This window comes from Serratia odorifera, from assembly GCF_041448735.1.
GTDB classification, from domain to species: Bacteria; Pseudomonadota; Gammaproteobacteria; order Enterobacterales; family Enterobacteriaceae; genus Serratia_F; species Serratia_F odorifera.
Window position 1 is genome coordinate 114,741 of the sequence record NZ_JBGMUT010000004.1, and the last position, 57,671, is coordinate 172,411.

Here is a 57,671-nt window from a genome sequence, read left to right on the forward strand (position 1 = left end):
ATTCCGGCACGGTGCTGGACTGGAACAGCCTGTCGTTGAACGGGCCGATCGTCGACAAACACTCCACCGGCGGCGTGGGCGACGTCACGTCGCTGATGCTCGGTCCGATGGTGGCGGCCTGCGGCGGCTACGTGCCGATGATTTCCGGTCGCGGCCTCGGTCATACCGGCGGCACCCTGGATAAACTGGAAGCCATTCCCGGTTTCAATATTTTCCCGGATGACAACGCGTTTCGCAAAATCATTAAGGACGTCGGTGTGGCGATTATCGGCCAGACCAGCTCGCTGGCTCCAGCGGATAAACGGTTCTATGCCACCCGCGACATCACCGCCACCGTGGATTCGATTCCACTGATTACCGCCTCAATCCTCGCCAAGAAACTGGCGGAAGGTCTGGACGCGTTGGTGATGGACGTCAAGGTCGGCTCTGGCGCCTTTATGCCGACCTACGCGCTGTCAGAGGATTTGGCGCAGGCGATCGTTGGCGTGGCCAACGGCGCCGGTTGCAAAACCACCGCGCTGCTGACCGACATGAATCAGGTACTGGCTTCCAGCGCTGGCAATGCGGTTGAGGTCCGTGAGGCGGTACGCTTCCTGACCGGTGAATACCGTAATCCGCGCCTGCTGGACGTGACGATGGCACTGTGCGTGGAAATGCTGCTGTCTGGCGGTTTGGCGCGCGACGACGCCGATGCGCGTGCCAAGTTGCACGCGGTGCTGGACAACGGCAAAGCGGCAGACATCTTCGGCCGCATGGTCGCGGCGCAGCAGGGGCCGAGCGATTTCGTCGAGCGTTACGACCACTACCTGCCGGTTGCCATGATGAGCAAGCCGGTGTATGCCGACCAGCCGGGTATCGTTACCGCCATGGACACGCGTGCGTTGGGCATGGCGGTAGTGACGTTGGGCGGCGGGCGTCGCCGGGCAAGCGACAGCATCGATTACAGCGTTGGCCTGACCGATATGGCGCGTCTGGGCGACAGCGTCGATACCCAGCGCCCGCTGGCGGTGATCCATGCCAACGACGAAGAGAGCTGGCAGCAGGCGGCTGACGCGGTGCGCAGCGCGATGACGCTGGGTACTACGGCTGCAGAAACCACGCCGGTGGTATACCAGCGCATTACGGCCTGACGTCGGCTTTCTATATTGAATTGATGGCAACCGCTCATCTTAGTGGTTGCTGGATATACCCAACGGATTTCGCACCGCGGCTAGAGGGCAAGGGCGGGCAGCAACGGAACTTGTTCGGTAACTGACCGGGGTGACAAATCGGCCACCGCGACCACGTAAGGGCAAGACCCAGCGATGGGGCGAGTAACGCGCAGCCAACAACGTCGTAGCGCGAAAGACAATGGGTATCACGCAGGAGAACAGCATGAAACGTACGTTTATTATGGTTTTGGATTCATTCGGTATCGGCGCGAGCGAAGATGCTGAACGTTTTGGCGACAAAGGCTCTGATACGCTCGGCCACATTGCCGCCGCCTGTGCGCGCGGTGAAGCCAATACCGGCCGTAATGGCCCGTTGACCCTGCCAAACCTGAGCCGTCTCGGCCTGGGCAAAGCGGCGCAGGAATCCACCGGCAGCTTCCCGCAGGGGCTGGATGAAAACGCCGATATCATCGGTGCTTACGGCTATGCCAGCGAACTGTCTTCCGGTAAGGACACGCCGTCAGGCCACTGGGAAATTGCCGGCGTGCCGGTACTGTTCGACTGGGGTTATTTCAGTGATGAACACAACAGTTTCCCGCAGGAACTGCTGGATAAACTGGTCGAACGCGCCAATCTGCCAGGTTACCTTGGCAACTGCCATTCGTCCGGCACGGTGATCCTCGATCAGCTTGGTGAAGAGCACATGAAGAGCGGCAAGCCCATCTTCTATACTTCGGCGGATTCGGTGTTCCAGATTGCCTGCCATGAAGAGACCTTTGGCCTGGAGCGGTTGTACCAGCTGTGCGAGATCGCCCGCGAAGAACTGACCGAAGGCGGCTACAATATTGGCCGGGTGATCGCGCGGCCGTTCATCGGCGATAAGCCGGGCAACTTCCAGCGTACCGGCAACCGTCACGATCTGGCGGTCGAGCCGCCGGCGCCTACCGTGCTGAAAAAGCTGGTGGATGAGAAAGGCGGGGAAGTGGTGTCGATCGGTAAAATTGCCGATATCTACGCCAACGTCGGCATCACCAAAAAGGTGAAGGCCACCGGCATCGATGCGCTGTTTGACGCCACGGTAAGCGAAATGGAAAAAGCCGGCGACAACACCATTGTGTTTACCAACTTTGTCGATTTCGACTCTTCTTACGGTCACCGCCGTGACGTGGCGGGCTATGCCGCCGCGCTGGAGCTGTTCGATCGCCGCCTGCCGGAGCTGCTGAAGCTGGTGAAAGATGACGATATGATTATCTTCACCGCCGATCACGGTTGTGACCCGACCTGGAGCGGTACCGACCACACCCGTGAGCACATTCCGGTGCTGGTGTACGGCCCGAAAATCCAGCCAGGTTCGCTGGGCCACCGCGCAACCTTCGCCGATATCGGCCAGACCGTTGCCAACTATTTTGGCCTGTCGCCGATGGAATACGGCAAACCGATGTTCTAAATACCTGTTGGCGTCGGGTGACTGCCCGGCGCATTTTTATTCATGACGATGATTTGAAGGAAAATAATTATGGCAACGCCGCATATTAACGCTGAGATGGGTGACTTCGCTGACGTAGTACTGATGCCGGGCGATCCACTGCGTGCGAAATATATCGCCGAAACCTTCCTGGAAGGCGCGGTGGAAGTCAATAACGTGCGTGGCATGCTGGGCTTCACCGGCACTTACAAGGGCCGCAAAATCTCGGTAATGGGCCATGGCATGGGGATCCCGTCCTGCTCCATCTATGCGCGTGAACTGATCGCGGAATTCGGCGTGAAGAAAATCATCCGCGTGGGATCGTGCGGCGCGGTGCGTGACGATGTCAAACTGCGTGACGTGGTGATCGGTATGGGGGCCTGTACCGACTCCAAGGTCAACCGCATGCGCTTCAAGGATCACGACTACGCGGCAATTGCCGATTTCGATATGGTACGCAACGCGGTAGACGCGGCGGCGGCGCAGGGCATCCCGGCACGCGTGGGCAACATCTTCTCGGCCGATCTGTTCTACACCCCGGATGCCGATATGTTCCAGGTCATGAAGAAGTACGGCATTCTGGGCGTGGAAATGGAAGCTGCCGGCATCTACGGCGTGGCGGCGGAGCTGTATGAAGAGTTTGGTTGCAAGGCGCTGACCATCTGTACCGTTTCTGACCATATCCTGCGTCACGAAGCGACCACCGCGGCGGAACGCCAGACTACCTTTAACGATATGATCGTCATCGCGCTGGAAGCCGTGCTGCTGGGCGACAAAGCGTAAGTTGGCGTAGCGGCGGTCGACACCGCCGCCATGAAAAATGCCGGTCAGTTAATCCTGACCGGCATTTTTGCATTCTATCGCTGCTGAACCGCCGCGTTATCCGCCGTCGGTTTTATTCGGCTTGTCGTCCGGCGCGTCTTCTACGCTGCTGCCTTCTTCCAGCGGGTTGTTGGCGGTGAGCAGATAAGGCGACTGCTGCCAACGACTGCGTCGCCCTTGCAACAGGGTGCGCGCCAGAATAATGCCGATGGCCAGTGCCAGCAGGATCATCAGCCGCAGCAGGTTGGTGGTGTTGTCGACCTGTTTGGATTCGGTGGCCAGCACGTGAGTATCCAGCGTGACGCGCAGAAAGCCGAGCGGGCCATCCTTGCTCTGGATCATGGCGACCAATTGATGGTTGAAATAGCTGCCGGCGCGCTTGCCGTCGAGCGACAGCCGATCGCGCACGCTGATGTTTTCGCCGGCATGGGCCACCAGCGAACCGTCTAACTGATAGACGCCGGCGTCAAGGATACGGCTGTGATCGGTCAGCTGTTGCAGTATCGCATCGATACGTTGGTTGTCGACGTCGCTGTCGTCGTCGAGCAGCGGTGCCAGGCTGAAGGCGACCTGCTTGGTCAGGGTTTGCGCCAGCTCTTCCACCTGTTCTGAACGCGCCAATTGATGACTGAGGCTAAAATAGGACGCACCCTGCATCAACAATACCAGCAGCGCCAGGCAAATCAGTATGATAGCCGTGCGATGCAGGCGGAATTTAAGTTTAGCTTTAGCCATGCGGCTTCCTTGGGATCAGGGACACTTTATGTTGCCAGAACCAACTACGATAGGATAGCTTGATGCGTCGTTTTTCTACTGGTGCCCCCTGCAGGAGTTAATAATGTCGAATAGTCTGACCTATTGCGATCTCCCGGCCGAGATCTCTCAATGGCCGGGTCTTCCGCTTTCGCTGAGCGGTGACGAAGTGATGCCGCTGGATTATCGGGCGGGCCACACCGGTTGGCTACTGTATGGCAGACAGCTGGACAAGGATCGCATCACCCAATTTCAGCGCAAGCTGGGCGCGGCAATGGTCATTGTCACCGCCTGGTGCGTAGAGGACTATCAGGTGGTACGTCTGGCGGGCAGCCTGACGCCGCGCGCCAAAACGCTGGCGGCGGAAAACGGCCTCGACGTCGCGCCGCTCGGCAAGATACCGCATCTGCGTTCCCCGGGCCTGCTGGTGATGGATATGGACTCCACGGCGATCGAGATTGAATGTATCGATGAAATCGCCAAACTGGCCGGCGTGGGCGAGCAGGTCTCGGCGGTAACCGAACGCGCGATGCGCGGTGAACTGGACTTCACCGCCAGTCTGCGTCAACGCGTTGGCACGCTGAAGGGTGCCGATGCCAATATTCTTAAACAGGTGCTGGAAACGTTGCCGTTGATGCCCGGCCTCACCAGTCTGGTGCGTAAATTGCAGGCGCTAGACTGGCATGTCGCCATTGCTTCTGGCGGCTTCACCTATTATGCCGAACACCTGCGCGACAAGCTGAAGCTGACGGCGGTGGTGGCCAACGAGCTGGAAATCCGTGACGGCAAGCTTACCGGCGAAGTGCTGGGGCCGATCGTGGATGCGCAACACAAGGCGGATACCTTGCTGCGGTTGGCGGAAAAACTGCAGATCCCGCTACAGCAAACCGTGGCTATCGGTGACGGTGCCAACGACGTGAAAATGATGCAGGCGGCCGGTCTGGGCATCGCCTACCACGCCAAGCCGAAAGTGTATGACAAAGCCCAGGTGGCGATTCGCCATGCCGATTTGATGGGCGTATTATGCGTGCTCAGCGGCAGTTTGAAGCGCGAAGTGCGTTAAACCGCAGCAGCGCCGCTCGACGGGCCGGCGCAGCATCAGCAATCAGCATTCTCAAAGAGGTAATACGTGGCAAAAGCAGCAAAACGGGCGTTCGTATGTAATGAGTGCGGTGCGGATTATCCACGCTGGCAGGGGCAATGCAGCGCGTGTCACGCCTGGAATACCATTACGGAAGTTCGTCTGGCTGCGGCGTCTTCTTCGACACGCACCGAGCGTTTCAGCGGCTATGCCGGTGAAACCGGCGTCAGCAAGGTACAGCGACTGTCCGACATCAGTCTGGAAGAGCTACCGCGTTTTTCGACCGGTTTTCTGGAATTTGACCGGGTACTGGGCGGCGGCGTGGTGCCGGGCAGCGCCATTCTGATCGGCGGCAGCCCCGGCGCGGGGAAAAGTACGCTGTTGCTGCAAACGCTGTGCAAACTGTCTGAACAGATGAAAACGTTGTATGTCACCGGTGAAGAGTCGTTGCAGCAGGTGGCGATGCGCGCGCATCGCCTGGCCTTGCCGACCGACAATCTGAATATGCTATCGGAAACCAGCATCGAACAGATTTGCCTGATCGCCGAACAGGAACAGCCACGACTGATGGTGATTGACTCCATCCAGGTGATGCACATGGCGGATATCCAGTCTTCGCCGGGCAGCGTGGCGCAGGTGCGCGAAACCGCGGCTTACCTGACGCGCTTCGCCAAGACGCGCGGCGTGGCCATCGTGATGGTGGGGCACGTCACCAAAGACGGCTCGCTGGCCGGGCCGAAGGTGCTGGAACACTGCATCGACTGTTCGATTTTGCTCGATGGCGATGCCGATTCGCGCTTCCGTACGCTGCGCAGCCACAAAAACCGTTTTGGCGCAGTGAACGAACTTGGTGTGTTTGCCATGACCGAACAGGGATTACGCGAAGTTAGCAACCCGTCGGCGATTTTCCTTAGCCGTGGCGAAGTCACCTCCGGCAGTTCGGTGATGGTGGTGTGGGAAGGTACCCGGCCGCTGCTGGTGGAGATCCAGGCGCTGGTGGATCATTCGATGATGTCCAACCCGCGTCGGGTGGCGGTCGGGCTGGAACAGAACCGACTGGCGATCCTGCTGGCGGTGCTGCACCGCCACGGCGGGTTGCAGATGGCGGATCAGGATGTGTTCGTTAACGTGGTCGGTGGCGTGAAGGTAACGGAAACCAGCGCCGATTTGGCGTTGCTGATGTCGCTGGTGTCCAGTTTACGCGATCGGCCGTTGCCGCAGGATCTGGTGGTGTTTGGCGAGGTGGGACTGGCCGGTGAGATCCGCCCGGTGCCGAGCGGCCAGGAGCGGATTTCCGAGGCGGCCAAGCACGGTTTCAAGCGCGCCATCGTGCCACATGCCAACGTGCCGAAAAAAATGCCGCCGAATATGCAGGTATTCGGCGTGAAGAAACTGGCGGACGCGCTGGCGGTGCTGGACGAGTTTTAATCTGCCATGGTTCGGCGAAATTATGCTATTTTGTTTAGCATATTAAACGGGAGGCGGTATGCCGCAATTTGATTACCTGAAAGCAGCGATCAAGCAAAAAGGCTGCACCCTGCAACAGGTGGCTGATGCCAGCAGCATGACCAAAGGCTATCTAAGCCAATTGCTCAACGACAAAATCAAAAGCCCGAGCGCGCAGAAACTGGAGGCGTTGCACCGTTATCTGGGGCTGGAATTCCCACGTCGGGTAAAAACGGTGGGGGTGGTGTTTGGTAAATTTTACCCACTGCATACCGGTCACATCTACCTGATCCAGCGCGCCTGCAGCCAGGTGGATGAGCTGCACGTCATTCTGTGCTACGACGAACCGCGCGACCGCGAGCTGTTCGAAAACAGTTCGATGTCGCAGCAACCGACGGTCAGCGACCGACTGCGCTGGCTGCTGCAAACCTTCAAGTACCAAAAGAACATCCGCATTCATGCGTTTGACGAACAGGGCATCGAGCCGTATCCGCACGGCTGGGGCGTGTGGAGCAACGGTATGAAGCAGTTTATGGATCAGCAGGGCATTGTGCCGAGTTTTATCTATTCCAGCGAAACGCAGGACGCACCGCGTTATCGCGAGTATCTTGATACCGAAACCATTCTGATCGATCCTCAGCGCTCATTTATGAACATCAGCGGCCGGCAGATTCGCCAGGATCCGTTCCGCTATTGGGAATATATTCCGACCGAGGTGAAGCCGTTTTTCGTGCGTACCGTGGCGATACTCGGCGGCGAGTCGAGCGGAAAATCGACTCTGGTCAACAAGTTGGCCAATATTTTCAATACCACCAGCGCCTGGGAGTATGGTCGCGATTACGTGTTTTCCCACCTGGGCGGCGATGAGATGGCGCTGCAATACTCCGACTACGACAAGATTGCGCTCGGCCAGGCTCAGTACGTTGATTTTGCGGTGAAATATGCCAACAAAGTGGCGTTTATCGATACCGATTTCGTCACTACCCAGGCGTTTTGCAAAAAATACGAGGGGCGCGAGCACCCGTTTGTTCAGGCGCTGATTGACGAATACCGTTTCGATTTGGTGATCCTGTTGGAAAACAACACGCCGTGGGTAGCCGACGGCTTGCGCAGTCTGGGGGCGCCGACCGACCGCAAGGCGTTCCAGCATCTGCTCGAAGAGATGCTGCACGCCAATAATATTGACTATGTGCACGTCGAATCCAGCGATTACGAAGAACGTTTCCTGCGTTGCGTCGAGCTGGTGCAACAACTGCTGGCCGCCGATGCCGAGCGCCTGCTGGCCTATTAGCCGCGCGCCGGGCGTAGCGGGTTAGCGTAAGTTGCCGTCTGGCTAACAGAAACGCCACGGCGCATGCATATTTGTCTTCTTGTTTAGCCAGGGTTCATTAAGCACTGATTAAGTTGGGCTTTTCGTCAAACTCAAGATCGTAATGCTATGACGTATCGCCCATTGATTCTCTGGCTGCTGTGCTATGCGACGGCATGGACGCTGCTGACCTACCTACTCGATCCCACCGTGCCTTATGACGCCGTCGAGGCGTTAAACTGGGGCACCAACGCCGAATGGGGTTCACCCAAAAACCCGTGGCTGGTGGGGGCGATGATGCAGCCGGTCGTTCGGCTGCCGTGGCTGTCGGTGCCGCTGTATTGGTATGCGGTGCATTTTATGGCAATCGCCATTGGCATGCTGGGAGTATGGTTGTTGGCGCTGCGTCTTGGCGGCAGTCGGCGACTGGCCTGGCTGGCGCTGCTGACGCTCAATGTCTCTGGCATTATCAATATCGATATCATCCCCTATAACGATAATTACCTGTTGGTGATGCTGTGGCCGTGGCTAATGCTGTGCTATTACCAGGCGATCACGCGCTCCGCCAACTGGTGGCCAGCGGTGGCCGTGGTGGCCGGTTTGGCGATGATGGCCAAATATTCTACCGCTGTTCTGGTTGGCGGGATGCTGCTGTCGACGCTGTGGGTAGCGCCTCTCCGCCGCTGCTATCGCCAGCCGCCATTTTACCTGGCGTTGGCTATCGGTCTGGCGTTGGTATTGCCGAATGCGCTGTGGCTATGGCAGCACGATTGGGTGGCATTCAGGTGGGTGGATTCACAGATAAAACGCCAGCTTAACCCTGGTATCCTGCTGACGCTGCTGCTGGTGTTTTACCCCGTTTCGCTCCTGTGGCTGATGCTGCGGCGGGCGGGGGCGGTTCTGTCCTGGCCCGATGAGATGGCAATACGGGCGCTGCTGTGGATTTATCTGCTGCCGCTTTGCGCCATCATTGTATGGTTTTCGTTTAACGTCGGCGGCCGTTTGACCGAATGGCTGCAACCCTGGCTGATACTGGCTCCGCCGTTGCTGGTTGGCTGCGTGCGGCAACCGCCAAGCGGTTCATTGCGCGCGGCGATGCTGGGGTTGGGTTGTGCCGCGCTGGTGGTCTATCTGGGCTATGCGGCGGTAATGCTGGCCAACGTGCGCAACGCCGGGCAGAAGATGGTGGGTATCAAGGCGTTCAGCCTCGAGGTTGAGCAACGCTGGCGACAACGCTATCACAGTGAGCTGCGTTATGTCGGCGGCGATTATCTGTCCCAATGGCTGACGGTGTATGCCGATTCCCGACCGCAGATCGTGACGCGCTGGACGCTTGCTACGCGACCGAACATCTATAACGCCGATCTCAGCGCCACGCAGATTGCACGGCATGGCGTGGCGTTGATGGGGCGATTGGGCGAGCGCTGCGCGCAGAGTCGCTTTAACGGCGCGCTGGACAGCTGGCCGCAGCTGCGCATCGACTGGCAGCAGGAGCTGCCGTTCCAGGCCGATCCGCATGCTGAACGGCAGACGCTATGCGTGGCATTTGTCAGGCCGCAGCCGCGCTAACGCCGCCGCACCAGCCATCGTCACTCAGTAGGCGATCACCAACTTGCCCTGCATGTGGCCTTCCAGCAGTTTACGGTGTGCGGCATTCAGCGTTGCCACCGTCAGCCCTTGCAGCGTTTCGCTCAGCGTGCCGTTGAGTTTGCCTTCATCCAGCAGTTGGGCTACCTGTTGCAGGATCTCGCCCTGACGGGCAATATCCGGCGTGGTGAACATGCTGCGGGTAAACATGAACTCCCAGTGCAGTGCCGCGCTTTTTAATTTCAGCGCGTTTTGATCCAGCGGCCGTTCATTTTCGACGATCGTGCAAATGTGTCCCAATGGCGCAATCAATTCGCTCAGCGCCTGCCAATGGCCGTCGGTATCGTTCAGGCACAGGATATAGTCGACGCTTTCAATGCCTTCTTTTGCCAGGTTACCTTGCAGATCGTGATAATCCACCACCAGTTCGGCACCACGTTCACGGCACCAGGCGGCGGATTCCGGGCGCGAGGCGGTGGCGATCACCTTGAGCTTGCTGCGCAGCGCGGCCAGCGGGATCGCCAGCGAACCGACGCCGCCAGCGCCGCCGACGATCAGCAAGGTTTTACCGGCTTGCGCGTGCTGGATCTGCAAATGTTCGAACAGCGCTTCCCAGGCCGTCAGCGCGGTGAGCGGTATTGCGGCGGCTTCGGCCCAGTTCAGGCTGCGCGGCTTGTGGGCGCTGATGCGTGAATCAACCAACTGGTGGCTGGCGTTGCTGCCGGGGCGGGTGATATCACCGGCGTACCACACTTCATCGCCCGGTTTGAATCCGCTGACGCTGCTGCCTACCTCCAGCACTACGCCGCTGGCGTCCCAGCCGAGAATGCGCGGCTGTTGCAGACCGTTTTTTTGCAGGCCGGCATGCACCTTGGTATCTACCGGATTAACCGATGCGGCCTTCACCGCCACCAACAGGTCGTACTGACCCGGAACCGGTTTCTCGGTACTGATTTCGATAAAGTCGGCAGGGTTGGCGGGATCGACGGCAATTGCTTTAACAGACATGATAAGTCTCCTGTTGAATGAATAACCACAGTGTAGACCCGTGGCCGATGAATGATAATATGGACAATAACTAACTCAGAGTTCGTCTCAGGTGAACAATATTGTTTAAGCAATTGCAGGATATGGCGTTATTTGCACTGGTGGCAGAGTGCGGCAGCCTTACCGCTGCGGCGAAGCGAGCCGGACTGCCGAAATCCAGCGTCAGTCAGCGCATCAGCCAACTGGAAAGTACGCTGGGGCTACGGCTGCTCAACCGTACCACACGCCAGCTGAACCTGACATTCGCCGGCGAACGCTATCTGGTGCATTGTCAGGAGATGCTGAGCGCCGCCGAGCGCGCCGATCTGGCCTTGCAGCGGCTGCGGGATAATCCCAGCGGCCGTTTGCGCGTGTCTACCCCGGCCGGGCTTGGCGCAACCTTGCTGCCGTGGCTGGCGACCGATTTTCAGCGTCAATATCCGGACGTGTCGCTGGAAGTGTCGGTATCCGACGCCATGGTCGATCTGGTGCAAGAGGGGTTTGATGTCGCGCTGCGTACCGGCAAGCCGCAGGATTCCTCGCTTATTGGCCGCCGACTGGGCCATGCGCCACGCTATCTGCTGGCGTCACCGGCGTATCTGGCGCAGTTCCCGCCGATCGTGCATCCACAGCAGCTGTCGCTGCATCGCTGCATTGCCCATCGCGCCTGGACGGCGTTGATATTGCGACGTGAGGACGAGTATTTCCGCTGGCAGTTGCCGAGCGCACATACCACCGATAATTTGCTGTATGCGCGGGAATGTGCGCTGGCCGGAGCCGGTATTACCTTGCTGCCGGCGTTTCTCAGCCGCGAAGTGGTGGCCAGCCGGGGATTGGTGGAGGTGTTGCCGCAATGGCGGGCGGAAGGCAATGAACTGTATCTGGTGTATCCGAGTCGTAAATTGAACTCACCGGCGCTGGCCTGTTTTATCGACGTCGTCATGCAGCACCCGGCGTTTGCCGATTACGGTCAGGCGCTGTCGCCTTAACGCCACGACGCAAGCCAATAAAAAAGCCCGCACTCCAAGTTGCGGGCTTTTTGCTGCAGAAGACGGCTTATTTGGCGATCTTCTTGTACTTGATGCGGTGCGGTTCCAACGCCTCGGCGCCCAGCGTGCGCTTTTTGTATTCTTCGTATTCGGTGAAGTTACCTTCAAAGAATTCCACTTTGCCCTCATCCTGGTAGTCCAGAATGTGGGTGGCAATGCGGTCAAGGAACCAGCGGTCGTGCGAGATTACCATCGCGCAGCCCGGGAACTCCAACAGGGCGTTTTCCAGCGCGCGCAAGGTTTCGATGTCCAGGTCGTTGGTCGGTTCATCCAGCAGCAATACGTTGCCGCCCACTTGCAGCAGCTTGGCCAGATGCAGACGGCCACGTTCACCGCCGGACAGTTCGCCTACGCGCTTGCCCTGATCGACACCCTTGAAGTTGAAGCGGCCGACGTAGGCGCGGCTTGGCATTTCGGTGTTGCCGATGCGCATGATGTCCTGACCGCCGGACACTTCTTCCCATACCGTCTTGCCATTGTCCATGCTGTCGCGGAACTGATCGACGGAGGCCAGCTTGACGGTATCGCCCAGCACGATACTGCCCGAATCAGGCTGTTCCTGGCCCGACATCATGCGGAACAGGGTGGATTTACCCGCGCCGTTCGGGCCGATAATGCCGACGATGGCGCCTTTCGGTACCGAGAACGACAGATCGTCAATCAGCACGCGGTCGCCATAAGACTTGCGCAGGTTGCTGACTTCAACCACCTTGTCGCCGAGGCGTGCGCCAGGCGGAATAAACAGTTCGTTAGTTTCGTTGCGTTTTTGGTATTCGGTGCTGTTCAGTTCTTCAAAGCGAGCCAAACGGGCCTTGCCTTTGGACTGACGACCTTTGGCACCTTGACGCACCCACTCCAGCTCTTTTTCGATGGATTTGCGACGCGCCGCTTCGGCAGAGGCTTCCTGCGCCAGACGCGCATCCTTCTGCTCCAGCCAGGACGAATAGTTGCCTTCCCACGGGATGCCTTCGCCGCGGTCCAGTTCGAGGATCCAGCCGGCGACGTTATCCAGGAAGTAACGGTCGTGGGTAATCGCCACCACGGTGCCTTCGAAGTCATGCAGGAAACGCTCCAGCCAGGCCACGGATTCGGCATCCAGGTGGTTGGTCGGTTCGTCGAGCAGCAGCATGTCCGGTTTTTCCAGCAGCAGGCGGCACAGCGCGACGCGGCGGCGTTCACCACCGGAGAGGTTGGCGATTTTGGCATCCCATTCCGGCAGGCGCAGCGCATCGGCGGCACGCTCTAGCTGGGTGTTGAGGTTATGGCCGTCGTGAGCCTGAATGATCTCTTCCAGTCGGCCCTGTTCCGCGGCCAGCTTGTCAAAATCGGCGCCTTCTTCGGCATACAGCGCATACACTTCATCCAGGCGTTTCAGCGCGCCTACTACTTCTGCCAGCGCTTCTTCCACCGATTCGCGAACGGTGTGTTCCAGATTCAGCTGCGGTTCCTGCGGCAGATAGCCGATCTTGATGCCAGGCTGCGGGCGCGCTTCCCCTTCGATGTCGGTATCGATGCCGGCCATAATGCGCAGCAGGGTGGATTTACCCGCACCGTTCAGGCCCAGCACGCCGATTTTGGCGCCGGGGAAGAAGCTGAGGGAGATGTTTTTCAAAATATGACGCTTCGGCGGGACAATCTTGCCGACGCGATGCATGGTATAGACGTATTGAGCCACGGTGCTCGAGCCTCGCTATATCAGTTTTATAGGATGTCTGGGGCGGGAGTGTAGCCCGTTTTGCCGTTTGATCCCAGCCATCAGGTGACGATCGCCAAGTATAACGGGAAATGCGCCTTTGCAGGCGCATTTTGCGGTGATTTATGGGGTGACGATAATGGAAACGCGGCGGTTTTCGGCGCGGCCGCTGGCGGTGCGGTTGTCAGCCACCGGATCGCGTTTGCCGCGGCCACGGGTTTCGATGTTGGCGCGCGGAATGCCGACGCTGGCCAGCAGATCGGCCACCGCATTGGCGCGGCGCAGCGATAGCCGATCGTTATAGCTGTCTTCGCCGTAGTTATCGGTGTGGCCGTCCAGGCGGAATTTGACGATATCGACGCTGAGCAGGGCGCGGCCCATTTTCTGCACCGTTTCGGTGCTGGCAGGGTTCAGCTTGCCGATATTATTGCCAAACAGCACCTTGTCCGACATGCCGAATTCCCAGCCGTTATCGGTCAACTTGAACCCTTGCGCCTGCAGCAGTGCCACCTGCTCCGCCGTCAGTCCCTGTGGTTTGCTCTGGCAGCCCGCCAGAGCCAGCACGGCAATGAACATCATGGCCAACAGTGCGAAAGGTGTTTTAGACAATTGCTGTTTCATAATTTTTCCCTGATTTTAATTATTTGGCTGCGGCGCTTTATTTGTGGATCGCGAGCCGCCAGCCTCCATTGTAACGATGCTTTGCCTGATACATCGCATCGTCGGCTTCATGCAATAAACCCTGAGGCGTTGCCGCATGCTCAGGATAAAGGGCAATACCAATGCTGAGCGAGAGCACCATCTGCTGCTCGTTCGGCAGCGTTACCGGCTGTGTCATGCAGTCGATAATATTGTCGGCTATCCGCGTGACGTCCTCGGTGCCGTGAACCGGAGCCAACAGCACCGCGAATTCATCGCCACCCAGGCGTGCCACCAGATCGCCATCGCGCAGCTGTGCGCGGATGCGTCCGGCGATAGTGGTCAGTACCGCGTCGCCTGCCGCATGTCCGTAACTGTCGTTCACCTCCTTAAAGCGGTCGCCGTCAATAAACAGCACCGCCAGTTTTGTTGTGGCGTCGCTGTCGCTCACTGCGCGGCTCAGCCGACCTTCGAAAAAGGCGCGGTTGGGCAAGCCGGTCAGGCTGTCGTGCGTGGCGCGATGGGTGAGGGAGTCGTTCTCCTGTTTGAGGTGCGCCTGCCAGGCTTCCAGCTCATCAAGCAAGCCATTGAAATCACTGCTCAATTCGTGTAGTTCAGCAATCGGCGCCGAGGGTACGCGCAGGCCAAAGGTACGATCGCGCCGCACCGCATGCGCCACATTGGCAATATCGTCCAGCGAGCTGACGATGCCGCGCAGCATGCGCCGCGACAGCACCAGGGCGCACAGGGTGCTGAGCGCCAGGCAGGCGAGCATGCCGATCAGGCCGCGTAACAAAAAGCGCAGCAGGCTGCCGCCGTGGCCGCTCAGCCACACGGTGCCGACCTGTTTGCCGCCGTGCACGATCGGCAGCACCACGGCTTCTGGCAGCGCCCAGCGGGCGACCATCTGCTCAAGGCCATGCAACGGCCCGTCTTTGGGGTGATGCCAACTGGCCAGCACTTTATTGTGGCTGTCGATGATACGCGCTTCCGACACTTCTTCATTGGAGGCGATCATCATCAGCGTATCGCGCACTGCGGTGCGGTCCTCGAACACCACTGCGGCCTCGACGGTATAGCTTATCGAACGGGCGATCAGGTGCAGGTTATGATCGGCATAGGCGCGCAGCGCAATCAGCGCCACCAGCGTCAGAAATACCCCGGCGGTGCCAACGGCAATCAGCGCCAATCCCAGGTTCATGCGCTGCAATACCCGGCCTAGCGTCGGGCGTGACTGACCCGAACGGTTTTTGCGCAACAGGTTCATGGCGATGGCTCCTGTTTGCGCGCCAGTTGTAATACGTTCGGATGCACGCGCACGCCGCTGCGCGCCAATGCGTCCAGATTGACTTTAAACCCGACTCGATCGCTGTCCAGGTTTTGCAGACAGAAAGCGCTGCCGGCGGAACACTCGACGTCGTTTTCGCTGATGCTGAGAATCGAGTGGCCGGCGATACGGTGAATAAAGTCCTGCCGTTGTGCGTGGCTGACATCGCCAAGGTAGATCACATCGCAACTGCTGCTTAGCGCCGGGCTGTCAAACGGCAGACTGAGGGTTTTTATCGGGTGCGGCGCACCGAGCAGCACCGGGTCGAACAGCCCGGCGGCATAACGCGTGGGGGCAGTGACACACAGGCGAATGGGGTTGGGCTCGCTCGGCCAACGCGCATAGCTGATGATACCGACCACTATGGTGGTAACGGCATGGGTGCGTGTCTGTAGCGGATCGACCGCGTTGGGGCGTGCATGGCTGCTGCATGCCATCAGCAGCAACAGAGCCACAAGATAGGGACGTGCGGCAATCAGGCTCATCAATGAACCTTGCGAACCTTTGGCCACTTTGTTGGCAAGTTGCAACATTGTCATCTGCCGATTCCGCCCATGCTTGCAGCCCCGCGACGGCAGCGAAATAATAAATAATCTGGCCCGGATGAAGGGGAAGAGATATTGCTGAAATCTATCAACTGCACAATTTAATGAACATTTTATAACCCACAATTTGCGCGGATTGTATTATAAGCCTTAGCTGATGTGCGCTTTATGTGCCGTTTTCTCGGAATTATCCTACCTGTTTTTGCACTAAAAAAAACGACAAACCGGTTTTACCCGGCTTTTTATTTGACGTTCGCACTGTAATTCAGCGTGTACGCGACGCGTTGTGCATTTTTCCGCTGTTTTTCATCTACAGTAATGAATGGATAGGCTTTTGTGCTGTCTATGATAAAGCGTCACTTCTGGCGCAACCTATTTGTTCTGGCGTGGTATCCCACGGCAGGGCGTGAGACACTCGTGGAGTGAACATCACGGCTCGTTGACTGCTGGCGCGGCGCGGCAACGGGGCGTCGGCTCCAGGCACCACAATCAGCGAGGATAGAATCAGTATGGTCAAGGTGGACAAATGGCGGTTTCTGGCGGTGGGTTTTTGCCTGACGGCCTTTTCGGGGATGGCTGCGGCGGATTCGCTGGATGCTCAACGCCAGCGCTACCAGCAAATCAAGCAGGCCTGGGACAATCAGCAAATGGATGTGGTGGCGCAATTGATGCCAACGCTGCGTGATTATCCGCTTTATCCGTATCTGGAGTACCGTCAGCTAACGCAGGATCTTGGCAGCGTCGGCTATTCGCAGGTCAGTACGTTTATTCAGCAGCACCCGACGTTACCGCCGGCCAAGTCGCTCTCCTCCCGTTTTGTCAACGAACTGGCGCGTCGCGAAGACTGGCGAACGCTGCTGACGTTCAGTCCACAGGCGCCAAAACCGGTCGCCGCCCGCTGTAATTATTACTATGCCAAATGGGCAACCGGCGATCGCCAGGCCGCCTGGGCCGGCACGGAAGAGATCTGGCTGTCTGGCAAGTCGTTGCCGGGCGCTTGCGACAAGCTGTTCAGCGTCTGGCAGGCCGCCGGCAGGCAAACGCCGCTGATCACGTTGGAACGCATGAAGCTGGCATTGAAAGAGGGTAACAGCGGGCTGGTGAACCATCTGGCGCGGCAATTGCCGTCGGATTACCAAACCATGGGTGATGCGCTGGTCAGCTTGCAAAACGATCCGGCCAGCGTCGAAGCGTTTGCCCGCAGCGTCGGCCCGACCGATTTCACCCGTGCGGCAACCGGCATCGCCTTTGCCCGTTTGGCGAGACAGGATGCCGAAAATGCCCGTCTGATGATCCCGACCCTGGCCCGTTTGCAAAAGATGAGCGAAAGCGAACGACTGGAGCTGGAGGAATCGGTCGCCTGGCGTCTGATGGGCAACGACGCCAGCGATGAACAGGCGCAGTGGCGCGACGCGGTGATCCTGCGCAGCCAGTCGCCGTCGCTGCTGGAGCGTCGGGTGCGTATGGCACTGGGCGCTGGCGATAAGACCGGGCTGAAAACCTGGCTGGCACGGTTGCCGGAGGCGTCGCGCAATAAAGATGAATGGCGCTACTGGCGCGCCAGCGTATTGATCGATCAAGGTCAGCGCAGCCAAGGCGAAGAGATGCTGCGTAACCTGATGAACGATCGCGGTTTCTACCCGATGGTGGCGGCGCAGAAACTGAACGTCACTTACCCAGTGATGGTGGCAGTGGCCGCTACGCCGCGCGCCCCACTGGTCAGCGGCCCGGAAGTAGCCCGAGTGCGGGAACTGATGTACTGGAATATGGATAACCTGGCGCGCAGCGAGTGGAGCTCCTTTGTGGCCAGCCGCAGCCGTCCGGAACAGGAAGCGCTGGCGCGTTACGCCTTCGATCAGAAATGGGCCAACCTGAGCGTTCAGGCGACCATCGTCGGTAAAATGTGGGATCATCTGGAGGAGCGTTTCCCGATGGCCTGGCCGGACGAATTCCGCCGCGCCACCGATGACAAAGGTATTACCCCTAGTTATGCGATGGCGATCGCACGCCAGGAAAGCGCCTGGAACCCGAAAGCGCAATCGCCGGTGGGGGCCGCCGGCCTGATGCAGGTGATGCCACGCACCGCCCAGCACACGGTGCAGAAGTTCGGCATTCCTGGCTATTCAAGCCAGAGCCAGCTGTTTGATCCGCAAACCAACATTACCATTGGTACCCAGTATCTGGAGTCGGTCTATCAGCAGTTTGGCCGCAACCGTATTCTGGCTTCGGCGGCGTATAACGCGGGACCGTCGCGGGTCAATACCTGGCTAGGCAGCAGCGATGGCCGCATCGACGCGATCGCATTTGTCGAAAGCATTCCATTTTCGGAAACCCGCGGCTACGTGAAGAACGTGCTGGCCTATGACGCGTTTTATCGCTACTTCATGCACCAGCAGGCAAAAGTGTTAACCGATGCCGAATGGCAGAGGCGTTACTGATTTCAGTTTCGTTATGGTATGCTGCTGTACTAGTTAAATAGTATGGTGGCTGCCATGACGCAATTATCACTTAACGATCCCGCTCTTTCAGAACAAGGCAATGAAGATTGGCTGCGCTTCGTCGCGCTGTTGCAGAACGCCTTTGACCAGGATCTGCACCAGCCGTTGATGCAACTGCTGCTGACGCCGGACGAGCGCACCGCGTTGGGTACGCGCGTGCGTATTATTCAGGAACTGATGCGCGGCGAGATGAGCCAGCGTGAACTGAAGAACGAGCTGGGGGCCGGGATTGCCACGATAACCCGTGGCTCCAACAGCCTGAAGGCGGCACCGCCGGCGCTCAAGCAATGGCTGGAACAGCAACTGCTGGGCGAAGCACAGTAGCGCCGCGCCCAGGCGGTTTACTGATTCGGGGAACTGGCGATGTGGTTTTGGTAAATCGGATTAATGAAAGGCACCAGCGCCAGCATTAACGCCTGTTGATAGACGCTGGTGCGGCTTAAACGCCCGTCGGTGAAGAAGCCGATAGCCCCGCCCTGGCGCTTCACTTCGGCATTACCGGAAATATCCGCCATTTCGCTCCCCAGTTCGCGCCCTGCACGGATCCCCTGTAAAATCGTTTCCGGCAGCATCAGGCTGGCTGAGCGCGACTCGCCACGGGTGTGTGGATTCTCGATGGTCATCCAGGCGAATGTCATATTATCTTCAATGCCAGCCTCGACGCCGACCCAGAAGTCGGCTTCCGGGCGTACCTGCCGCGCTTCCATCACGCGCTGGCGCGCGCCGGTGCGGGTTTCGGCATTGCCGATGGGTTGCAGTGAGACGCCGCTTGCGACGTCAAGGGGTTCGATGCGGCATTGGCCGGCACCGAAGGTATCGTCAAAGGCCAATTGAATAGCCTTGATCTTTGCCGGGTTGGTGGTAGCAGCAACAACATGGTACATAACGGGTTTAGCATCCTTAAGCTAAGAGCCTATCCTGAATACCGGGCACGGGCGCATGCGCTTGACCTCGGAAGATAAACTCAAGTTTCACGCAGTATAACGGAAAAGAAAAATGTTACAGGTATACCTCGTTCGCCACGGCGAAACGGAATGGAACGCGGCTCGCCGCATCCAGGGCCAATCTGACAGCCCGTTAACCGCCACCGGCGAACACCAGGCCCATCTGGTTGCCAAACGTGTCAGTGGTGAAGGTATCACGCACGTGATCACCAGCGACCTGGGTCGAACCCGCCGCACCGCGCAAATCATCGCACAGGCCTGCGGTTGCGAGGTGATCGACGAGCCTCGCCTGCGTGAGCTGCACATGGGCGTTCTGGAAGAACGTCTGATCGACAGCCTGACGCCGCAGGAAGAGCAGTGGCGCAAGCAGATGGTCGATGGTACTGCCGACGGCCGTATCCCTCAAGGTGAATCGATGATCGAACTGGCGGAACGCATGCGTGGTGCGCTGGAAAGCTGCCTGATGTTGCCGGAAGGCAGCAAGCCGCTGATTGTCAGCCACGGTATTGCGCTGGGCTGCCTTATCAGTACGGTACTGGGTTTACCGCCGTATGCCGAACGCCGTCTGCGCCTGCGTAACTGCTCATTGTCACGGATCGATCACCAGCAGAGCCCGTGGCTGGCGTCGGGCTGGATCGTCGAAACCGCGGGCGATGTGTCGCATCTCGACATGCCCGCGCTGGACGAATTACAGCGTTAACGGCGAATCGGGATCAGGTATTCGCAACTGATCTCGGTTGGTGGCTGCGGTGGTCGGCGACTCCCCTTGGGGTAGAAGCGTTCGACATCGTGGCCTTTGCGACGCGTCAGCTTTAGCGCCGGCAAACAGGTGCCGTACAGCGTCAGGATAAAGTCCTGCAGGCCCGAGCTCGGTCCTTCGTAGCGGAACAGCGCGTATTCGCCGCCTTGTAGCATGATAGGCTGGCCTTCCGACACGTTGTCCGGCACGTGATGCGGTTCGAGCGCGGTGGTGTACAGCACTTCCTGCTCGTCGTCTTTTTCCTGGCTTGGGCGCGAGTGGTGCAGGCCGTACAGCACCGGTGGCAGCGTATCGCTGTCGCCGAGATATTGTCGCCAGAATTGCGCGCGCAGTTCGGTGCGGAAGTTGGAGATCTGTTCCAGCGTGCAGGAATAGCTTTGCGTCAGGCCAATCAGCTGCTGTTCCGGCAAGCTAATGAACTCCGGTTGCGGCAGGGTAAACGCCCCCAGACGGATCGGCGGGCAGATACCGAATGCGCTCCAGTCCTCGGAACGACGATACAATGCCGGCGTCTGCGCAAACTGTTTTTTGAATGCGCGCGTGAAGGTCTGCTGTGAGTCAAAGCGGTACTGCAGAGCGATATCCAGAATCGGTCGGCTGGTCAAACGCAGCGCCACCGCCGCTTTGGATAGTCGTCTGGCCCGGATGTATGCGCCGATGGCATGACCGGTAATATCTTTGAACATCCGTTGCAGATGCCATTTTGAGTAGCCCGCTTTTGCCGCCACGTTATCCAGTGACAAAGGTTGGTCCAAATGGCTTTCCAGCCAGCTAAGCAGATCACGAATGATACCGGCTTGATCCATAGATCTTCCTCGTAGAGCTTTTGGGGTCGGAACCCGAACTGTTTATTCAATGCGCGGGTGCCTGTCACGAACGCTTGTCCCAAGCGGTTCTGCGTTGCACTCTTTGCCACCTGATGCCTGCATGGCCAACGTGTGAAGGGGCAATTCTTCCTTCAGGCGCAAAGAAATAACGCCGCCGCATGATAGCAATTTTTTTCGTTTGAGACTTCCAAAGATTTTTTTCACTCGCTGTGCTAAAAAGAACGCCATGGGTCAGGGAGGTCACTATTTTATGCCTAAAAGCATTAATAAGATTAATAATAAACCTCGGTATTACCGCGCACTTTTAGCTGGAGTTAAGTGAATGAAAAAAGGATGGATATTTTTGTTGGGATTAGTTTGCGCCACGGTTACCAGCGCGCAGGCGGAACAGGTAGGCTCGGTAGATACCGTATTTAAACTGTTTGGTCCGGATCATAAAATTGTGGTCGAAGCCTTCGACGATCCGGATGTTAAAAATGTAACTTGTTATATCAGTCGCGCTAAAACCGGCGGTATCAAAGGCGGCCTGGGGCTGGCGGAAGACACTGCGGATGCGGCGATTTCCTGTTCGCAGGTCGGGCCGATTGATCTGAGCGACAAAATCAGGAACGGCAAGGACAAGGGCAGCGTGGTGTTCCAGAAACGCACCTCGTTGGTGTTCAAGAAACTGCAGGTGGTACGTTTCTACGACGCCAAGCGCAACGCGCTGGTGTACCTGACCTATTCGGACAAAGTGGTAGACGGTTCACCGAAGAACGCCTTGAGCGCGGTGCCGATCATCCCATGGAACGGCGCTCGCTAATGCAAAAGGGTTCAGCGTGCTGAACCCTTTTTAATCGCCGAGGCGGAAGATTACTCTTCCAGCTCGCCGCAGAAGCGGTAACCTTCGCCGTGGATGGTGGCAATGATTTCCGGCGTGTCCGGCGTGGATTCGAAGTGCTTGCGAATACGGCGGATGGTCACATCAACGGTGCGGTCATGCGGCTTCAGTTCGCGGCCGGTCATTTTCTTCAGCAGTTCTCCGCGGGACTGGATCTTGCCCGGGTTTTCGCAGAAGTGCAGCATGGCGCGGAATTCGCTACGCGGCAGCTTGTACTGTTCGCCAGCAGGGCTGATCAGTGAACGGCTATTGATGTCCAGCTCCCAACCGTTGAACTTGTAGCTTTCCACCAGCTTGCGCTCTTCGCCGATGCTGCCCAGATTCATGGTGCGAGACAGCAGATTGCGCGCGCGGATAGTCAGCTCACGCGGGTTGAACGGCTTGGTGATGTAGTCATCGGCACCGATTTCCAGGCCGAGGATTTTATCTACCTCATTATCGCGGCCGGTCAGGAACATCAGTGCTACGCTGGCCTGTTCACGCAGTTCGCGTGCCAACAGCAAGCCGTTTTTGCCCGGCAGGTTGATATCCATGATAACCAGGTTGATATCATTTTCAGACAGAATGTTGTGCATCTCTGCACCATCATTGGCTTCATGAACAACGTAGCCTTCCGCCTCGAAAATGCTCTTCAGGGTGTTACGAGTGACTAACTCGTCTTCGACAATCAGAATGTGCGGGGTCTGCATATTTGCTACCTAAAATTGCCAACAAAATAGAAAATAGGAAGTACAGAAGTCTTTGTTTTGTTAGACGAGGGCAGAGATATTGCTCACGTTCCCTCATTACCAAATGACTAAAGTACGTAAACTCGTTCTTGATGCACTTTCCATCTCATGTCAACAAGATCGCTAGCTTGGTGGGGATGCTATTCCCTACAACCCCAAAGGTGCCAAAACGGCGCATATCCTAACCCTATTAACAGCAATATAACAGTGCGTGCCGAATTCATCACCCAACAAAACTACGGTTTGTTGACATATATCAAATTCAATTGTAGCACGTTAACAGATTTGTGAAAAACACTTACCGGGCTGCCGGTTTATGTCTTGGAACCACAAAAAGTATTAACGATTCAGCATTAACGGGATTAATGCGTTACAATTCTCGATGGAGTGCCAAACTCTGTTGTCTAACTGGTTGATGAATAAAAAATAAAAAACGTAACTTATATTTATGGTTGTTTGGCGCAAATTGATGCATCAACCGCTTGTTTTGTTATTCATTCATCATACTAGTGAGTTTTTGTTACGCATTTGTAAATATAATCAGTCATCGCTGAACAGTCAAAAGCCAGCGCGCAGTAATGGAGCATCGATGCAGTTACATATTGTTTTAGTGGCGCCGGCTCGGCCGGAAAACGTCGGCGCAGCAGCGCGGGCGATGAAAACCATGGGATTCAGTTCGCTGCGCATCGTCGACAGTGACGCGCATTTGCAGCCGGCGGCACGTTGGGTTGCGCATGGCGCCGGTGAGATCCTCGATGCGGTTCAGACCTTTCCCACCCTGGAACAGGCGCTGGCAGACGTCGACTTCACCGTTGCCACCACCGCCCGCAGCCGCGCCCGCTTCCACTATTACTGCACGCCGCAGGCGCTGCTGGAACAATTAAGTGAACGCAGCCAGTGGATGTCGCAGGCGGCGCTGGTGTTTGGTCGCGAGGATTCGGGGCTGACCAACGAAGAGCTGGAGCTGGCCGATCTGCTGACCGGCGTGCCAATGCAGGCGGATTACCCGTCGCTCAACCTCGGTCAAGCGGTAATGGTCTACTGCTACCAGCTGTCTGCGTTGATGAGCGTGGCGGCACCGCCATCGCCGACCGCCGATGGCGGTCAGTTGCAGGCGCTGCGTCAGCGTGCCGATCGGTTATTGCAAAATCTGGAGGTGGGTGACGACCAGAAGTTGCGTGATTGGCTACATCAACGGTTGGGCTCACTGCCGCAACGCGATACCGTGATGTTACATACTTTGTTGCACGACATAGAAAAAAAACTGACCAAGTGATGACGATACGCCACAGGGAATCTGTGGTGTGATTGACTGCAATATTGTCGTATGGCCGTTTTATGTTCTGATTTATGGCTTTTGTGCTGGTCTCATTGCGCAACCTGGTCATTGGACAGTAAATACGCAAAAACAAGAAATAATTTGACTTGGGATCGCGATTGCTTTAACCAATAGAGGGGACAGAGATTCTAATGAGACAGACAGACAAAATGCGAACCATCAGCCTGAACACCACAATTATTACCACCACCGATACCACAGGTAACGGGGCGGGCTGACGCGTACAGGAAACATGAAGAAAAAAGCCCGCACCTAACCAGTGCGGGCTTTTTTTTCGGCGTAAATTCGGGAGATAACAGAAATGCGAGTGCTGAAATTTGGCGGAACCTCGGTGGCGAACGCGGAACGTTTTTTACGCGTTGCCGATATCATGGAAAGTAACGCAGGTCAGGGACAGGTGGCCACAGTGTTGTCCGCGCCGGCTAAAATCACCAACCATCTGGTGGCGATGATTGAAAAAACGGTAGCGGGGCAAGACATTCTGCCCAATATGAGCGACGCGGAACGTATTTTTGCCGATCTGTTGAGCGGATTGGCACAATCGCTGCCGAACTTTGACTCCCCTCGGCTGAAAAGCGTAGTCGATCAGGAGTTCGCGCAGTTGAAACAGGTACTGCATGGCGTAGCGCTGCTCGGCCAGTGCCCGGACAGCGTTAATGCCTCGATCATCTGCCGCGGCGAAAAACTGTCGATCGCCATCATGGAAGAGGTGTTCAAGGCCAGAGGCTTCCCGGTGACGGTGATCAATCCGGTGGAAAAACTGCTGGCGCAGGGGCACTATCTGGAGTCTACCGTCGATATTGCCGAGTCCACGCTGCGCATTGCTTCGGCAGCGATCCCGGCCGACCATATCATCCTGATGGCCGGCTTTACCGCCGGCAACGACAAGGGCGAGCTGGTGGTGCTGGGGCGTAACGGCTCCGACTATTCCGCCGCGGTGCTGGCCGCCTGCCTGCGTGCCGACTGCTGCGAGATCTGGACCGACGTCGATGGGGTGTACACCTGCGATCCGCGCACCGTACCGGATGCCAGGCTGCTGAAGTCGATGTCCTATCAGGAAGCGATGGAACTGTCCTATTTCGGCGCCAAGGTACTTCACCCCCGCACCATCACGCCGATTGCTCAATTCCAGATCCCCTGCCTGATTAAAAATACTGCCAATCCGCAAGCGCCAGGCACCCTGATCGGCGGTGAAAGCGTGGTTGACGATACGCCGGTCAAAGGCATTACCAACCTGAACAACATGGCGATGATCAACGTTTCCGGCCCAGGCATGAAAGGCATGGTTGGCATGGCGGCGCGGGTGTTTGCCGTGATGTCGCGCGCCGGCATTTCGGTGGTGCTGATCACCCAGTCCTCTTCCGAATACAGCATCAGTTTCTGCGTACCGCAAAACGAGCTGCAACGCGCTCGCCGCGCGCTGGGCGATGAGTTCTATCTGGAACTGAAGGATGGCCTGCTGGAGCCGCTGGACGTGGTCGAAAACCTGGCGATCATTTCGGTGGTTGGCGATGGCATGCGCACGCTGCGCGGTATTTCGGCGCGCTTCTTTACCGCGCTGGCCCGCGCCAATATCAATATCGTGGCGATTGCGCAGGGCTCCTCCGAACGTTCGATCTCGGTGGTGGTCAGTAACGAAGACGCCACTACCGGCGTGCGCGTGTGTCACCAGATGCTGTTCAACACCGATCAGGTGATTGAGGTGTTCGTGATTGGCGTCGGCGGCGTTGGCGGCGCGCTGATCGAACAGATTTATCGTCAGCAGCCGTGGCTCAAGCAAAAACACATCGATTTGCGGGTGTGCGGCATTGCCAATTCCCGTGCCATGCTGACCGACGTCCATGGCATCGCGCTGGACAGCTGGAGCGAGGCGCTGGCCGGTGCGCAAGAGCCGTTCAATCTGGGGCGTCTGATTCGCCTGGTGAAAGAGTATCATCTGTTGAATCCGGTGATCGTCGACTGTACCTCCAGCCAGGCGGTGGCGGATCAATATGTCGACTTCCTGGCCGACGGCTTCCATGTGGTCACGCCGAATAAAAAAGCCAACACCTCGTCGATGAATTTCTACCAACAGCTGCGCGCCGCCGCTGCCGGATCGCGACGCAAATTCCTTTACGATACCAACGTCGGCGCCGGCTTGCCGGTGATCGAAAACCTGCAGAACCTGCTGAACGCCGGCGACGAACTGACCCGTTTTTCCGGCATCCTGTCCGGTTCGCTGTCATTTATCTTCGGCAAACTGGATGAAGGCATGTCGCTGTCCGCCGCCACCCTGCAGGCCAAGGCCAACGGCTATACCGAGCCGGATCCGCGCGACGACCTGTCCGGTATGGACGTGGCGCGCAAACTGTTGATTTTGGCACGCGAAGCCGGTTACAAATTGGAGTTGGCCGACATCGAGGTGGAATCGGTGCTGCCGCCAGGCTTTGATGCCAGCGGCGATGTAGACACCTTCCTGGCGCGTTTACCGGCGCTGGACGAGGCATTCACCCGTCGCGTGGCCGATGCCACAGAACAGGGCAAAGTGCTGCGCTATGTTGGCGTTATCGAAGAGGGGCGCTGTCAGGTGCGTATTGATGCTGTTGATGGCAACGATCCATTATATAAAGTCAAAAACGGCGAAAACGCGCTGGCTTTTTACAGTCGCTATTATCAGCCATTGCCGTTGGTGTTACGCGGTTATGGCGCTGGCAATGATGTGACCGCGGCGGGGGTATTTGCCGATCTGTTGCGCACACTGTCATGGAAGTTGGGAGTTTAATATGGTTAAGGTGTATGCACCGGCTTCAATCGGTAACGTCAGCGTCGGTTTTGACGTGCTCGGCGCGGCCGTTTCACCGATCGACGGCACATTGCTGGGGGATTGCGTCAGCGTTGAGGCAGCCGACGCGTTCAGCCTGGAAAATGCCGGGCGTTTCGTCAGCAAGCTGCCTGCCGATCCGCAAGACAACATCGTTTATCAGTGTTGGCAGCGTTTTTGTCAGGAAATCGGTCGCGAGGTTCCGGTGGCGATGCGGCTGGAAAAAAACATGCCGATCGGTTCCGGCCTCGGCTCCAGCGCTTGCTCGGTGGTCGCCGGGCTGATGGCGATGAACGAATTCTGCCATCGTCCGCTCAATGAAATGCAGTTACTGGCGCTGATGGGCGAATTGGAAGGGCGTATTTCCGGCAGCGTGCATTACGACAACGTCGCCCCCTGCTATCTCGGCGGCCTGCAGCTGATGCTGGAAGAAGAAGGCTTCATCAGCCAGCAAGTGCCATGCTTTAACGACTGGCTGTGGGTGATGGCGTATCCGGGCATCAAGGTATCCACCGCCGAAGCGCGCGCTATCTTGCCGGCTCAGTACCGCCGCCAGGATTGCATCAGCCACGGGCGTTATCTGGCAGGCTTTATTCATGCCTGCCACACCCAGCAGCCGAAACTGGCGGCCAAACTGATGCAGGACGTGATTGCCGAGCCGTATCGCACCCGTCTGTTGCCAGGATTCGCCGAAGCGCGCAAGGCCGCGCAGGATATCGGTGCGTTGGCTTGCGGTATTTCGGGTTCCGGCCCCACGCTGTTTGCCGTTTGTGACGACGGCGCAACCGCACAGCGCATGGCCGACTGGCTGAAGAATCACTATCTGCAAAACGACGAAGGTTTTGTTCATATTTGCCGTCTGGATACCGCAGGCGCACGACTATTGGGATAACGCATGAAACTGTACAATCTTAAGGATCACAACGAACAGGTCAGCTTCGCACAGGCGATCAAACAGGGCCTGGGCAAGCAGCAGGGGCTGTTCTTCCCGCTGGAACTGCCGGAGTTCGAACTGACCGAGATCGATCATCTGCTGGAGTTGGATTTCGTTACCCGCAGCACGCGTATTCTGTCTGCCTTTATCGGTGAGGAAGTCAGCGAAGAAGCGCTGCACAAGCGGGTCAAGGCGGCGTTCGAGTTCCCGGCACCGGTGAAGCAGGTGCAAGATGACATCGCCTGTCTGGAGCTGTTCCACGGCCCGACGCTGGCGTTCAAGGATTTCGGCGGCCGTTTTATGGCGCAGATGCTGGCGGAAGTGGCTGGCGATGAACCGGTGACCATTCTCACCGCCACCTCCGGTGATACTGGTGCCGCGGTGGCGCATGCGTTCTATGGCCTGAAAAACGTGCGCGTGGTGATCCTGTATCCACAGGGCAAGATCAGCCCGCTGCAGGAAAAACTGTTCTGCACGCTGGGCGGCAATATCCATACCGTGGCTGTCGACGGTGATTTCGACGCCTGTCAGGCTCTGGTAAAACAGGCGTTTGACGATCGGGAGTTGAAACAGGCGCTGCATCTCAATTCCGCCAACTCGATCAACATCAGCCGCCTGCTGGCGCAGATTTGCTATTACTTCGAAGCGGTGGCGCAACTGCCACAGGAAGCCCGTAACCAGCTGGTGGTTTCGGTGCCCAGCGGCAACTTTGGTGATTTGACGGCGGGTTTGCTGGCCAAGTCGCTCGGCCTGCCGGTGAAGCGTTTTATCGCCGCCACCAATGCCAACGACACGGTGCCGCGTTTCCTGGTGAACGGTCAATGGCAGCCTAATGCCACCGTTGCTACCCTGTCCAACGCCATGGACGTCAGCCAGCCAAACAACTGGCCGCGGGTGGAAGAGCTGTTCCGTCGCAAAATCTGGCAGTTGAAGGATCTGGGCTATGGCGCGGTGAGTGATGAAACCACCAAAGAAACCATGAAGGAGCTGGCGGCGCTGGGCTACATTTCCGAGCCGCATGCGGCGATTGCCTATCGACTGCTGCGCGACCAACTGAAGGAAGGGGAGTTCGGGCTGTTCCTGGGTACCGCGCATCCGGCCAAGTTCAAGGAGAGCGTTGAAGCGATCCTGGAGCAGCAACTGGCGTTGCCCAAGGCGCTGGCGCTGCGTGCCGAACTGCCGCTGCTGTCGCATTCGCTGAGCGCCGACTTTGCCGAATTGCGCAAGTTCCTGATGGCATTGCCGGCCTGACGGTCGCGCAGCCAGCGTTGAAAAGCCGTCATCTGACGGCTTTTTTTACTGTTCCGGGCGCTTGAACACCAGTTCGTTACCGCTGGATGCCGCCCGATCGAAGGCGTAGCCTTCCAGATTAAAATCGGCCAGCTGTTCGGCGTTGGTCAGACGATTTTTGATGATAAAGCGGCTCATCAGGCCACGGGCCTTCTTGGCATAGAAGCTGATGACCTTGTACTTGCCGTTCTTCTCGTCGAGGAACACCGGTTTGATCAGCGTGGCGTGCAGCTTGGCGGTTTTGACCGACTTGAAGTATTCGTCTGACGCCAGGTTCACCACCACGTTATCGCCTTGCTGCTCCAGCGCTTCGTTCAGCTTTTTGGTGATGTGCTCACCCCAGAAACTGTACAGATCCTTGCCCTTGGGGTTTTCCAGCCGGATGCCCATCTCCAGACGGTACGGCATCATCAGATCCAGCGGACGCAATACGCCGTACAGGCCGGACAGCATGCGCAAATGCCGTTGTGCAAAGTCAAAGTCCTGCTCGCTGAAGTCGTGCGCCTGCAAGCCGGTATAAACGTCGCCCTTGAACGCCAGCAGCGCCTGGCGGGCGTTGTCCGGGGTAAAGCTCGGTTGCCAGTCGCTAAAACGTGCGGCGTTCAGCCCGGCCAGCTTGTCGCTAATGCCCATCAGGCTGGAAATTTGCGCCGGCGTCAGTTCACGACAGATCTTGATAAGCTGCCGGGATTTATCCAGCAGTTCAGGTTGCGTGAAGCGTTCAGTTGCCAGCGGGCTTTGGTAGTCGAGGGTTTTAGCAGGGGAAATAATAACGAGCATGGCCACATCCTGTTTATCAAAGTGTGGATACTGTAGCAAAAAGCGCGGGGAAAAGGGGCAATTGGTCTGATAGGGCGCACTTTAGGTGCGCCCTGAATCGTTGCTGGTTACTGCGGCTTGTCATTATCCCAGACGCCGGGCTCCAGTTGGGATTTCAGCTCCGGATAATGCTGCGGATCGAAGGTCGGCAATTTGCCCAGTGCGCGCTGTTGGTTGTAATCGCGCGCCAGCTTCAATGCCACGCGGGAAAGCAGCAGGATTGCCGTCAGGTTGGTGATCGCCATCAGCGCCATCGCGGTATCGGCCATTTTCCACACCATCGGCAGCTCCGCCAACGCGCCGAACATCACCATTCCCAGGGCCACGCAGCGGAAGACCAGCAAGCGCGCGGGGTGATTGTGCTCCAGGAAGATCAGATTGTTTTCGGCATAGGCGTAGTTGGCAATAATCGACGTAAAGGCAAAAAAGAAGATGGCGATGGCGACAAACGGCGATCCCCAACTGCCGACCGCGCTGGACAACGCACGCTGCGTCAGTTCGATACCGCTGATGCCGGCGGTCGGGTTATCCAGCGCGCCGGAAGCCAGAATAATCGCCGCGGTGGCGCTACAGATGACGATGGTGTCGATAAATACCCCGAGCATTTGTACGTAACCTTGCGAAGCGGGGTGCGGCGGATAGGGCGCTGCAGATGCCGCGGCATTCGGCGCCGACCCCATGCCGGCCTCGTTGGAGAACAGGCCGCGCTGTACGCCGTGGGTCATGGCCTGAGAAATCCCGTAGCCCACCGCCCCGGCCGCGGCTTCTTGCAGACCGAAGGCGCTTTTGACCACCAGGGTGAAAATGGCCGGGATTTGCTCAATATGCTGGGCAATAATCCAAAAGGCCAGCAGCAGATAGGCGATAGCCATGATCGGCACTACCAGTTCCGCCACGCGGGCGATGGAGCGAATGCCGCCGAAGATCACGATGCCACTGAGTATCACCAGACCGATACCGACATACAGCGGGTTAAAGTCGAAGGCGACTGCGCTGGCCTGGGCAATGGAGTTGGCCTGAACCGCGTTGAATACCAGACCGAAGGCGATGATCAGGAAGATGGAAAACAGCACCCCCATCCAGCGCATTCCAAGGCCCTTTTCCATGTAATACGCCGGGCCGCCACGGTAGTTGCCGCGATCGTCGCGGGTTTTATACAGCTGGGCCAGGGTGCTTTCAATGAACGAGGTGCCCATGCCGATGAAGGCCACCACCCACATCCAGAAGATGGCACCCGGGCCGCCGGCGGTCAGGGCAATGGCAACGCCGGTCAGGTTGCCGGTGCCAACGCGAGCGGCCAGCGTAGTACACAGCGCCTGAAAGGAAGAGATTCCTGAACTGTCGCTTTTATTGCTGTTCTTTAGCACCGAGAACATGTGGCCGAAGTGGCGTAACTGAATAAAACGGGTGCGCAGGGTGAAGTAAATGCCGGTACCAAGCAGCAGATAGATCAGTACCGAACCCCATAAGATATTGTTAATGAAATTAATCAGATCCGTCACGGATCCCTCCTTGTTAGCGACGTAAGGCGCACAGCGCGGCATTCACCGGGGGTGAAAATGCATGGGTCTGGTTTTTTTACTCGCGTTCAGCCGAAAGCGGGCGCGTTTTGGCGAGCCGAGGTTTTTCTCAGGTTTTTCTGTCAATTGCACACAATTTTGGAAATTTAACATAATTTTTTCAACCCAAAGCACGTTATTGTCTTTTAAACCTGTAGGAAATGGCGAAAGATATCGGCGTAAACGGTTGCTCGCCCAAGGATAAAACACCTGCTGTCTGGCCACGATTTTCCAGCCTTGCGCCGGGCCTCGCGCATGTTATTATCAGGAAAGGGCATGGTTGAACGATGCCAAAAGTTCATGCACAAACGATGAGATAATGCCAACATGACCGATAAATTGACTTCCCTACGTCAGCTCACTACGGTGGTTGCGGACACGGGTGATATTGCTGCAATGAAGCTGTATCAACCGCAAGACGCCACAACCAACCCTTCGCTGATCCTCAATGCAGCCCAAATTCCTGAATACCGCAAACTGATCGACGAAGCCATTGCCTGGGCGCGTGAGCAGAGCAGCGATCGCGAGCAGCAAATCGCCGACGCCGCCGACAAACTGGCGGTTAACATTGGTCTGGAAATCCTGAAGCTGGTGCCAGGTCGCATCTCTACCGAAGTGGACGCGCGTCTGTCTTATGACACCGAAGCCAGCGTTGCCAAGGCCAAGCGTCTGATCACACTGTATAACGAAGCCGGCATCAGCAACGATCGCATTCTGATCAAACTGGCTTCGACCTGGCAGGGGATCCGTGCGGCGGAGCGTCTGGAAAAAGACGGCATCAACTGTAACCTGACGCTGCTGTTCTCCTTCGCTCAGGCTCGCGCCTGCGCCGAAGCAGGCGTCTACCTGATTTCTCCGTTTGTTGGCCGTATCCTCGACTGGTACAAGGCGAACGGCGACAAGAAAGAGTTCGCGCCACACGAAGATCCGGGCGTGGTTTCGGTTACCGAGATTTACCAGTATTACAAACAGCACGGCTACGACACCGTCGTGATGGGCGCCAGCTTCCGTAACGTTGGTGAAATCATCGAGCTGGCCGGTTGTGACCGTCTGACCATCGCGCCTGCGTTGCTGAAAGAGCTGGCAGAAAGCGAAGGCGCGCTGGAGCGCAAACTGTCCTACACCGGTGAAGTCAAAGCGCGTCCGGCGCCGCTGACCGAGCCTGAATTCTACTGGCAGCACAACCAGGACCCAATGGCAGTTGAAAAACTGACCGACGGTATCCGCAAGTTTGCCGTAGACCAGGGCAAACTGGAAAAAATGATCGCCGATCTGCTGTAATAACCGCAGACAACCTGGAAAAAGGTGGCTTAGGCCGCCTTTTTTTATGTGCGCGGCTCCCGCCGACGGCCAGACGCCGTATACTCTGCGCATTGATAACAGGAGGGGAAACAACCCGTCCGACTCCATCAGGCAGTAGAGGTTAAGCATGGATACATTACGCATTGGTTTGGTTTCAATTTCTGACCGCGCTTCCGGCGGCGTTTATCAGGACAAAGGCATTCCGGCGTTGACCGAATGGCTGGCTGGCGCGCTGGCGACGCCGTTCAAACTGGAAACCCGTCTGATCCCCGATGAACAGACGCTGATTGAACACACGCTGTGTGAGCTGGTGGACGAGATGGGTTGCCATCTGGTGCTGACTACCGGCGGTACCGGCCCGGCGCGACGCGATGTGACCCCGGACGCCACGCTGGCGATTGCCGACCGCGTGATGCCGGGGTTCGGTGAACAAATGCGGCAAATCAGCCTACACTATGTGCCGACGGCAATTCTTTCACGCCAGGTGGGGGTGATCCGTAAGCAGGCGTTGATCATCAACCTGCCGGGGCAGCCGAAGTCGATCAAGGAAACGCTGGAAGGCGTCAAGGATCCGCAGGGCGGTGTGGTGGTGCATGGCATTTTCGCCAGCGTGCCGTACTGTATCCAACTGCTGGAAGGCCCGTACGTGGAAACCCATGATACGGTGGTCGCCGCTTTTCGCCCTAAAAACGCGCGCCGGGAATCCAACTGATAACGGCGGCGGCAAAAGGTTAAAGAGTAGGGTGGTGTGAAAATATTTTGCCGTTATAGTAAGCATACGTTTACAGCGTGTCTGCGGATACGCGCGATTCCATCTGCTTCCTCTGACGGTACCCTATGCATGACGATAATAATCGCCGGTTGAACCGGCAAGACTATAAAACTCTGACGTTGGCGGCGCTGGGCGGGGCGTTGGAGTTTTACGATTTCATCATCTTCGTTTTCTTCGCCGCAGTCATGGGTGAACTGTTCTTCCCGGCAGACATGCCTGAATGGCTGCGCCTGGTGCAGACCTTCGGTATCTTTGCCGCCGGCTATCTGGCCCGGCCGCTGGGCGGCATCATCATGGCGCATTTTGGCGATCTGGTGGGCCGTAAAAAGATGTTCAGTTTGAGCATTTTATTGATGGCGTTGCCGACGCTGGGTATGGGCCTGTTGCCCACCTACGCCAATATTGGCATCGCTGCGCCGTTATTGCTGCTGTTGTTGCGCATGCTGCAAGGTGCCGCGATCGGCGGCGAGGTGCCGGGCGCCTGGGTCTTTGTGGCCGAACACGTACCGCGCCAGCGCATTGGCTTCGCCTGCGGGACCCTGACCGCCGGGCTTACCGTCGGCATCTTGCTGGGGTCGTTGGTGGCGACCATTATCAATACCACGCTCAGCCCGGCAAGCATTGTCGCCGGCGGTTGGCGTATTCCGTTCCTGCTGGGCGGTGTGTTTGGTTTGGTAGCCATGTATCTGCGCCGCTGGTTGCGGGAAACGCCGATCTTTATCGAAATGCAGGCGCGCAAGGCGCTGGCGGAAGAGTTGCCGCTAAAATCGGTGGTGGTAAACCATAAGAAAGAAGTGGTGGTGTCGATGCTGCTGACCTGGCTGTTGTCGGCCGGTATCGTGGTGGTGATTCTGATGACGCCCACCTACCTGCAAAAACAGTTCGGTATCGCACCGGCGCTAACCTTGCAGGCCAACAGTATTGCCACCATCATGCTGATTTTCGGTTGTATCAGCGCCGGGCTGGCGGCGGATCGTTTTGGCGCCAGTAAAACCTTTATGGTGGGGAGCGTGCTGTTGGCGGCATGCAGCTGGTGGTTCTATCAGACGGTGGGCGTTCGCCCTGAAATGCTGTTTGCCTGCTACGCGCTGGTGGGGTTTAGCGTGGGCGTGGTGGGAGCGGTACCTTATGTGATGGTGCGTGCTTTCCCTGCGGAAGTGCGATTTAGCGGCATTTCGTTTTCATATAACGTTGCGTACGCCATTTTTGGTGGTTTAACCCCAATATTTGTGACCTTGATCATGAAGTTAACCCCGTTAGCACCCGCTTACTATGTGTTGGCGCTGTCGGCGATTGGGCTGGCGTTGGGGATTTACCTGCATCGCGACCTGAACAGTGAACATCAGGCACAGCGTAGCGGATCGCTGGTATGAAAAAAGCCCTGCGTTTAACCCGCAGGGCCTGATATTGATACAGTTTATGCTTGTGTTGCCAGCCTGGCTTCTGCCGTCGGCTTGACTTCGCCGATCGGCAGCACCTTGCGGCCCAACTGTTCGTTAAGCACTTCTGCCATAGCCAGATAAATGGCGCTGGCGCCGCACAGCATCCCTTCGTAACCGGCAAAGCGCAAAATAGCCGCGTTGCCGGTGATGTTGCCGATCGCCAGCAAGGCAAACAGCAGCGTCAGACTGGCGAACACCAACTGTAATGCCCGGTTGGCGCGCAGCGTGCCGAAGTACATGAACAGCGTGAAGATGCCCCACAGGGCCAGATAGACGCCGAGGAAGGGGGCGTCGGTTGGCTCAGCCAGCCCCAGGCGTGGTAGCAGCAGCATGCCGACCAGGCTCAGCCAGAAACTGCCGTAGGCGGTGAAGGCGGTCAAGCCAAAGGTATTGCCTTTCTTGTATTCGAGCAGCCCGGCGAGAATCTGTGCCAGCCCGCCGAAGAAAATCCCCATGCTGAGAATAACGGACGTCAGTGGAAAAAAGCCCGCATTGTGCAGGTTCAGCAAGACGGTGGTCATCCCGAAGCCCATCAGACCCAAAGGGCCAGGATTCGCCAACTTGTTGGTGTGCATATGTCCTCTGTAATAACAGAAAATTAATGAAAACAGCTTATTTAAAAAAGAAATGGCCTGAGTGGCGGAAAAAAGGCTAATTTCCATCAGAGCGCGCGGCATCATAATGATCCGCCGAGCAGGAAACAATGATCTGACAGGGCATAAAAAAGAAATTTTTTTCGCCTTGCCCCTTGATGCCGCTCTGGATGACCCCATCTTATTCTCAACCGCAGTTGCTAACCGCGTTGAGGCGTGAACTTTCGGGCAGTTGAAAAGCAAAAAAACGCCCGCATATTGGTTAGCAACCTGACCGAACATGAATTTATTAGTGGAGACGTTTAGATGGGCAAAATTATTGGTATCGACCTGGGTACTACCAACTCTTGTGTAGCAATTATGGATGGCAACAAGGCACGCGTGCTGGAAAACGCCGAGGGCGACCGCACAACTCCTTCGATCATTGCATATACCCAGGATGGTGAAACTCTGGTTGGCCAGCCGGCTAAGCGTCAGGCTGTTACTAACCCGCAGAATACCCTGTTTGCGATCAAGCGCCTGATTGGCCGTCGCTTCCAGGACGAAGAAGCACAGCGTGACAAAGACATCATGCCGTACAAAATCATCGGGGCTGATAACGGCGACGCATGGCTGGAAGTGAAAGGCCAGAAAATGGCACCGCCGCAGATCTCTGCCGAAGTGCTGAAGAAAATGAAAAAGACGGCGGAAGATTACCTGGGTGAACCGGTAACTGAAGCGGTTATTACCGTTCCGGCCTACTTCAACGATGCGCAGCGTCAGGCGACCAAAGACGCCGGCCGTATCGCGGGCCTGGAAGTAAAACGTATCATCAACGAACCAACCGCAGCGGCTCTGGCCTATGGCCTGGATAAAGAAGTCGGCAACCGCACCATCGCGGTTTATGACCTGGGTGGCGGTACCTTCGATATTTCGATCATCGAAATCGACGACGTTGACGGCGAAAAAACGTTTGAAGTGCTGGCGACCAACGGTGATACCCACCTGGGCGGCGAAGACTTCGACAGCCGTCTGATCAACTATCTGGTTGATGAATTCAAGAAAGACCAGGGCATCGATCTGCGTAACGATCCGCTGGCGATGCAGCGTTTGAAGGAAGCGGCGGAAAAAGCGAAGATCGAACTGTCTTCTGCTCAGCAGACCGACGTAAACCTGCCGTACGTGACGGCAGACGCCACCGGTCCTAAACACATGAACATCAAAGTGACCCGTGCAAAACTGGAGTCACTGGTAGAAGATCTGGTTGCACGCTCGATTGAACCGCTGAAAGTTGCGCTGAAGGACGCCGGCCTGTCGGTTTCCGACATTCAGGACGTGATCCTGGTGGGCGGCCAGACCCGCATGCCAATGGTACAGAAGAAAGTTGCCGATTTCTTCGGTAAAGAGCCGCGTAAAGACGTTAACCCGGACGAAGCGGTAGCAATCGGTGCTGCGGTACAGGGCGGCGTGTTGGCCGGTGATGTGAAGGACGTGCTGCTGCTGGACGTTACCCCGCTGTCGCTGGGTATCGAAACCATGGGCGGTGTGATGACGCCACTGATCACCAAAAACACCACCATCCCGACCAAGCACAGCCAGGTATTCTCGACCGCTGAAGACAACCAGTCTGCAGTTACCATCCATGTGCTGCAGGGTGAGCGTAAACGCGCCAACGATAACAAGTCGCTGGGTCAGTTCAACCTGGACGGCATTCAGGCAGCACCGCGTGGCATGGCGCAGATCGAAGTGACTTTCGACATTGATGCCGACGGCATTCTGCACGTTTCTGCCAAAGACAAGAACACCGGTCGCGAGCAGAAAATCACCATCAAGGCTTCTTCTGGTCTGAACGAAGAAGAAATCCAGAAAATGGTGCGTGATGCCGAAGCCAACGCCGAGTCTGACCGTAAGTTCGAAGAGCTGGTACAAACGCGTAACCAGGCGGATCACCTGATCCACGGCACTCGTAAGCAACTGGAAGAAGCAGGTGAGCAATTGCCGGCTGAAGACAAAACGGCTATCGAAAGCGCACTGAAAGATCTGGAAGCCGCAGCGAAGGGCGAAGACAAAGCCGACATCGAAGCGAAAACCCAGGCGTTGGTGCAGGTTTCCGGCAAACTGCTGGAAATGGCACAGGCTCAGGCGCAGGCACAGGGTGCTGACGCCGGTGCAGACAACGCGGCGAAGAAAGACGACGACGTGGTCGATGCCGAGTTTGAAGAAGTTAAAGATAAAAAATAATCGCCCTTAAGCGGGCACGGTAACGCCGACGGTGGCGTTACCGGAAACCAGCACGGGCGTCGAGGCAACTCTACGCCCGTGCACGCATGTTAAGGGTTTGCAAAATAATGGCGAAAAGAGACTATTACGAGGTTCTTGGCGTCGCCAAAACGGCGGATGAGCGCGAAATCAAAAAGGCCTACAAGCGCCTGGCGATGAAATACCATCCGGACCGTAACCAGGAAACAGACGCCGAAGCCAAGTTTAAAGAGATCAAGGAAGCGTACGAGATCCTGACCGACGACCAAAAACGTGCCGCTTATGACCAATACGGTCACGCCGCGTTTGAGCAGGGCGGGATGGGCGGTGGCGCCGGCGGTTTTGGCGGCGGTGCCGACTTTAGCGATATTTTCGGCGACGTGTTTGGCGATATCTTTGGCGGCGGTCGCCGTCAGCGCGCCAGCCGCGGTTCCGATCTGCGTTACAACATGGAACTGACCCTCGAAGAGGCGGTGCGTGGCGTAACCAAAGAGATCCGTATTCCAACGCTGGAAGAGTGTGACGTCTGCCATGGCAGCGGCGCCAAGCCGGGCAGTTCACCGGTGACCTGTCCAACCTGTCACGGCCAGGGCCAGGTGCAAATGCGCCAGGGCTTCTTCACCGTGCAGCAGGCATGTCCACATTGCCATGGCCGCGGCCAGATCATTAAAGATCCTTGCAATAAATGCCACGGTCACGGCCGGGTGGAAAAATCCAAAACGCTGTCGGTGAAAATTCCTGCCGGCGTGGATACCGGTGACCGAATCCGTCTGGCGGGCGAGGGCGAAGCTGGCGAACATGGTGCGCCAGCTGGCGACCTGTACGTTCAGGTTCAGGTGAAGGCTCACCCGATCTTCGAACGTGAAGGCAACAACCTGTATTGCGAAGTGCCGATCAACTTTGCCATGGCAGCGTTAGGCGGTGAAATTGAAGTGCCGACGCTCGATGGACGCGTCAACCTGAAGGTGCCAGCGGAAACTCAGACCGGCAAGCTGTTCCGCATGCGCGGCAAAGGGGTTAAATCCGTACGTGGCGGCAGCCAGGGCGATCTGCTGTGCCGCGTAGTGGTGGAAACCCCGGTCAAACTCAACGATCGGCAGAAACAGCTGCTCAAAGAGCTGGAAGAGAGCCTGGGTGGCCCGTCAGGTGACAAGAACAGCCCGCGTTCGAAGAGCTTCTTCGATGGGGTGAAAAAGTTCTTTGACGATCTGACACGTTAAGCGTTGCCGTTATTCTTCTATGAAAAACCCCGGTTTTAGCCGGGGTTTTTATTTGCCGCAAGATCTGCGATAACCCTATTAAAAGTGTGACTTAAGGCCTTAATTGATCGGAAATTACGATCTTTACAGCATTAATAAACTTATTTTTTCGAATCATTATGCGGGCTATACTCAGTTTATCGTTTGGAAAGCGAAGCGGAAACGCGATGCTGATACCGGGAGTAAACCGAGTGACCAATATTATTCGTCAATTTTTACGTCAGGAAGCCGCTGGCGGCGTAATACTGATCGTGGCGGCCATTATTGCATTGATCATGGCCAACACGCCGGCCCAGGGGATTTATCAGGCCTTCCTGAATTTACCGGTGATGGTGAAGATTTCCTCGCTGGAAATTGCCAAGCCGCTGCTGCTGTGGATCAACGATGGCCTGATGGCGATCTTCTTCCTGGTGGTCGGGCTGGAAGTCAAACGCGAGCTGATGCAAGGCTCGCTGGCCGGGCGGGATAAAGCCGTTTTCCCGGCCATTGCCGCGTTGGGCGGCATGCTGGCGCCGGCGCTGATTTACCTGCTGTTCAACGGCGCCGATGAAGTGACGCGTCAGGGCTGGGCGATCCCGGCGGCGACGGACATTGCCTTTGCGCTTGGCGTGATGGCGCTGCTGGGCAACCGCGTGCCGACCAGTCTGAAAGTCTTTTTGCTGGCGCTTGCCATCATTGACGACCTGGGCGTCATTATCATTATTGCGCTGTTCTATACCCATGAGGTGTCGATGACGGCACTGGGAGTGGCAGCGGCGGCGGTAGCGCTGTTGGCGATCATGAACTGGCGCGGGGTGGGCAAAACCTCCATTTATATGATTGTCGGGCTGGTGCTATGGGTGGCGATCCTGAAGTCTGGAGTGCATGCAACCCTGGCCGGTGTTATTGTCGGCTTTATGATCCCGTTGAACGTCAAGAAGGGCCCGTCGCCTTCGGAGACCCTCGAGCATGAGCTGCATCCGTGGGTGGCGTTTCTGATCCTGCCATTGTTTGCCTTTGCCAATGCCGGCGTATCACTGCAAGGCGTCACGCTCGACGGGCTGACCTCGTTGCTGCCAGTAGGCATTGCCGCCGGGTTGTTTATCGGCAAGCCGTTGGGCATCTTTCTCTTCAGCTGGCTGGCGGTGAAGATGGGTATCGCGCGTCTGCCGGAGGGGATCGGATTTAAACAGGTATTTGCCGTTTCGGTGCTGTGCGGTATTGGTTTCACCATGTCGATCTTTATCGCTTCGCTGGCCTTCAGCGAAACCATGGTTACTCTGAGCACCTATTCACGTCTGGGTATCCTGTTGGGGTCGACGACGGCGGCGATAGTTGGCTATAGTCTGCTGCGCCTTTCGTTGCCAAAAGTAAGGTAGTTCGATTAGGTTATCCATTCATCTATTCGATGCACTACACTATCTGGTCGGAGCTGTAGGGGATTTTTCCTGTAGCTTCGGCCACGTTGTTTGGAGCAAGCGTTGTAATTCGTGGTCCGAATAACAAAAGGAGTTTGTCGCTTAACCCGGCAGACCGTTTGCCGCAGCGAAACGTAAGGAGAACACCGCGTGAGAATGTCGCATATCAACTTTAATCATCTCTATTACTTCTGGCAGGTTTGCAAAGAAGGATCGGTGGTTGGCGCTGCTGAAGCGCTGTTCCTGACACCGCAGACCATCACCGGCCAGATCAAGGCGCTGGAAGAGCGGCTGGATGGCAAGTTGTTCAAACGCCAGGGGCGGGGGCTGGTGCCTTCCGAACTGGGTCAGTTGGTATTCCGCTACGCGGACAAGATGTTTATGCTCAGCCAGGAAATGCTGGATATCGTCAACTACCGTAAAGAGTCCAATCTGCTGTTCGACGTTGGCGTGGCAGATGCCCTGTCCAAACGGCTGGTTAGCCAGGTGCTGGAAACCGCCGTGGTCGATCACGAACAGATTCACCTGCGCTGCTTTGAATCGACGCACGAGATGCTGCTGGAACAGCTAAGCCAGCACAAACTGGACATGATTATTTCAGACTGCCCGGTGGACTCCAGCCAGCAGGAAGGGCTGTTTTCGTTGAAGCTGGGCGAATGCGGCATCAGTTTCTTCTGTCGTCAGCCGGTACCGGATCTGCCGTTCCCCGCCTGTCTGGAGCAGCGTAAACTGTTGATTCCCGGTCGTCGTTCCATGCTCGGGCGCCAACTGCTCAACTGGTTCAATACTCAGGGCATTCAGGTGGAAATTCTCGGCGAGTTTGACGATGCGGCACTGATGAAGGCGTTCGGCATGTATCACAATGCCATCTTCGTGGCGCCAACGCTGTATGCGCAAGATACCTATAATGATGACGCGGTGGTGGAGATCGGCCGTATCGATAACGTGCAGGAAGAATATTACATCATCTTTGCCGAGCGAATGATCCAGCATCCGGCGGTGCAGCGGGTGTGTAACAAGGATTTTTCGGCGTTGTTCAACTTCTGACGCTGACGACAGGCGTAAAAAAACCGGCCAAGGCCGGTTTTTTTAACAAGCAGACAACGTAATGCTTATTGCATTGCGTTGATGCGCGCGGACAAGTTTGACTTATGACGCGCTGCTTTGTTTTTGTGGATCAGGCCTTTAGCTGCCTGGCGATCCACAAGTGGTTGCATTACGGTGAATGCGTTTTGTGCTGCTTCTTTATCGCCAGCTGCGATAGCTGCGTCTACCTTCTTGATGAAGGTACGCACCATTGAGCGACGGCTAGCGTTATGCTTGCGGCGTTTCTCAGACTGTACGGCGCGTTTCTTAGCTGATTTGATATTAGCCAAGGTCCAACTCCCAAATATATTCTATTGAGGACAATTCAAAGGCCGAGGAATATGCCCTTTTAGCCTTCGTTTGTCAATGGATTTGTGCAAATAAGCGCCGTTTGTACGGGCGGCACTTGCTACGTTGTGATGGCGCAGGATTTTACCAGCTTCGGCCATGGGAATACAGTGTTTCGCGAGAAAATTCGCCACTGTTTACTGCATGATGATGCCAAGCCATTGCCGCCGGGCGTAAAACCGGCATTCGCCGTCGGAGAAACTGTGGTTTAGGCGTTTCTCCGGCCGCGTATCTCCGGTATGGTGTGACTATTACATTCAAGGAAGCAATCGCGGGTTAACCTTAACCGCTGTACAAGGTATAATCCGCCGATTTCCACTGTTTTGAGCCAGCTATGGAGCTAATTCGCGGCATTCACAATATCCGGGCACGCCACCGTGGTTGCGTGCTCACCATCGGCAACTTTGACGGCGTTCATCGCGGTCACAAGGCGCTGCTGGAGCAGCTGGAGCAAGAGGGCAAACGCCTTGGGCTGCCGGTGATAGTCATGATTTTTGAGCCGCAACCGCTGGAACTGTTCGCAGCGGACAAGGCGCCGGCCCGGCTTACGCGCCTGCGTGACAAGGCCAAATATCTGGCGCAGGCCGGGGTAGATACCCTGCTGTGCGTCAAGTTCGATCCCCGTTTTGCCGCCAATACCGCGCAGGCGTTCATTGCCGAGCTGCTGGTGGAGAAACTGGGCGTCAGGTTCCTGATGGTGGGAGATGACTTCCGCTTCGGTGCCAATCGCATTGGCGATTTCCCGCTGTTGCAAAAAGCCGGCGAGGAATACGGCTTTGAGGTGGTCAGCACGCCCACCTTCCGTGAAGGCGACCGGCGCATCAGCAGCACGGCGATTCGCAATGCGCTGCGTGATGACGACCTGCCGCTGGCGGAAAAGCTGCTCGGGCATCCGTACAGCATCTCCGGGCGTGTGGTGCACGGCGACGAACTGGGGCGCACCATCGGTTTTCCCACCGCCAACCTGCCGCTCAAGCGTCTGGTTGCTCCGGTAAAAGGGGTTTACGCGGTAGAGGTGTACGGCCTGGGGCCGCAGCCGCTGCCGGGCGTGGCCAATATCGGCACCCGCCCGACCGTTGCCGGCGTGCGTCAGCAGCTGGAAGTGCATCTGCTGGATGTCACAATGGATCTTTATGGGCGCCACCTTGACGTGGTGCTCCGCGCAAAATTGCGCAACGAACAGCGTTTTGCTTCGCTCGATGCGCTGAAGCAGCAAATCGCCAATGATGTGGTGACGGCCCGGAGTTTCTTCGGGCTAAAGACACCGGTTTAATCTCACAAACCGAAACGAGATCGAGAATCTAATGAGTGACTACAAGAACACCCTGAACTTGCCGGAAACAGGGTTCCCGATGCGCGGCGATCTCGCCAAGCGCGAACCTGGCATGCTGCAACGTTGGTATGAACAGGATTTGTACGGGATTATTCGTGCTGCCAAAAAGGGCAAAAAATCCTTCATTCTGCATGACGGCCCTCCGTATGCGAACGGCAGCATTCACATTGGTCACTCGGTTAACAAAATTCTCAAAGACATTATTATCAAGTCGAAAGGGATGTCCGGCTTCGACTCGCCGTACGTGCCGGGCTGGGACTGCCATGGTCTGCCGATCGAACTGAAAGTGGAACAGCTGTACGGCAAGCCGGGCGAAAAGCTCTCGGCGGCGGAATTCCGCCAGAAATGCCGCGAGTATGCCGCCGAGCAGGTTGAAGGCCAGAAAAAAGACTTCATCCGTCTGGGCGTGCTGGGCGACTGGGATCGCCCGTACCTGACCATGGACTTCAAAACCGAAGCCAATATCATCCGCGCGCTGGGTAAAATCATCAGCAACGGCCATCTGCTGAAAGGCGCCAAGCCGGTGCACTGGTGTACTGATTGTGGCTCGTCGCTGGCTGAAGCGGAAGTGGAATATTACGACAAGACCTCGCCGTCGATCGACGTGGCGTTCCACGCGGTCGATCCGGCTGCGGTGGCTGCCAAATTCGGCGTCAGTAACGTCAACGGCCCGGTTTCGCTGGTTATCTGGACCACCACGCCGTGGACTCTGCCGGCTAACCGTGCCATCTCGTTGCACCCTGAGTTCGCCTATCAGCTGGTACAGATTGACGGCCAATGCCTGATCCTGGCGGCGGAGCTGGTGGAGAGCGTGATGAAACGCGCCGGCATCGCCGATTGGCAGGTACTGGGCAGCTGCAAGGGCGCCGATCTGGAGCTGCTGCGCTTCCAGCATCCGTTCATGGGCTTCGACGTGCCGGCGATCATGGGCGAGCACGTTACGCTGGACGCCGGTACCGGTGCGGTGCATACCGCCGGCGGCCACGGCCCGGACGACTTTGTGATCAGCCAGAAATACGGCCTGGAAATCGCCAATCCGGTAGGGCCGAACGGCTGTTACCTGACCGGCACTCATCCGCTGCTGGACGGTAAATTTGTCTTCAAGGCCAACGATCTGATCGTTGAGATGCTGCGTGACGCGGGCGCGTTGCTGCACGTTGAAAAACTGGTGCACAGCTACCCATGCTGCTGGCGTCACAAAACGCCGATCATCTTCCGCGCCACGCCACAATGGTTCATCAGCATGGATCAAAAAGGCCTGCGTCAGCAGTCGCTGGAAGAGATCAAGGGCGTGCAATGGATCCCTGACTGGGGCCAGGCGCGCATTGAAATGATGGTGGCGAACCGCCCGGACTGGTGTATCTCGCGTCAGCGTACCTGGGGCGTGCCGATGTCGCTGTTCGTGCATAAAGACACCGAACAGCTGCATCCGCGCAGCGTCGAGCTGATGGAAGAGGTTGCCAAACGCGTAGAGCAGGACGGCATCCAGGCATGGTGGGATCTGCAACCGGCCGATATCCTCGGTGCGGAAGCGGCCGACTACGTCAAGGTGCCGGATACGCTGGACGTCTGGTTCGACTCCGGTTCGACCCACGCGTCGGTGGTTGACGTGCGTCCCGAATTCCATGGCCATGGTGCGGACATGTATCTGGAAGGCTCCGACCAACATCGCGGCTGGTTTATGTCATCGTTGATGATCTCCACCGCCATGAAGGGCAAGGCGCCTTATAAAGAAGTGCTGACCCACGGCTTCACCGTCGACGGTCAGGGCCGCAAAATGTCCAAGTCGATCGGCAATACCATCAGTCCGCAGGACGTGATGAACAAGCTGGGCGGCGATATTCTGCGTCTGTGGGTCGCCTCGACCGATTATACCGGCGAGATCGCGGTGTCTGACGAAATCCTGAAACGTGCAGCGGATTCCTATCGCCGTATCCGCAACACCGCGCGCTTCCTGCTGGCCAACCTCAATGGTTTCGATCCGAGCCGCGACTGTGTGGCGCCGGACGAGATGGTGGTACTGGATCGCTGGGCAGTCGGTCGTGCACAGGCGGCACAGCTGGATATCGAGCAGGCATACGCCAATTACGATTTCCACGAAGTGGTACAGCGTCTGATGCAGTTCTGTTCGGTCGAGATGGGGTCGTTCTATCTGGATATTATCAAGGATCGCCAGTACACCGCGAAGAGCGACAGCGTCGCTCGCCGCAGTTGCCAGACCGCACTGTTCCATATTGCGGAGGCGCTGGTGCGCTGGATGGCGCCGATCATGTCCTTTACCGCAGACGAAATCTGGGGCTTCCTGCCGGGTAAACGTGCGCAATACGTCTTTACCGAAGAGTGGTATGACGGTCTGTTCGGCCTGGCCGAGGGCGAAAGCATGAACGACGCCTTTTGGGCCGAGCTGCTGAAGGTACGTGGCGAAGTGAACAAGGTGCTGGAACAGGCGCGGGCGGACAAACGCCTCGGCGGTTCATTGGAGGCAGCGGTGACGTTGTATGCCGATGACGCGCTGGCAGCCCGCTTGAACAGCCTGCAGGATGAGCTGCGCTTTGTGCTGCTGACTTCCGCTGCGCGCGTTGCGCCGCTGACGGACGCTCCGGCGGATGCCCAGCAGAGCGAATTGCTGAAAGGCCTGAAAATCGCCTTCGGTACCGCTGAAGGTGAGAAGTGCCCGCGCTGCTGGCATTTCACCACCGACATCGGCAAGGTGGCGGAGCACGCAGATCTCTGCGGCCGCTGTGTAACCAACGTTGCCGGCGACGGCGAAAAGCGTAACTTTGCCTAATGAACAAGCGCCTGATGAGAAAACCGATCTGTACGACCGGCCTGCGTTGGCTGTGGCTGGTGTTGGTAGTGCTGGTGCTGGATTTCGCCAGCAAGCAGTGGATCCTGAGCCATTTTGTGCTGGGCCAGTCCCAGCCCTTGATCCCTTCGTTTAACCTGTACTATGCACGCAACTACGGCGCGGCGTTCAGCTTCCTGGCTGACCATGGCGGTTGGCAGCGCTGGTTCTTTGCCGGCATTGCCATCGCCATTGTGGTGGTATTGCTGGTGATGATGTATCGCAGCCAGGCGACGCAGAAGCTGAACAATATCGCCTACGCTTTTATTATCGGTGGCGCGCTGGGTAATTTGTTCGATCGTCTGTGGCACGGCTTCGTGGTCGACTTTATCGATTTTTACGTCGGCAACTGGCATTACCCGACCTTTAACCTGGCAGACAGTTTCATCTGCGTAGGGGCAGCGATGATCGTACTGGAAGGTTTCTTGCCGGCCAGCAAGCGCGCAAGCGACAGCCAGAACAAGCAACAAGGTGAGTAACATGACGGCCCAAGTACAATCCGACAGCGCGGTGCTGGTGCACTTTACGCTGAAACTGGAAGACGGCTCCACTGCGGAATCCACGCGCGGTAACGGTAAGCCGGCGCTGTTTCGACTGGGCGACGGCAGTTTGTCGGCGCCGTTGGAGCAGCAACTGGTTGGCCTGCGTGCCGGCGACAAATGCGCGTTCACGCTACAACCGGAAGACGCGTTTGGCGACAATAACCCGGATCTGATTCAGTTCTTCTTGCGCCGTGACTTTGCGCAAACCGGCGTACCGGAGGTGGGCACCATTATGCTGTTCACCGCCATCGACGGCAGCGAAATGCCGGGCGTGGTGCGTGAAGTCGCAGAAGACTCGGTGACCGTTGATTTTAACCATCCGCTGGCGGGACACCCGGTGACCTTCGATATCGAGGTACTGGAAATCGATCCGCAGCAGGAGGAGACGCATGCAAATATTGCTGGCTAACCCCCGCGGCTTTTGTGCCGGGGTTGATCGTGCGATCAGCATCGTGGAACGCGCGCTGGAGCTTTACGGCGCGCCGATCTACGTGCGTCACGAAGTGGTGCACAACCGCTACGTGGTGGACAGCCTGCGCGCACGTGGGGCGGTGTTTATTGAAGAGATTGCCGAAGTGCCGGACGGCTCGATTCTGATCTTCTCGGCACACGGCGTTTCGCAGGCGGTGCGCGCCGAAGCCAAAGCGCGCGATCTGACTATGCTGTTCGACGCTACCTGTCCGCTGGTGACCAAAGTGCATATGGAGGTGGCGCGCGCCAGCCGCAAGGGCACCGAGGCGATCCTGATTGGTCACGCCGGTCATCCGGAAGTTGAAGGCACCATGGGCCAATACAGCAATCCGCAAGGAGGCATGTACCTGGTTGAGTCGCCGCAAGACGTCTGGAAACTGCAGGTGAAGAACGAAGACAACCTGTGCTTTATGACGCAGACCACGTTGTCGGTCGATGATACCTCGGACGTGATTGACGCCTTGCGTCAACGCTTCCCGAAAATCATCGGTCCGCGCAAGGACGATATCTGCTACGCGACCACCAACCGGCAGGAAGCGGTACGCAATCTGGCGGGCGACGCGGACGTGGTGCTGGTGGTTGGCTCAAAGAACTCCTCCAACTCCAACCGCCTGGCCGAGCTGGCGCAGCGGGTGGGTAAACCAGCATATCTGATTGATTCGGCGGCAGATATTCAGGAGCAATGGCTGAAAAACGCCAGCAACATCGGCGTTACCGCCGGCGCTTCTGCGCCGGACGTGCTGGTGCAGGATGTGATCGGTCGCCTGAAGGCGCTGGGCGGCAAGGAGGTGCATGAAATCACCGGCCGTGAAGAGAATATCGTGTTCGAGGTGCCGAAAGAGCTGCGGGTAGACATCAAGCAGGTCGATTGAGCCAATAACGATAAAATAACGGGGAGCTTCGGCTCCCCGTTTTGCGTTACAGCGTCGGTGCAATCAGCCGAGGTGCGATGCGCGCATCAAGGCTCTGGCTGTCTGCGCCGTGGCGCCAGGCGCTCGGCGTCAGGCCATGTACCTGCTTGAACGCCTTGGAGAAATGCAGTTGGTTGGCGTAACCCACCGACAGAGCCACCACCTTGATGGCCGCACTGCCGTGGCGCAGCAGGCCGGCGGCGATGTTCATACGATACTGCAACAGATATTCTTTTGGCCCGAGGCCAAACTCGGCCTTGAACAGTCGGCTCATATAACTGCGATTAATACTGCAATAATTGGCCAACTGGGCGATAGAGATATTCTCGTGGTAACGACTCTCGATATATTTTATCGCTTTTGCCAGGTGACGCTGCTTTTCCGGCGGTTTTTCTTTTGGTTGCGCATGCGCATTGGCAATCAGCGCGGAAAAAAACAGGTAACTCAAGCCGATAATCTTCAGCCAGGCTTCGTTTTGTTGATGCGCGACGATCTCTGTCAGATAACCTCGCTCAGCAGCGTCCGGCGTATAACGTTGCGGGCGATAAATCGGCATTTGGCGGCTGAGGCGACATTGTTGAAAGATATTGGCCGCCATCAGTCCGTCAACTTCGATCCACATGTAGTGCCAGGGGTGCTGTTGGTCGGCGCTGTAGGTGGTGACATCGTGCGGGTAAATCAGAAAGCCCTCGCCGGGATGCACGCTAAAAGCGCCATGGTCGGTATGCAGGGTGCCGGTGCCGGATATCACATAATGAAATAGGTAATGCTGGCGCACCGCTGGACCAAAACAGTGGCCTGGCGCGCAATCCTCGACGCCAAACTGGAACACGTTCAGTTCGATGTTCGAGGTGTTTGCCAGGACAAAACTCTTATGCATCAATTGCTCCCTTGCTATCGGCACGCTGTGACATTAACGGTAGCAGCTTGTTGTCATGACGTATGTTGTTGGTTAAGTACAGCAAGACTCAGCTCACACTTTTTTCCTGGCGTCATTTTTACCCATAATCAGGTCACTTTCCTCCATATACAACCCTTCGCTTGACCACTACTTTCAACACACACCAACGGTAATTCGCCTCGCAACAGTGGAGAAATGAGATGATTAAAGTGACGTTTATGGGCGCGGGTAGCACTATTTTCGCCAAGAATGTGTTGGGGGATATCATGTGCACCCCGGTGTTACAGGAAGTGGAAATCGCGCTGTACGATATCGATAGCGGCCGCTTGAATGAATCGCTGACCATGCTCAACAACATCAATCAAAACGTCAACGGCGGTAAAGCGATCATCACGCCTTACCTCGGCGTCGAGCAGCGCCGTGCGGCGCTGAAAAATGCCGATTACGTGGTAAACGCCATCCAGGTCGGCGGCTACGATCCCTGTACCATCACCGACTTTGAGGTGGCGAACCGATTTGGCCTGCGCCAGACCATCGCCGATACGCTGGGCATTGGCGGCATCTTCCGTGCCCTGCGCACCATCCCGGTGCTGTTCTCCTTTGCGCGCGATATGGAAGAGGTTTGCCCGGACGCCTGGTTGCTGAACTACACCAATCCGATGGCCTCGCTGACCGGCGCGATGCTGCGTTATACCGGCGTGAAAACCGTAGGGCTGTGTCACAGCGTCCAGGTATGCGCAGAGACGCTGTTGAAAAGTGTTGATATGCCGAGCGATGACGTGCAGTTCCATATCGCGGGCATCAACCACATGGCCTGGCTGTTGGATATCCGTCGCCACGGTCAGGATCTCTATCCGGAAATCAAGCGTCGCGCCGCCGCGCTGCACGGCAAGCACGATGATATGGTGCGGCATGAGATCATGAAAACCTTCGGTTATTACGTGACCGAGTCTTCCGAACATAACGCCGAATATATGCCTTACTGGATCAAGCGCAACTACCCGGAACTGATAGAGCGGTTCAATATTCCGCTGGATGAATATCCGCGTCGCTGCGTCGAGCAAATTGCCCAATGGGAGCAGCAAAAGCAGGCATTGACCCATGATAGCCACCTTAGCCACACGCGGACCCATGAATACGCCTCATACATCATCGAGGCGATGGAAACCGATCGGCCGTACAAGATCGGCGGCAACGTGCTCAATAGCGGGGTGATCACCAACCTGCCCAATGAGGCCTGCGTGGAGGTGCCTTGCCTGGTGGATGGGCAGGGTGTCACACCGTGTCACGTCGGTAACTTGCCGGAGCAACTGGCGGCGCTTAACCGCACCAACATCAATACGCAATTGCTGACCATCGAAGCGGCGGTTAGCCAGAAACGCGAGGCGATTTACCATGCCGCGTTGCTTGATCCACATACTTCGGCCGAATTATCCATCGATGACATTCGCAAGCTGTGCGATGCCTTGATCGAAGCTCACGGCGACTGGCTGCCGGCATACCACTAACCGTTCTCTCCTGCGCATCACTTCCTCCAATAACATCACAGGCGCGGATCCCGCGCCTGCAAAAAGGGATGGCGAGCTATGTTCTATCTAAAAAACAAGAATTTCTGGATATTCAGCGGTTTTTGCTTCTTCTACTTTTTCATTCTTGGTTCGATTCTGCCCTTCTTTCCCATCTGGTTGCATGACGTCAATCATCTTGACCAACAGCAAACCGGCCTGGTGTTTTCGATCACTGCGTTCTTTGCCCTGGTTTGCCAACCGGTATTTGGCGTGATCACCGATAAATTTGGACTGAAAAAACATCTGTTGTGGATGATTATCATATTGCTGATGTTTTTGGCGCCGTTGTTTATCTATGTGATATCACCACTGCTGCAAACGCATTTTTGGCTTGGCGCATTGCTGTGCGGCCTCTATTTAGGACTGGTTGCCAGCGGCGGTTCGCCGGCGATCGAAGCCTATGTTGAAAAAGTCAGCCGCCGCAGCCATTTCGAATATGGCCGGGTGCGGCTGTTTGGCTGTATCGGCTGGGCGATTTGCGCTTCCATCGTCGGCTACATGTTTACCATCAATAACCAATTTTCGTTTTGGCTGGCGTCGGGCTGCACGCTGATCCTGGCGCTGCTGCTGTTTCTGTTCCGGCCAGAAAAAAGCCATACCGTGACGGTGGCAGACCAGTTGGCGTTGAACAAGAACCCGGTCAGCCTGCGATCCGCTTTGCAGTTGCTGAAGATGCGCAAGTTTTGGTATCTGGTGCTGTATATCGTTGGCGTGGCCTGCGTCTATGACGTATTCGATCAGCAGTTCGCCAACTTCTTCACCTCGTTCTTCGCGGATCGTCATGCCGGCACCCAGGCGTTTGGCTATGTCACCACCCTCGGGGAGTTTCTCAACGCCTTCATCATGTTTTTCGCACCGCTGATTATCAACCGCATTGGCGGCAAGAATGCCTTGTTGATCGCTGGAGTCATCATGTCGCTACGGATCATCGGATCGTCCTTTGCGGATTCGGTGCCGGCAGTGATCGTGCTGAAAACCTTGCATATGTTTGAAGTGCCGTTTTTGCTGGTCGGTATTTTCAAGTACATCACCACGCAATTCGACGTCAAGCTGTCGGCCTCGATCTACCTGTTCGGTTTCTGTTTTTTCAAGCAGCTTTCGGCGATCGTCATGTCATACGCGGCCGGTATGATGTATGCGGCGTATGGCTTTAAGACGGCCTATCTGATCCTGGGCTGCATTGCGCTGTTGTTCACCTGTATTTCGGCTTTTACGCTCAGTGGCAAAGCGCCGGCAGCCTTTGCCGACAAAAGCCGTCTGGCCACGCCGGCCCCCTGAGGATCGGTGCGTGATGCCCTGCGACAAAATTGCATGATTATGTACAATCAGCGGTTGACGCCGTGCGAGCTGAGTTATCAGCCATTGATAGCGTTACTGATAAAAAACCGGGGATAACATAATTTTCTAATCATGATTTAAATCCTCTGGCAGTGGTAAGGTGGGGCGGTTACCCTGAATCGATAGCCTATGGAATAGGCATCAAATCAAAAAGAGAGATAAAGCATGACTGATTCACAGATTCGCATTGCGATTGCGGGTTCCGGTGGCCGGATGGGACGTCAATTGATCCAGGCCGTACAGCAGGCACAGGGTGTGGTGCTGGGGGCGGCATTGGAGCGTCCAGGCTCCAGCCTGCTGGGCACCGATGCTGGCGAACTGGCCGGTATCGGCGCGCTGGGCGTGACCGTGAGCGAGAGTTTGCAAAAGGTGGCGGATGACTTCGACATTCTGATCGATTTCACCCGCCCGGAAGGCACGCTGGCGCATCTGGCGTTTTGCGTCGAGCATCACAAGGCGATGGTGATTGGCACCACCGGTTTTGACGATGCTGGCAAAGCGGCTATTCGCGATGCCGCGCAGCAGATTGGCATCGTGTTTGCCGCCAACTTCAGCGTCGGCGTCAATGTGGTGCTGAAACTGCTCGAGAAGGCCGCCAAAGTAATGGGCGACTATACCGACATCGAAATTGTTGAAGCACATCACCGCCATAAGGTGGATGCACCCTCGGGCACCGCTCTGGCGATGGGCGAAGCCATCGCCGATGCGCTGGGCCGCGATCTGAAAGACTGTGCGGTGTATGCCCGTGAAGGGCATACCGGCGAACGCGATCCGCACAGCATCGGTTTTGCCACTATTCGCGCCGGGGATATCGTCGGTGAGCACACTGCCATGTTTGCCGACATCGGGGAACGGGTAGAAATTACCCATAAGGCTTCCAGTCGCATGACATTTGCCAATGGTGCGGTTCGTGCGGCAAGTTGGCTGTCAGATCGGCAAAATGGTCTATTTGATATGCGTGACGTGCTGGGTTTGCACCAGTTATAATTTATCGAACATCATCGTGATGTGTGTGAGTTAATCATAACGATATGATAATAGGACAATATTTTTATTGTCCTTTTTTTTAACATGAAAAATAGCGATTTCGACGCGATAGGTTGATTTTTTTTGTGTTTTTAATGGTTAACTCGGATTTTTATTGGCTTGTTAACCTTTTTGACGCCCGGTTATCGTCCGTCAGGTGGCGATGCGCCGGATTTTCTGTCATTGTGGCTCGCAACCGTTTACCCATTGCGGGTTTCCATGTGTTTTTATGGCTGAGATAGCAAGAAATGCGTGAAATATGCAAAAATAACTAGAAAAATGCCACTTGGAGTAGACAAACCGAGCACCCATCATTAAAATGCGCCCAATTTGCCAAAAATTAGCCTTGAGGCCGGTTTTTGCATTGATTTAGATCGCGATATCTGAATTAATATGCAAATATTGTGATTGATTATTCCTCGGAGGGTGTTTTGATTAAGTCAGCGCTATTGGTTCTGGAAGACGGAACCCAATTCCACGGTCGGGCCATCGGGGCAGAAGGTACGGCAGTGGGGGAAGTGGTCTTCAATACGTCGATGACCGGCTATCAAGAAATCCTCACCGATCCTTCCTACTCCCGCCAGATCGTTACTCTTACTTATCCCCATATCGGCAATGTCGGCACCAATGCTTCCGACGCAGAATCCTCCGCTGTTCACGCTCAAGGCCTTGTTATTCGCGACCTCCCGTTGATTGCCAGCAACTACCGCTGTGAAGAAGGGCTGTCGGAATACCTGAAGCGCAACAACATTGTGGCGATTGCCGATATCGATACCCGCAAGTTGACGCGTCTGCTGCGTGAAAAGGGGGCGCAAAACGGCTGCATCATTGCCGGCGACGCGCCGGACGCAGCGCTGGCGCTGGAAAAGGCCAAGGCCTTCCCAGGGCTGAAAGGAATGGATCTGGCAAAAGAAGTGACCACCCAGGAAGCTTACGCCTGGCAACAGGGCAGTTGGACGCTTGAGGGCGAGCTGCCGGAAGCCAAAGACGCGGCCGCGCTGCCGTTCCACGTGGTGGCCTATGACTACGGCGTCAAGCGCAATATCCTGCGCATGCTGGTGGATCGCGGCTGCCGCCTGACGGTAGTGCCAGCGCAGACCCCGGCGGCAGAGGTGCTGAAAATGGCGCCAGACGGCATTTTCCTCTCTAACGGTCCGGGCGATCCGGAACCATGTGATTACGCCATCGACGCCATCAAGCAATTCCTCGACACCGACATCCCGGTGTTCGGCATCTGCCTTGGCCACCAGTTGCTGGCGCTGGCCAGCGGTGCGCAAACTGTGAAGATGAAACTCGGCCACCACGGCGGCAACCATCCGGTGAAAGATCTGGATAACCATACGGTGATGATCACCGCGCAGAACCACGGCTTTGCGGTTGACGAGAACAACCTGCCAGCCAATCTGCGCGTGACGCACAAATCGCTGTTCGACCACACCGTGCAGGGTATTCATCGTACCGACAAAGCGGCGTTCAGCTTCCAGGGGCACCCGGAAGCCAGCCCGGGCCCGCACGATGCCGCCCCGCTGTTCGATCACTTCATCGAACTGATTGAGACTTACCGTTCCAACGCCAAATAATCAGGAGCCTTGATAAAATGCCAAAACGTACTGATATAAAAAGCATCCTGATCCTCGGCGCTGGCCCGATCGTTATCGGCCAGGCGTGCGAATTCGACTATTCGGGCGCTCAGGCCTGCAAGGCGCTGCGTGAAGAGGGTTACCGCGTTATTCTGGTTAACTCCAACCCGGCCACCATCATGACCGACCCGGAAATGGCCGATGCGACCTACATTGAGCCGATCCACTGGGAGGTGGTACGTAAAATCATCGAAAAAGAGCGTCCGGACGCAGTACTGCCGACCATGGGCGGCCAGACGGCGCTGAACTGCGCGCTGGAACTGGAGCGTCAGGGCGTGCTGGCGGAATTTGGCGTGACCATGATTGGCGCCACCGCCGATGCTATCGACAAGGCCGAAGACCGTCGCCGCTTTGACGTGGCAATGAAGAAAATCGGCCTGGACACCGCGCGTTCCGGTATTGCCCATACCATGGAAGAAGCGTTGGCAGTGGCCGCCGACGTCGGCTTCCCGTGCATTATTCGTCCGTCCTTCACCATGGGCGGCACCGGCGGCGGCATTGCCTACAACCGCGAAGAATTCGAGGAAATCTGCGAACGCGGCCTGGATCTGTCGCCGACCAAAGAGTTGCTGATCGATGAGTCGCTGATCGGTTGGAAAGAGTATGAAATGGAAGTGGTGCGCGACAAGAATGACAACTGCATCATCGTCTGTTCTATCGAAAACTTCGACGCCATGGGCATCCACACCGGCGACTCGATCACCGTCGCGCCGGCGCAAACCCTGACCGACAAAGAATACCAGATCATGCGTAACGCCTCGATGGCGGTACTGCGTGAAATCGGCGTGGAAACCGGCGGTTCCAACGTGCAGTTCTCGGTGAACCCGAAGACCGGACGCCTGATCGTGATCGAAATGAACCCGCGTGTGTCACGCTCCTCGGCGCTGGCGTCGAAGGCGACCGGTTTCCCGATTGCCAAAATCGCCGCCAAGCTGGCGGTGGGTTACACCCTCGACGAGCTGATGAACGACATCACCGGTGGTCGCACTCCGGCCTCCTTTGAGCCGTCGATCGACTACGTGGTCACCAAAATCCCACGTTTCAACTTTGAAAAATTCGCCGGCGCCAACGACCGCTTGACCACCCAGATGAAGTCGGTCGGCGAAGTCATGGCGATTGGCCGTACCCAGCAGGAATCATTGCAGAAGGCGCTGCGCGGGCTGGAAGTGGGTGCTACCGGTTTCGATCCGAAAGTCAGCCTGGACGATCCGGAAGCGTTGACCAAAATACGCCGCGAACTGAAAGACGCCGGCGCCGAGCGCATCTGGTACATCGCCGATGCCTTCCGCGCAGGCCTGTCTGTCGATGGCGTGTTCAACCTGACCAACATCGACCGTTGGTTCCTGGTGCAGATTGAAGAGCTGGTACGTCTGGAAGAGCAGGTGGCAGCGTCCGGCATCAACGGGCTGACGCCGGAGTTCCTGCGCACCCTGAAGCGTAAGGGCTTCGCCGATGCGCGCCTGGCCAAACTGGCCGGCGTAGCGGAGAGCGCCGTGCGCAAACTGCGTCACGGTTACGGTCTGCACCCGGTTTACAAGCGCGTGGATACCTGTGCGGCGGAGTTTTCTACCGACACAGCTTACATGTATTCCACCTATGAAGAAGAGTGCGAATCCAACCCGACCCATGACCGACCGAAGGTGATGGTGCTGGGCGGTGGCCCGAACCGCATCGGTCAGGGCATCGAATTCGATTACTGCTGCGTGCACGCCTCGCTGGCGCTGCGCGAAGACGGTTACGAAACCATTATGGTCAACTGTAACCCGGAAACCGTTTCCACCGATTACGACACGTCCGACCGCCTGTACTTCGAGCCGGTCACGCTGGAAGACGTGCTGGAAATCGTGCGCATCGAGCAGCCGAAGGGCGTTATCGTGCAATACGGCGGCCAGACTCCGCTGAAGCTGGCGCGTGAGCTGGAAGCGGCCGGCGTACCGATTATCGGTACCAGTCCGGACGCGATTGACCGCGCCGAAGACCGCGAGCGTTTCCAGCAGGCGGTAAACCGTCTCGGTCTGAAACAGCCGGCCAACGCCACCGTTACCGCTATCGACCAGGCGGTAGAAAAGGCGGCCGGCATCGGCTATCCGCTGGTGGTGCGCCCTTCCTATGTTCTGGGCGGCCGCGCGATGGAAATCGTCTACGACGAGGTCGATCTGCGTCGCTACTTCCAGAATGCGGTCAGCGTCTCCAACGACGCGCCGGTATTGCTGGACCGTTTCCTGGACGACGCGGTGGAAGTGGACGTCGACGCCATCTGCGACGGCGAACGCGTGCTGATTGGCGGTATTATGGAGCACATCGAGCAGGCGGGCGTTCACTCCGGCGACTCGGCCTGTTCACTGCCGGCCTATACGCTGAGCAAGGAAATCCAGGACGTGATGCGCCAACAGGTGGAAAAACTGGCGTTTGAACTGCAGGTGCGTGGTTTGATGAACGTGCAGTTTGCGGTCAAGGATAATGAAGTCTACCTGATTGAAGTCAACCCGCGAGCGGCGCGTACCGTGCCATTCGTCTCGAAAGCCACCGGCGTGCCGTTGGCGAAAGTGGCGGCGCGCGTGATGGCTGGCAAAACCCTGGCCGAACAGGGCGTGACGGAAGAAGTGATCCCGCCGTACTACTCGGTGAAGGAAGTGGTGCTGCCGTTCAACAAATTCCCAGGCGTTGACCCGATTCTCGGGCCGGAAATGCGCTCCACCGGCGAAGTCATGGGCGTTGGCCGCACCTTTGCAGAAGCGTTTTCCAAAGCGATGCTTGGCAGCAACTCCGGCATGAAAAAACAGGGCCGTGCGCTGCTGTCAGTGCGCGAAGGCGACAAGGCGCGAGTGGTCGATCTGGCCGCCAGCCTGCTGAAGCAGGGCTTTGAGCTGGATGCGACCCACGGCACCGCGGTGGTGTTGGGTGAGGCGGGGATTAACCCGCGCCTGGTCAACAAGGTGCATGAGGGCCGTCCGCACATTCAGGATCGCATCAAGAATGGCGAGTACACCTATATCGTCAACACCACCGCAGGCCGCCAGGCGATTGAGGATTCCAAACTGATCCGCCGCAGCGCCCTGCAATATAAAGTGCATTACGACACCACGCTGAACGGCGGTTTTGCCACCGCCATGGCGCTGAAGGCCGATCCAACCGAGCAGGTGACCTCGGTGCAGGAAATGCACGCCCGTATCAAGTAAATACCGCACTAGCGTTCGCCGGGGGATTGCCTGGCGAACGCTGGCGGAGAGTGCCGCTCGGTCATCTCCGCCTTTTTTTCCGCCTTTTCGTCATCTGCCGTTACCTTCTCCCGCCTTGACCCACGCTCAATTAAGAAATTTCTTGGAACTTTTTGAAACAGCGGTTTACCCCATTAAAGCTAATGCGTATAGTTCTCATTTGTTTTTGC

The 57,671-nt window shown here is 56.9% G+C and carries 48 protein-coding genes and 1 other annotated feature (1 of these 49 only partly in view); of the genes, 34 read left to right on the forward strand and 14 right to left on the reverse strand.

The window, feature by feature from the left end; translation table 11 throughout:
- The 3 genes from deoA to deoD form a co-directional block, all read left to right on the forward strand.
- Positions 1 to 1,130 carry the 3' portion of a thymidine phosphorylase gene (gene deoA, locus ACCC84_RS13080; RefSeq protein WP_004955536.1) on the forward strand. It extends 193 nt beyond the left edge of the window, so the window shows 1,130 of its 1,323 coding nt (coding positions 194–1,323); its start codon lies beyond the left edge, outside the window; the stop codon is at positions 1,128 to 1,130.
- 244 nt (positions 1,131 to 1,374) lie between these two features.
- On the forward strand, positions 1,375 to 2,598 hold the full coding sequence (gene deoB / locus ACCC84_RS13085; RefSeq protein WP_039991196.1) for a phosphopentomutase: 1,224 nt from the start codon (positions 1,375 to 1,377) through the stop codon (positions 2,596 to 2,598).
- A 69-nt stretch (positions 2,599 to 2,667) separates the two neighbouring features.
- Positions 2,668 to 3,399, forward strand: coding sequence for a purine-nucleoside phosphorylase (deoD, locus tag ACCC84_RS13090; RefSeq protein ID WP_004955532.1), 732 nt, complete (start codon positions 2,668 to 2,670; stop codon positions 3,397 to 3,399).
- A gap of 96 nt (positions 3,400 to 3,495) precedes the next feature.
- Here the strand turns inward: deoD and ACCC84_RS13095 are convergent, their stop codons facing one another.
- Positions 3,496 to 4,173: a YtjB family periplasmic protein gene (locus tag ACCC84_RS13095; protein ID WP_004955530.1), complete on the reverse strand. Its 678-nt coding sequence runs from the start codon at positions 4,171 to 4,173 to the stop codon at positions 3,496 to 3,498.
- 103 nt (positions 4,174 to 4,276) lie between these two features.
- Here ACCC84_RS13095 and serB point away from each other — a divergent pair, with 103 nt between their 5' ends.
- From serB to ACCC84_RS13115, 4 genes are all read left to right on the forward strand, one after another.
- Entirely contained in the window at positions 4,277 to 5,254 is a 978-nt protein-coding gene (gene serB, locus ACCC84_RS13100) for a phosphoserine phosphatase (RefSeq protein ID WP_198773255.1), read from the forward strand.
- 66 nt (positions 5,255 to 5,320) lie between these two features.
- Entirely contained in the window at positions 5,321 to 6,700 is a 1,380-nt protein-coding gene (radA, locus tag ACCC84_RS13105) for a DNA repair protein RadA (RefSeq protein ID WP_198773256.1), read from the forward strand.
- 58 nt (positions 6,701 to 6,758) lie between these two features.
- Positions 6,759 to 8,009 carry a multifunctional transcriptional regulator/nicotinamide-nucleotide adenylyltransferase/ribosylnicotinamide kinase NadR gene (gene nadR / locus ACCC84_RS13110; protein WP_004955524.1) on the forward strand — a complete coding sequence of 417 codons (1,251 nt, stop codon included), beginning with the start codon at positions 6,759 to 6,761 and terminating at the stop codon, positions 8,007 to 8,009.
- 147 nt (positions 8,010 to 8,156) lie between these two features.
- Positions 8,157 to 9,596 carry a glycosyltransferase family 39 protein gene (locus ACCC84_RS13115; RefSeq protein WP_198773257.1) on the forward strand — a complete coding sequence of 480 codons (1,440 nt, stop codon included), beginning with the start codon at positions 8,157 to 8,159 and terminating at the stop codon, positions 9,594 to 9,596.
- A gap of 24 nt (positions 9,597 to 9,620) precedes the next feature.
- On the opposite strand, the gene ACCC84_RS13120 is transcribed toward ACCC84_RS13115, so the two are convergent.
- On the reverse strand, positions 9,621 to 10,622 hold the full coding sequence (locus ACCC84_RS13120; protein ID WP_198773258.1) for a zinc-binding alcohol dehydrogenase family protein: 1,002 nt from the start codon (positions 10,620 to 10,622) through the stop codon (positions 9,621 to 9,623).
- A gap of 101 nt (positions 10,623 to 10,723) precedes the next feature.
- Here ACCC84_RS13120 and ACCC84_RS13125 point away from each other — a divergent pair, with 101 nt between their 5' ends.
- A complete protein-coding gene (locus ACCC84_RS13125) occupies positions 10,724 to 11,629 on the forward strand; it encodes a LysR family transcriptional regulator (protein WP_198773259.1) in 906 nt (301 codons plus the stop codon).
- A gap of 67 nt (positions 11,630 to 11,696) precedes the next feature.
- On the opposite strand, the gene ettA is transcribed toward ACCC84_RS13125, so the two are convergent.
- The 4 genes from ettA to yfiR all read right to left on the reverse strand — a co-directional run bounded on the left by ettA (position 11,697) and on the right by yfiR (position 15,887).
- On the reverse strand, positions 11,697 to 13,364 hold the full coding sequence (ettA, locus tag ACCC84_RS13130; RefSeq protein ID WP_039991193.1) for an energy-dependent translational throttle protein EttA: 1,668 nt from the start codon (positions 13,362 to 13,364) through the stop codon (positions 11,697 to 11,699).
- Between the two features lie 141 nt (positions 13,365 to 13,505).
- Positions 13,506 to 14,003, reverse strand: a complete 498-nt coding sequence (gene yfiB / locus ACCC84_RS13135; RefSeq protein ID WP_004955510.1) for an outer membrane lipoprotein YfiB — start codon at positions 14,001 to 14,003, stop codon at positions 13,506 to 13,508.
- Positions 14,004 to 14,040: 37 nt separating this feature from the next.
- Positions 14,041 to 15,288, reverse strand: a complete 1,248-nt coding sequence (gene dgcN, locus ACCC84_RS13140; RefSeq protein WP_371901987.1) for a diguanylate cyclase DgcN/YfiN — start codon at positions 15,286 to 15,288, stop codon at positions 14,041 to 14,043.
- Positions 15,285 to 15,887: a regulatory sequestration protein YfiR gene (gene yfiR, locus ACCC84_RS13145; protein ID WP_198773261.1), complete on the reverse strand. Its 603-nt coding sequence runs from the start codon at positions 15,885 to 15,887 to the stop codon at positions 15,285 to 15,287. Before yfiR ends, dgcN begins: the two co-directional genes overlap by 4 nt.
- Positions 15,888 to 16,411: 524 nt before the next feature.
- Between yfiR and sltY the strand changes: the two genes are divergently transcribed.
- Together sltY and trpR are read left to right on the forward strand one after the other, a co-directional pair.
- A complete protein-coding gene (gene sltY, locus ACCC84_RS13150) occupies positions 16,412 to 18,331 on the forward strand; it encodes a murein transglycosylase (protein ID WP_371902002.1) in 1,920 nt (639 codons plus the stop codon).
- 54 nt (positions 18,332 to 18,385) lie between these two features.
- Positions 18,386 to 18,715, forward strand: a complete 330-nt coding sequence (gene trpR / locus ACCC84_RS13155; RefSeq protein WP_039991191.1) for a trp operon repressor — start codon at positions 18,386 to 18,388, stop codon at positions 18,713 to 18,715.
- Positions 18,716 to 18,732: 17 nt separating this feature from the next.
- Here trpR and yjjX read toward each other — a convergent pair whose 3' ends face one another.
- Positions 18,733 to 19,275, reverse strand: coding sequence for an inosine/xanthosine triphosphatase (yjjX, locus tag ACCC84_RS13160; RefSeq protein WP_004955505.1), 543 nt, complete (start codon positions 19,273 to 19,275; stop codon positions 18,733 to 18,735).
- A gap of 112 nt (positions 19,276 to 19,387) precedes the next feature.
- Between yjjX and gpmB the strand changes: the two genes are divergently transcribed.
- Positions 19,388 to 20,035 carry a 2,3-diphosphoglycerate-dependent phosphoglycerate mutase GpmB gene (gpmB, locus tag ACCC84_RS13165; RefSeq protein ID WP_004955504.1) on the forward strand — a complete coding sequence of 216 codons (648 nt, stop codon included), beginning with the start codon at positions 19,388 to 19,390 and terminating at the stop codon, positions 20,033 to 20,035.
- On the opposite strand, the gene robA is transcribed toward gpmB, so the two are convergent.
- Positions 20,032 to 20,901 carry an MDR efflux pump AcrAB transcriptional activator RobA gene (gene robA, locus ACCC84_RS13170; protein ID WP_004955503.1) on the reverse strand — a complete coding sequence of 290 codons (870 nt, stop codon included), beginning with the start codon at positions 20,899 to 20,901 and terminating at the stop codon, positions 20,032 to 20,034. The genes gpmB and robA overlap by 4 nt on opposite strands.
- A 343-nt stretch (positions 20,902 to 21,244) precedes the next feature.
- Between robA and creA the strand changes: the two genes are divergently transcribed.
- Positions 21,245 to 21,724: a protein CreA gene (creA, locus tag ACCC84_RS13175; protein WP_004955502.1), complete on the forward strand. Its 480-nt coding sequence runs from the start codon at positions 21,245 to 21,247 to the stop codon at positions 21,722 to 21,724.
- A gap of 50 nt (positions 21,725 to 21,774) precedes the next feature.
- Here the strand turns inward: creA and arcA are convergent, their stop codons facing one another.
- The gene (gene arcA / locus ACCC84_RS13180) at positions 21,775 to 22,491 is read right to left on the reverse strand and encodes a two-component system response regulator ArcA (protein WP_004955501.1); all 717 of its coding nucleotides are present in this window, start codon (positions 22,489 to 22,491) and stop codon (positions 21,775 to 21,777) included.
- Positions 22,492 to 23,119: 628 nt separating this feature from the next.
- On the opposite strand from arcA, the gene ACCC84_RS13185 reads away from it, so the two are divergent.
- The 5 genes from ACCC84_RS13185 (at position 23,120) to thrC (ending at position 28,854) form a co-directional block, all read left to right on the forward strand.
- On the forward strand, positions 23,120 to 23,806 hold the full coding sequence (locus ACCC84_RS13185; RefSeq protein ID WP_088499865.1) for a tRNA/rRNA methyltransferase: 687 nt from the start codon (positions 23,120 to 23,122) through the stop codon (positions 23,804 to 23,806).
- Positions 23,807 to 24,018: 212 nt separating this feature from the next.
- Entirely contained in the window at positions 24,019 to 24,087 is a 69-nt protein-coding gene (gene thrL / locus ACCC84_RS13190; protein ID WP_102991109.1) for a thr operon leader peptide, read from the forward strand.
- Positions 24,026 to 24,145 (forward strand) — a sequence feature (Thr leader region). Its footprint overlaps the gene before it by 62 nt.
- A gap of 25 nt (positions 24,146 to 24,170) precedes the next feature.
- Positions 24,171 to 26,630, forward strand: a complete 2,460-nt coding sequence (thrA, locus tag ACCC84_RS13195; protein WP_004955498.1) for a bifunctional aspartate kinase/homoserine dehydrogenase I — start codon at positions 24,171 to 24,173, stop codon at positions 26,628 to 26,630.
- A 1-nt stretch (position 26,631) separates the two neighbouring features.
- Entirely contained in the window at positions 26,632 to 27,561 is a 930-nt protein-coding gene (gene thrB / locus ACCC84_RS13200) for a homoserine kinase (RefSeq protein ID WP_004955497.1), read from the forward strand.
- A gap of 3 nt (positions 27,562 to 27,564) precedes the next feature.
- Complete coding sequence (gene thrC, locus ACCC84_RS13205; protein WP_004955495.1) at positions 27,565 to 28,854, forward strand: threonine synthase; 1,290 nt, start codon at positions 27,565 to 27,567, stop codon at positions 28,852 to 28,854.
- A gap of 45 nt (positions 28,855 to 28,899) precedes the next feature.
- Here thrC and yaaA read toward each other — a convergent pair whose 3' ends face one another.
- Positions 28,900 to 29,673 (reverse strand): peroxide stress protein YaaA, encoded by a 774-nt coding sequence (yaaA, locus tag ACCC84_RS13210; protein WP_004955493.1) that lies wholly within the window; start codon positions 29,671 to 29,673, stop codon positions 28,900 to 28,902.
- Between the two features lie 107 nt (positions 29,674 to 29,780).
- The gene (locus ACCC84_RS13215) at positions 29,781 to 31,214 is read right to left on the reverse strand and encodes an alanine/glycine:cation symporter family protein (protein WP_371901988.1); all 1,434 of its coding nucleotides are present in this window, start codon (positions 31,212 to 31,214) and stop codon (positions 29,781 to 29,783) included.
- Between the two features lie 384 nt (positions 31,215 to 31,598).
- Here ACCC84_RS13215 and tal point away from each other — a divergent pair, with 384 nt between their 5' ends.
- The 3 genes from tal (at position 31,599) to ACCC84_RS13230 (ending at position 34,718) form a co-directional block, all read left to right on the forward strand.
- Positions 31,599 to 32,552, forward strand: a complete 954-nt coding sequence (tal, locus tag ACCC84_RS13220; protein ID WP_004955487.1) for a transaldolase — start codon at positions 31,599 to 31,601, stop codon at positions 32,550 to 32,552.
- 148 nt (positions 32,553 to 32,700) lie between these two features.
- Positions 32,701 to 33,285, forward strand: a complete 585-nt coding sequence (mog, locus tag ACCC84_RS13225) for a molybdopterin adenylyltransferase (protein WP_004955484.1) — start codon at positions 32,701 to 32,703, stop codon at positions 33,283 to 33,285.
- A 125-nt stretch (positions 33,286 to 33,410) separates the two neighbouring features.
- Positions 33,411 to 34,718 (forward strand): MFS transporter, encoded by a 1,308-nt coding sequence (locus tag ACCC84_RS13230; protein WP_004955483.1) that lies wholly within the window; start codon positions 33,411 to 33,413, stop codon positions 34,716 to 34,718.
- A 44-nt stretch (positions 34,719 to 34,762) separates the two neighbouring features.
- Here the strand turns inward: ACCC84_RS13230 and satP are convergent, their stop codons facing one another.
- Positions 34,763 to 35,362: an acetate uptake transporter gene (satP, locus tag ACCC84_RS13235; protein ID WP_039992430.1), complete on the reverse strand. Its 600-nt coding sequence runs from the start codon at positions 35,360 to 35,362 to the stop codon at positions 34,763 to 34,765.
- Between the two features lie 324 nt (positions 35,363 to 35,686).
- On the opposite strand from satP, the gene dnaK reads away from it, so the two are divergent.
- The 4 genes from dnaK (at position 35,687) to nhaR (ending at position 41,321) form a co-directional block, all read left to right on the forward strand.
- A complete protein-coding gene (gene dnaK, locus ACCC84_RS13240) occupies positions 35,687 to 37,600 on the forward strand; it encodes a molecular chaperone DnaK (protein WP_004955479.1) in 1,914 nt (637 codons plus the stop codon).
- Between the two features lie 107 nt (positions 37,601 to 37,707).
- Complete coding sequence (dnaJ, locus tag ACCC84_RS13245; protein ID WP_039991184.1) at positions 37,708 to 38,838, forward strand: molecular chaperone DnaJ; 1,131 nt, start codon at positions 37,708 to 37,710, stop codon at positions 38,836 to 38,838.
- A gap of 230 nt (positions 38,839 to 39,068) precedes the next feature.
- On the forward strand, positions 39,069 to 40,235 hold the full coding sequence (nhaA, locus tag ACCC84_RS13250) for a Na+/H+ antiporter NhaA (protein WP_039992429.1): 1,167 nt from the start codon (positions 39,069 to 39,071) through the stop codon (positions 40,233 to 40,235).
- Between the two features lie 189 nt (positions 40,236 to 40,424).
- Positions 40,425 to 41,321 (forward strand): transcriptional activator NhaR, encoded by an 897-nt coding sequence (gene nhaR, locus ACCC84_RS13255; protein WP_039991182.1) that lies wholly within the window; start codon positions 40,425 to 40,427, stop codon positions 41,319 to 41,321.
- Positions 41,322 to 41,386: 65 nt separating this feature from the next.
- Here the strand turns inward: nhaR and rpsT are convergent, their stop codons facing one another.
- On the reverse strand, positions 41,387 to 41,650 hold the full coding sequence (rpsT, locus tag ACCC84_RS13260; RefSeq protein ID WP_039991180.1) for a 30S ribosomal protein S20: 264 nt from the start codon (positions 41,648 to 41,650) through the stop codon (positions 41,387 to 41,389).
- 392 nt (positions 41,651 to 42,042) lie between these two features.
- Between rpsT and ribF the strand changes: the two genes are divergently transcribed.
- The 5 genes from ribF to ispH are packed head-to-tail and all read left to right on the forward strand — an operon-like array spanning position 42,043 to position 47,771.
- Positions 42,043 to 42,981, forward strand: a complete 939-nt coding sequence (gene ribF, locus ACCC84_RS13265) for a bifunctional riboflavin kinase/FAD synthetase (RefSeq protein ID WP_004955472.1) — start codon at positions 42,043 to 42,045, stop codon at positions 42,979 to 42,981.
- A 31-nt stretch (positions 42,982 to 43,012) separates the two neighbouring features.
- Complete coding sequence (gene ileS, locus ACCC84_RS13270; RefSeq protein WP_004955470.1) at positions 43,013 to 45,829, forward strand: isoleucine--tRNA ligase; 2,817 nt, start codon at positions 43,013 to 43,015, stop codon at positions 45,827 to 45,829.
- 14 nt (positions 45,830 to 45,843) lie between these two features.
- Complete coding sequence (gene lspA, locus ACCC84_RS13275; RefSeq protein WP_039992428.1) at positions 45,844 to 46,365, forward strand: signal peptidase II; 522 nt, start codon at positions 45,844 to 45,846, stop codon at positions 46,363 to 46,365.
- 1 nt (position 46,366) lies between these two features.
- Positions 46,367 to 46,837, forward strand: coding sequence for an FKBP-type peptidyl-prolyl cis-trans isomerase (fkpB, locus tag ACCC84_RS13280; RefSeq protein ID WP_004955466.1), 471 nt, complete (start codon positions 46,367 to 46,369; stop codon positions 46,835 to 46,837).
- A complete protein-coding gene (gene ispH, locus ACCC84_RS13285; protein ID WP_004955463.1) occupies positions 46,818 to 47,771 on the forward strand; it encodes a 4-hydroxy-3-methylbut-2-enyl diphosphate reductase in 954 nt (317 codons plus the stop codon). The genes fkpB and ispH overlap by 20 nt, the downstream gene beginning before the upstream one ends.
- A gap of 46 nt (positions 47,772 to 47,817) precedes the next feature.
- Here ispH and ACCC84_RS13290 read toward each other — a convergent pair whose 3' ends face one another.
- Positions 47,818 to 48,690, reverse strand: coding sequence for an AraC family transcriptional regulator (locus ACCC84_RS13290; protein WP_004955461.1), 873 nt, complete (start codon positions 48,688 to 48,690; stop codon positions 47,818 to 47,820).
- A gap of 221 nt (positions 48,691 to 48,911) precedes the next feature.
- On the opposite strand from ACCC84_RS13290, the gene ACCC84_RS13295 reads away from it, so the two are divergent.
- The 5 genes from ACCC84_RS13295 (at position 48,912) to carB (ending at position 57,462) form a co-directional block, all read left to right on the forward strand.
- Positions 48,912 to 50,219 carry an alpha-glucosidase/alpha-galactosidase gene (locus ACCC84_RS13295; RefSeq protein ID WP_004955459.1) on the forward strand — a complete coding sequence of 436 codons (1,308 nt, stop codon included), beginning with the start codon at positions 48,912 to 48,914 and terminating at the stop codon, positions 50,217 to 50,219.
- A 78-nt stretch (positions 50,220 to 50,297) separates the two neighbouring features.
- On the forward strand, positions 50,298 to 51,557 hold the full coding sequence (locus ACCC84_RS13300) for an MFS transporter (RefSeq protein ID WP_088499867.1): 1,260 nt from the start codon (positions 50,298 to 50,300) through the stop codon (positions 51,555 to 51,557).
- 225 nt (positions 51,558 to 51,782) lie between these two features.
- The gene (gene dapB / locus ACCC84_RS13305; RefSeq protein WP_198773267.1) at positions 51,783 to 52,604 is read left to right on the forward strand and encodes a 4-hydroxy-tetrahydrodipicolinate reductase; all 822 of its coding nucleotides are present in this window, start codon (positions 51,783 to 51,785) and stop codon (positions 52,602 to 52,604) included.
- A gap of 470 nt (positions 52,605 to 53,074) precedes the next feature.
- Positions 53,075 to 54,223, forward strand: coding sequence for a glutamine-hydrolyzing carbamoyl-phosphate synthase small subunit (gene carA, locus ACCC84_RS13310; protein WP_039991178.1), 1,149 nt, complete (start codon positions 53,075 to 53,077; stop codon positions 54,221 to 54,223).
- 17 nt (positions 54,224 to 54,240) lie between these two features.
- The gene (gene carB, locus ACCC84_RS13315) at positions 54,241 to 57,462 is read left to right on the forward strand and encodes a carbamoyl-phosphate synthase large subunit (protein WP_004955452.1); all 3,222 of its coding nucleotides are present in this window, start codon (positions 54,241 to 54,243) and stop codon (positions 57,460 to 57,462) included.
- The last annotated feature ends 209 nt before the right edge of the window (positions 57,463 to 57,671 follow it).

Bases quoted from the DNA above. Each gene is read 5' to 3' on its own strand.
- ileS (WP_004955470.1), top strand. From the start codon at position 43,013: ATGAGTGACTACAAGAACACCCTGAACTTGCCGGAAACAGGGTTCCCG.
- ACCC84_RS13185 (WP_088499865.1), top strand. From the start codon at position 23,120: ATGCAGTTACATATTGTTTTAGTGGCGCCGGCTCGGCCGGAAAACGTC.
- robA (WP_004955503.1), bottom strand. From the start codon at position 20,901: ATGGATCAAGCCGGTATCATTCGTGATCTGCTTAGCTGGCTGGAAAGC.
- yaaA (WP_004955493.1), bottom strand. From the start codon at position 29,673: ATGCTCGTTATTATTTCCCCTGCTAAAACCCTCGACTACCAAAGCCCG.
- ribF (WP_004955472.1), top strand. From the start codon at position 42,043: ATGGAGCTAATTCGCGGCATTCACAATATCCGGGCACGCCACCGTGGT.
- serB (WP_198773255.1), top strand. From the start codon at position 4,277: ATGTCGAATAGTCTGACCTATTGCGATCTCCCGGCCGAGATCTCTCAA.
- creA (WP_004955502.1), top strand. From the start codon at position 21,245: ATGAAAAAAGGATGGATATTTTTGTTGGGATTAGTTTGCGCCACGGTT.
- ACCC84_RS13115 (WP_198773257.1), top strand. From the start codon at position 8,157: ATGACGTATCGCCCATTGATTCTCTGGCTGCTGTGCTATGCGACGGCA.
- yjjX (WP_004955505.1), bottom strand. From the start codon at position 19,275: ATGTACCATGTTGTTGCTGCTACCACCAACCCGGCAAAGATCAAGGCT.
- trpR (WP_039991191.1), top strand. From the start codon at position 18,386: ATGACGCAATTATCACTTAACGATCCCGCTCTTTCAGAACAAGGCAAT.
- thrC (WP_004955495.1), top strand. From the start codon at position 27,565: ATGAAACTGTACAATCTTAAGGATCACAACGAACAGGTCAGCTTCGCA.
- ACCC84_RS13230 (WP_004955483.1), top strand. From the start codon at position 33,411: ATGCATGACGATAATAATCGCCGGTTGAACCGGCAAGACTATAAAACT.
- yfiR (WP_198773261.1), bottom strand. From the start codon at position 15,887: ATGACAATGTTGCAACTTGCCAACAAAGTGGCCAAAGGTTCGCAAGGT.
- nadR (WP_004955524.1), top strand. From the start codon at position 6,759: ATGCCGCAATTTGATTACCTGAAAGCAGCGATCAAGCAAAAAGGCTGC.
- yfiB (WP_004955510.1), bottom strand. From the start codon at position 14,003: ATGAAACAGCAATTGTCTAAAACACCTTTCGCACTGTTGGCCATGATG.
- dnaJ (WP_039991184.1), top strand. From the start codon at position 37,708: ATGGCGAAAAGAGACTATTACGAGGTTCTTGGCGTCGCCAAAACGGCG.
- ACCC84_RS13295 (WP_004955459.1), top strand. From the start codon at position 48,912: ATGATTAAAGTGACGTTTATGGGCGCGGGTAGCACTATTTTCGCCAAG.
- dapB (WP_198773267.1), top strand. From the start codon at position 51,783: ATGACTGATTCACAGATTCGCATTGCGATTGCGGGTTCCGGTGGCCGG.
- thrB (WP_004955497.1), top strand. From the start codon at position 26,632: ATGGTTAAGGTGTATGCACCGGCTTCAATCGGTAACGTCAGCGTCGGT.
- ACCC84_RS13300 (WP_088499867.1), top strand. From the start codon at position 50,298: ATGTTCTATCTAAAAAACAAGAATTTCTGGATATTCAGCGGTTTTTGC.
- ACCC84_RS13290 (WP_004955461.1), bottom strand. From the start codon at position 48,690: ATGCATAAGAGTTTTGTCCTGGCAAACACCTCGAACATCGAACTGAAC.
- mog (WP_004955484.1), top strand. From the start codon at position 32,701: ATGGATACATTACGCATTGGTTTGGTTTCAATTTCTGACCGCGCTTCC.
- dgcN (WP_371901987.1), bottom strand. From the start codon at position 15,288: ATGAACCTGTTGCGCAAAAACCGTTCGGGTCAGTCACGCCCGACGCTA.
- satP (WP_039992430.1), bottom strand. From the start codon at position 35,362: ATGCACACCAACAAGTTGGCGAATCCTGGCCCTTTGGGTCTGATGGGC.
- tal (WP_004955487.1), top strand. From the start codon at position 31,599: ATGACCGATAAATTGACTTCCCTACGTCAGCTCACTACGGTGGTTGCG.
- ACCC84_RS13120 (WP_198773258.1), bottom strand. From the start codon at position 10,622: ATGTCTGTTAAAGCAATTGCCGTCGATCCCGCCAACCCTGCCGACTTT.
- arcA (WP_004955501.1), bottom strand. From the start codon at position 22,491: ATGCAGACCCCGCACATTCTGATTGTCGAAGACGAGTTAGTCACTCGT.
- carB (WP_004955452.1), top strand. From the start codon at position 54,241: ATGCCAAAACGTACTGATATAAAAAGCATCCTGATCCTCGGCGCTGGC.
- thrA (WP_004955498.1), top strand. From the start codon at position 24,171: ATGCGAGTGCTGAAATTTGGCGGAACCTCGGTGGCGAACGCGGAACGT.
- dnaK (WP_004955479.1), top strand. From the start codon at position 35,687: ATGGGCAAAATTATTGGTATCGACCTGGGTACTACCAACTCTTGTGTA.
- deoB (WP_039991196.1), top strand. From the start codon at position 1,375: ATGAAACGTACGTTTATTATGGTTTTGGATTCATTCGGTATCGGCGCG.
- gpmB (WP_004955504.1), top strand. From the start codon at position 19,388: ATGTTACAGGTATACCTCGTTCGCCACGGCGAAACGGAATGGAACGCG.
- ACCC84_RS13095 (WP_004955530.1), bottom strand. From the start codon at position 4,173: ATGGCTAAAGCTAAACTTAAATTCCGCCTGCATCGCACGGCTATCATA.
- ispH (WP_004955463.1), top strand. From the start codon at position 46,818: ATGCAAATATTGCTGGCTAACCCCCGCGGCTTTTGTGCCGGGGTTGAT.
- lspA (WP_039992428.1), top strand. From the start codon at position 45,844: ATGAGAAAACCGATCTGTACGACCGGCCTGCGTTGGCTGTGGCTGGTG.
- deoD (WP_004955532.1), top strand. From the start codon at position 2,668: ATGGCAACGCCGCATATTAACGCTGAGATGGGTGACTTCGCTGACGTA.
- fkpB (WP_004955466.1), top strand. From the start codon at position 46,367: ATGACGGCCCAAGTACAATCCGACAGCGCGGTGCTGGTGCACTTTACG.